We start from the raw sequence: 54654 nt of genomic DNA, 5'->3' as shown, positions 1-54654 counted from the left end.
CGGGCCGCCACCCTGACCGCCGACGCCTCCCCGGAGCCGGTGGCCAAGGGCAAGACCCTCACGGTCAAGGGCACCCTGAAACGCGCGAACTGGGACAATCTCACCACGGGCGGCTATGCCGGCCAGAAGGTGAGGCTCCAGTTCCGAAAGGCGGGCACCGCGACCTTCACCACCGTGAAGACGGTGACCAGCGGCACCGGCGGCGCCCTGAAGGCGACCGCGAAGGCAACGGCGGACGGCTACTGGCGCTTCAGTTACGCCGGAAACGGCACGACGGGAGCCGCCGACGCCCTGGTCGACTACGTCGACGTGAGATGAGAAAAGCGCAGGGCTTTGCATGACCATGCATCGCAGTGCATAATCTACCCATGTCCAAGGTCCTCACCTCCCTGCCCGTCGGCGAACGCGTCGGCATCGCCTTCTCCGGTGGTCTCGACACCTCGGTCGCCGTCGCCTGGATGCGCGACAAGGGCGCCGTCCCCTGCACCTACACCGCCCACATCGGCCAGTACGACGAGCCGGACATCGCCTCGGTGCCCGGCCGCGCGCAGACCTACGGCGCCGAGATCGCGCGTCTGGTCGACTGCCGTGCCGCGCTGGTCGAGGAGGGCCTGGCCGCGCTGACCTGCGGCGCGTTCCACATCCGATCGGGTGGGCGGGCGTACTTCAACACCACCCCCCTCGGCCGGGCCGTCACCGGCACCCTGCTCGTCCGCGCGATGCTCGAGGACGGGGTCCAGATCTGGGGCGACGGCTCGACCTTCAAGGGCAACGACATCGAGCGGTTCTACCGGTACGGCCTGCTCGCCAACCCGCACCTGCGGATCTACAAGCCCTGGCTGGACGCGGACTTCGTGTCCGAGCTCGGTGGCCGCAAGGAAATGTCGGAGTGGCTGCTGGCGCACGGGCTGCCGTACCGCGACAGCACCGAGAAGGCGTACTCCACGGACGCCAACATCTGGGGCGCCACCCACGAGGCCAAGACCCTGGAGCACCTGGACACCGGCGTCGAGACCGTCGAGCCGATCATGGGCGTGCGGTTCTGGGACTCCGAGGTCGAGATCGCCACCGAGGACGTGACCATCGGCTTCGACCAGGGCCGGCCGGTGACGATCAACGGCAAGGAGATGGCCTCGTCCGTCGACCTGGTCATGGAGGCCAACGCCATCGGCGGTCGGCACGGCATGGGCATGTCCGACCAGATCGAGAACCGGATCATCGAGGCCAAGAGCCGCGGCATCTACGAGGCGCCCGGCATGGCCCTGCTGCACGCGGCGTACGAGCGTCTGGTCAACGCCATCCACAACGAGGACACCCTCGCCCAGTACCACAACGAGGGCCGGCGCCTCGGCCGGCTGATGTACGAGGGCCGCTGGCTGGACCCGCAGGCCCTGATGATCCGGGAGTCGCTCCAGCGCTGGGTCGGCGCGGCCGTCACCGGCGAGGTGACCCTGCGGCTGCGGCGAGGCGAGGACTACTCGATCCTCGACACCCGGGGTCCGGCGTTCAGCTACCACCCGGACAAGCTCTCCATGGAGCGCACCGAGGACTCCGCGTTCGGCCCGCTGGACCGGATCGGCCAGCTCACCATGCGCAACCTGGACATCGCCGACTCCCGCGCCAAGCTGGAGCAGTACGCCGGTATGGGCCTGATCGGCACGGCGAGCCCCGCCATCGGTGCCGCCCAGGCGGCCGCGACCGGCCTGATCGGTGCCATGCCGGAGGGCGGCGCCGAGGCCATCACCTCCCGCGGCGAGGTCTCCGAGGAGGACGAGCTGCTGGACCGCGCGGCCATGGAATCCGGCACGGACTGACGGCGGGGACGAGGGGCGTCACCGCCGGTCACCACGGCCGGAGGCGGCGCCCGTCAGCCCAGGTAGAAGTCCCTGCGAGCGGCCACGAACTCCTCCACCGTCCCGGCCGGGGTGCCCGTCAGGCGCTGGACGTCGTCGCAGGAGCGGTCGTAGCGGTTCTCGTGGTGGAGGCGGGCCATGGTGGCGATGTGCTCCTCGACATGCTCCGGCAGCCCGGCCTTCGCGAGCACCTCGGCTCGCCACTGCTCGAACGGTACGTCCGTGTAGGTCACCGGCCGCCCCAGCGCCCGGGAGAACTCCCCGGCCATCTCGGTCATGTCGACCGTGCGGGGCCCGGTCAGTTCGTAGACGTGACCGATGTGCGGGGGCGGATCCCGGAGCACGGCGGCGACCGTGCGCGCCACGTCGGCGGCGGCGATGGGTGAGGTACGACCGGAGCCGAACGGGAGCTCGATGGCACCCCTTTCCCGGATCGTCCGCGCCGCGAGCACCGTGAACAGCGGATTGTCCAGGAACGACGTCGGCCGGATGTGGACCACCGGCAGGCCGGACCAGTCGAACACCCGCTCCGCCAGCCAGTGCAGCCGCTGCTGCCGGGACTCGGCGGTACTGACGGCGGTCATCTGCGACACCGTCATCTGAGACATGCCGACCAGGGCGCCGAGATGCCCGTACTCGCGCGCCACGTCCGCCACCACCGTCGCCGCGAGCAGGTGGTCGCGTGACACCGGCATCGCGAAGTACATCCGCCCGGCACCCTCCAGGGCGGTCGCGACGGTCTCGGGCCGGGTCAGGTCACCGACGACCACCTCCGCGCCCAGCGACCGGAACCCGGCCGCCCGGGCGTCGTCCCGGCGGACCATCACCCGCACCGGCAAGCCACCCGAACGCAGTTCTTCGACGATCGCACGACCCACGCCACCGGCGCCGGTGACGAGGACGAGTTCACCGGCAGCCATCCGCCCGGCCCCTTCCACTCGCGCTCATCCCCATTCGCTACGGCAATTCAGAGCATATGAACATAATCTGCGGACCGGCAAGATGAGAGGAGCGACTCTGGAGGAGACATGACCACACCGCCGACCGATCCGGGCGACCGGTGCAACAACCTGGCGCTGCGCAAGGCGTCCCGGTATCTCGGTGCCACGTATGACAAGGCGCTGGCCCCGGTCGGCCTCAGGTCGACGCAGTTCAGCATCCTTCAGAGGCTCAGCGTCCACGGGGAGGTGATGATCACCGCCCTCGCCGACATGATCGCCATGGACCGTACGACGATGGCGTCCAACCTCAAGCCGCTCGCCCGCGAGGGCCTGGTGACCGTCGAACCGTCGCGGGCCGACCGCCGCGCCCGGATCGTGACGCTCACGCCGGAGGGCCTTGCCCGGATGAGGGCCGCGCTGCCGCTGTGGCAGGCGGTGCAGCGGAGGTTCGAGGAGAACTTCGGAACCGACGAGGCGACCCGGCTGCGCACCGCCCTCGCGGCCGTGCTCGACACCGGGTTCGAGCCCTGGGCCGACTGACGCACCGTGAAGGACCGGTCGGTCGAGGACCGTTCAGTCGCCGACGTGCCGGAGGTGATGGACCGTCATCACTCGGCCCTGACCGTGATGTCGCCACTGGACGTGGTCAGGTCCAGCGTGTGGGCGGCCGACGGATCGCTGGGCACGGAGATGTGACGGCTGCCGCTGTCGACCCTGGTGGACACCCGGTAGGGACCGGTGGGCGCGGTGACGGTGACGTCTCCGTTGGTGGTCTTCGCCCATACGTTCTGAGCCGCCGCCGGAGCGATGGAGACCGAACCGTTGGTCGTCTCGGCCCTGGCCCCGCCGCCCTTCAGGCCCTTCGCCTCGACATCGCCGTTCGTGGTGCGCAGGCCGACCTGCCCCGTCGAGCCGTCCACCGTCACGCTGCCGTTGCTGGTGGACACCTTCACCGCGCCAACGGCGGAAAGTTCGACGTCGCCGTTGGTCGTCGAACCGGTCACCGGCAGGTTCGCGGGCACGTCGACCGTGTAGTCCACCGAGCAGCGGTCGCCGCAGCCGGCGAGCACCAGGGCGCCGTTCTCCACGCGGTAGGTCGGTGACTCGGGTCTGTCGCCCCGGTATGAGACATGGCGGTGGACCGACACCTTGGTGCCGCCCTCGGTGCCGCGCACCTCGACGCCGCCGTTCTGGTTGTCGATCCGTACCGAGGTGAGCTTCCCCGGGACGGCGTGGTCGTCCTCGAAGGCCTTGTCCCGGTCGAGTGCACCGCACCCGCCGAGCCCGCCCGCCGCGATCGCGGTCACGGTCGCCACCGCGAGAACGCGGAACCGCTGGTGCATGAGAGTCTCCCCCGTCGAACCTGTCGAGCCTGTCGAGTCGATGCCAGGCCGGATTCCATGATCGAATCCGGCCTGGCCGTCACGCTACAAGGCCCTGACAGGCACGGACATGGGGTTAACCCCCTACTCGACCTGCGGTTCGCCTCCCCCACTCACTCGCAGCAGGCCCCGGCGCCCTTCGCCTCGGGGAGGTGCTCCTCCGCCCAGACGGCGAGTTCCCTCAGGGCTGGTTCGAGAGCGGCGCCGGCCGCGGTCAGGCGGTACGCCACCCGCAGTGGCGGGCCTTCGTCGACCTCACGCACGACAAGACCGGCGGCGCCCAGTTCGGTCAGCCGGTCCGAGAGCATGCGCTCACTGATGCCGGGGATGGCGCGGCGCGCGTCCGCGAAGTACGCCGGGCCGCCCAGGAGGACGAACACGATCGGGCCTGTCCAGCGCTTGCCGAGCAGCCCGAACACCCGCGTGATACCGCGGTCGACGGTGGTGCATGGCTCCGTGAGGGCGTCCCCGGTGACCTCCATGGGCCCAGTCTACAGATGACTTTGGTCGCTACTAAAAAAAAGTAAGCCCCTGTGTTATTACTAGTAGCGCACGGAAAAGCGGGCACCTTATGGCCCGGTTTCGGGCACTTCACACACCTATGGCACCACTCTGTCTGGAGACCCCCATGGCAACGCTGCTGCACCTGGACTCTTCCCTCTGGCCCGAGGCCGCCTCCGCCTCCCGCTCGGTCACGGCCGCCTTCCGCAAGGCGTGGGAGGAGCAGCACCCCGACGGCACCGTGATCCACCACGACCTCGGCGCGCACCCCGTCCCGCATCTCAACGCGGCGGCCGTGTCCGCCGGGTTCGCCGCCCCCGGCGACCACACCCCCGAGCAGGCCGAGGCCCTCGCTTCGCGGCTGCGGCTGATCGAGGAGCTGGAGAGCGCGGACGCGGTGCTCATAGGCGCCCCGATGTACAACTTCACGATCCCGTCCACGCTGAAGGCGTGGCTCGACCAGGTGATCCTGGCCGGCCGTACCTTCATGGCCGACCAGTCCCTGGTCAAGGGCACCCCGGTCTACGTCGTCGCCAGCCGCGGCGGCTCCTACGCGCCCGGCACCCCGCGCGAGGGCTTCGAGTACGTGCAGAACCTGCTCCAGGCGGTCCTCGGCGACATGCTCGGCATGGAGGTGGACTTCATCGTGCCCGAGCTGACCATGGCGCACTCCAACCCGGCGATGAAGGACCTGATCCCGCTCGCCGAGGCGTCGAAGGCGCGGGCCCACGAGGACGCCGTCACCAAGGGCAAGGCGGCCGCGCTCCACGCGGCAGCCTGACGGCACCGCCGCACCGGTCACGTGCCACCGCCGCCGCGCCCCGCGGCCTGAGATGATCTCCCCGACCGCGTGAACACACGTGAGACGCAGGGGTGGGGAAAATGATCATTGTGCTGCTGGTCGGTGTGCTGGCACTCGTCATCGGCGGCTGCGTCTGCGTGGTGTGGGCCGAGCGCGGCGGCCCGCGCTGGGCCCGGGCGGTGGCCACCGTCACCCTCGTGCTGGGCGAACTTGCGAGCAGCGCCGCCAAGAGCCGCCGCCGCGGCACGAACCGGTCCGGCGACGACGGCGACTGAGCGGCGACTGAACACCAACCGTCACAGCATGACGTGCTTGACCTGCGTGTAGTCGAGCAGCCCGGTGAGCGACAGGTCGCTGCCGTAGCCGGAGTGACGCACGCCGCCGTGCGGCATCTCCGAGACCGTCGTGCCGTGGGTGTTGACCCAGACGATCCCCGTGTGCAGGGCGCGGCTCGCCCGCATGGCCCGGTCGTGGTCACGCGTCCAGACGCTCGCGGCGAGGCCCTGGGGGACGGCGTTCGCCATCTCGAAGGCCTCGGCCTCATCGGTGAAGGGCTGGAGGGTGACGACCGGCCCGAACACCTCGCTCCGCACGATCTCGTCGTCCTGCCCGACCCCGGCGACCACCGTGGCCGAATGGAAGAACCCGGGGCGGTCGAGGGCCGATCCGCCGGTCACGACCTCGGCGTGGTCCGGGAGGCCGTCCAGCAGACGGCGTACGGAGGCGAGCTGGGCGGCGCTGTTGAGCGGGCCGAAGTCGGTGTCCGGGGCGTCCGGGTCACCGGTCACCTGACGCGCGGCCCGCTCGGCGAAGGCATCGCGGAACGCGTCGTGGATGCGGTGGTGGACGAGGATCCGGGTGGCGGCCGTGCAGTCCTGGCCCGCGTTGTAGAAGGCGAGGGGCACCAACTCCTCCGCCGTCGCGGCGGGATCGGCGTCCTCGTGGATCAGCACGGGGGCGTTGCCGCCCAGTTCGAGGTGGAGGCGCTTGAGATCGGCGGCCGCCGCGGCGGCGACCTGCTGTCCGGCGCGGACACTGCCGGTGACGGCGACCAGCCGGACGGCGGGGTGGGCGACCAGATCGCGTCCGGTGTCACGGCCTCCGCACACCACGTTGAGCACGCCGGGCGGCAGGTGCTCGGCGGCCAGCCGGGCCAGCAGCACGGTGGAGGACGGGGTGGTCTCCGACGGCTTCAGTACGACCGTGTTGCCCGCCGCGAGCGCGGGCGCGATCTTCCATACGGCCATCATCAGCGGGTAGTTCCAGGGGGTGATCTGCGCGCACACCCCGACCGGCTCCCGGCGCAGCAGGGAGGTACGGCCGGAGGTGTACTCCATGGCGGCCGCGCCCGGCAGGTTGCGGGCGGCCCCGGCGAAATAGCGCAGCACGTCCACGACGGCGGGCAGTTCGTCGGCGAGGAACAGCGCGCGCGGCTTTCCGGTGTCGGTGACCTCGGCAGCCGCCACGGCGTCGGCATGCCGCTCCAGCGCGTCGGCGAGGCGCAGCAGCGCGGTCTGCCGCTCGGCCGGGGTGGTGGCCGCCCAGCCGGGGAGGGCGCGTTCGGCCGCCCGGCAGGCGGCGTCGACGTCCTCGGGTCCGGACAGCGCGGCGGAGCCGTGCACCCGGCCGGTGGCCGGATCGACCAGGGGCAGGGTCGCTCCGGAGCGGGCCGCCGTCTCCGTGCCGCCGATGTGGTTGTGAACGGTCGCCGGTCGGTCGTGGTCAGCCACGGCGCAACGCCTCCCTCGCGGCGGCGCGGCCGGTGCGGACGGCGCCCTCCATGTAACCGGCGACCCACTGGTCGGAGCCGCAGACGTAGAACGGGGGTTCATGGGTGCCGTGCAGTGGGCCGACGGCCGTCACCTCGCCCGGGGACCACTGGGTGACGTAGCCCAGGGTCCAGGGGTCGCTGCCCCACAGGCGCAGGTGGCAGGAGAGCGGGCGGTGGGCCTCGTCGCCGTACAGGGTGGCCACCTCGGCGAGCAGTTCGGGGACCCGCAGATGGGGCGGGGTGCCGAGCAGGACGCCGTAGCGTTCGGGCGGGATCAGCGCGGACAGGATGCCCTCGTTCTGCGGCCAGGTGCTGCCCAGGACGCCCTCGCACTCGGAGAGGCCGTTCAGGTCGTCCGCGCGCCAGAACGGGCGGTCGTAGACGGCCGCGAACTTGGCGGCCGTCGCGTGTCGCTGGCGGTGCAGGGAGGCGAGGCGGGCGTCGCTCACGCCGGTGACGGAGACGGCCCGCAGGGGGCCGACGGGCAGGGCGCTGACCACGGCACCGGCGGTGAGGATCTCGCCGGTGGCCAGGCGGACGGTCGAGCGGCCGGGGCGTATGTCCACGGCCGCGACGGGCGAGCCCAGGCGGATGCGCGGGGCCAGTGCGCGGCCCATCACCTCGGCGAGGGTCGCCGATCCCTCGGCGAGCCGCAGCCCCTCCCAGTCGTCGTAGTCGTAGTCACCGGGCCCGGCACCCGGTACGGAGGCGCTCTTGCGGAGTGCGGCGAGCAGGGAGGTCCGTTCGTAGGAGCCGCTCGCCAGGGCCAGCTGGCCGATCTCCCACAGGCGTACGACCGCGGGTGTGGCATGCCGGGAGCGCAGCCAGCCGGCGACGGACAGCCGGTCGAGGGCGGTGGCGTCGGGGTGGGACCACGGGTCGTCGGGGTCGACGGTCGCGGCCAGTGCGGTGAACTCCGCGCCGAGCCGTTCGTGCAGGGCCGCGTCGCCGGGCCCGAACCAGTGCGGCGGCTCGCCCGCCGAGCGGCCCTCCGGGGTGGCCCGGACCATCCGGCCCGGCTCGGCGACATAGCTGGGCACGAGCTTCAGGCCCAGTTCCTCGGCGAGGCCGAGATAGGCGGTGTGGGCGCGGCCGACGACCTCGCCGCCGAGTTGGACGGTGCGGCCGTCGGGGAGGCGGGTCTGCTCGACCCGGCCGCCCACCCGGTCCCTGGCCTCCAGGACGAGTACGTCGGTGCCGGCGGCCGCCAGGTCACGGGCGGCGGCGAGCCCGGCGAGGCCCGCACCGAGAACGATCACGTCGTGCTGCATCGGTTTCGCTTTCCGGATCGGGGGCGGGCGGTCAGGCGAGGACGAGACAGTGCTCGGGCCGCCAGCCGAACTCGACGTTCTCGCCGCCGCTCCAGCGGTCCTCCATGCGGGCGCGCGCCGTGTTCTGCTCCAGTACGGACAGGGTGACGCCGGGGGCGAGTTCGATCAGGTAGGTGGTGGTGGCGCCGCTGTAGACGGTGTCGCGGATCACTCCGTTCAGCACCGACATGCCCGGCTCGAAGTCGGACAGCCAGACCTTCTCCGGCCGTACGGACACGCTGACGGCGCTGCCGTCCGCGATGCCGGGGCGGCGGCCGACCGGCAGGACGGGTCCCTGGTCGAGGGTCACCTCGCCGTCGCGGTAGGTACCGGCCATCAGGTTGGAGGTGCCCATGAACGAGGCGACGAAGCGGCTGGCGGGGTGCTCGTAGACGTCCTCGGGGGTGCCGCACTGCTCGACATGGCCCTCGTTCATCACACAGATCCGGTCGGACATGGTGAGTGCCTCGTCCTGGTCGTGGGTGACGAACACGAAGGTGATGCCGACCTCGCGCTGGATCTGCTTGAGCTCCACCTGCATCTGGCGGCGCAGTTTCAGGTCGAGGGCGGCGAGGGGTTCGTCCAGCAGGAGTACGGCCGGCCGGTTGACCAGGGCGCGGGCCAGGGCGACGCGCTGGCGCTGGCCGCCGGAGAGGGTGCGGGGCTTGCGTGCGGCGAGGCCCTGGAGCTGGACCAGGTCCAGCATCTCGCCGACCCGGCGCCGTATCTCCGCCTTGTCCACGCCCTTGCGCTTGAGGCCGAAGGCGACGTTGTCGGCGATGCTCAGGTGGTCGAAGAGGGCGTAGCTCTGGAAAACGGTGTTGACGTTGCGTTTGTCGGGCGGCAGCGCGGTCACGTCCTCACCGGCCAGCAGCACGGATCCCTCCGTCGGGTCGGTGAACCCGCCGATCATGCGCAGTGAGGTGGTCTTGCCGCAGCCGGAGGGGCCCAGCAGGGAGAAGAAGCGGCCGGCCTCGATACCGAGGTCGAGGTCGTGGACGGCGTAGCTGTCCGCGTATCGCTTGGAGACGCCGTCGAGGCGGACGGCAAGGTTCGCGTCCATGGGGTCACTTCCCGGAGAGGAGGTCGAGGCCGCCGCGCCTGCCGAACAGGCGCGGTATGAAGAGGGCCAGGGCGATCAGGCCGATGGATCCGGCGAGCATCAGGGTGCCGACGGCGTTGATGGTGGGCTGTACGCCGAAGCGGATCGCGGAGTAGATCCGTACCGACAGCGGCTGCGGGTCGACGCCGGTGGTGAAGTAGGCGAGGACGAAGTCGTCGAAGACGAGCGCGAAGATCAGTACGGCGCTGGCGAGCACGGCGGGCAGCAGCGCGGGCAGGGTGACCAGGCGGACCGCCTGCCACCGGGTGGCACCGAGGTCCATCGCGGCCTCCTCCACCTCGGGGTTCAGCGCCGCTACCCGGGAGCGGAGGATGACCGTGACGTAGGAGATGGAGAAGGTGATCTCGGAGAGCATCACGGTGCCGGTGGACAGGGTGATGCCGAGGCCCTTGAACAGCAGCATCGAGGCGACGCCGGTGACGATCTCCGGGGTGATGAGCGGCACGAGCATGATCAGGCCGGCCAGTGAGCCGAGCCGGGTGCGGCTGCGCACCAGGCCGAGCGCCAGGGCGACGCCGAGGACGATCGAACCGGCCGTGGCGACCAGGGAGATGCGCAGGCTGGTGCCGAGCGAGGCGAGCAGGATGTCGTCGTGGACGAAGGCGCGGTACCAGCGCAGGCTGAATCCGTCGAAGACGGTGAGGGACTTCTGGGAGTTGAAGGAGAACAGCGTCACCACGGCTATGGGCAGGTAGAGCAGCGCGAAGAACAGCACGGTGACGGCGACGAGGACGCGGGGCCGCCGGTCGGCGCGGCCGCGCCGGGCGCGGGTGCGGCCGGCGGGCCGGGCGGCCGCGGCCTTCGTACGGGTTCGTGAGATCAAGTTGGTCATCGGCGGGCCTCCGCCTCGTCCTTGCGGGTGCGCCTGAGGTAGCCGAACATCCCGACCAGCAGGACGAGCATCAGCAGCATGGTGAGCGCGGAGCCTAGCGGCCAGTTCTGGCCCTGGAAGAACTTGTCCTGGATCAGGTTGCCGATCATGATCTGGTCCGGGCCGCCCATCAGCTGTGCGCTGACGAAGTCGCCCATGGCGGGCAGGAAGACCAGGACCAGTCCGGCGGCGGCGCCCTGCCGGGTGGCGGGCAGGGTGACGAACAGGAAGGTCCGGACCGGTCCGCCGTAGAGGTCGCGGCCCGCTTCGATCAGGGAGACGTCCAGTCGTTCCAGGGCCGCGTACAGCGGGATGATCATGAAGACCACGAAGCCGTAGACGAGCCCGGCGACCACGCCGACACCGGTGTTGAGGATCTTGGTGTCGCCGTCGGCCAGGCCCACGGCGCGCAGTGCGCGCAGCAGCGGTCCGTCGTCGGAGAGGACCACCGACCAGCCGTACATGCGCACCAGGTAGTTGGCGAAGAACGGCACCACGATGGCGGCGATCAGCGCGTTCTTCCAGCGGCCGCCGTACAGGGCGATGGTGTACGCCACCGGGTAGGCGATCAGCAGGCAGATGACACAGGTCAGCAGGGCGTAGCCGAGTGAGCGGGCCAGCACCTCGGTGTAGGCGGGGTCGGCCAGGGCACGGAACCCGGCGAGGTTGAACCCGAAGCGGGGATTGCCGAGCTCGTCGGTGGTGCCGAAGGCGAGGATGGCGACCAGCAGCAGCGAGGCGATCAGGAACCCGGTCATCCACAGGGTGCCGGGGAGCATGAACCAGGACCACATACGGGTGCCGGCGGGGTCCGAGCGTCGACGGCGGAGACGGGGACGCAGGCGCGAGGGGTGACGCAGCAGTGCCATGGTTCAGCCCGCCTTCACCCGGGTCCAGGCGGCGTCGCGGGCGTCCTCCGCCGCGCGGTCGCCGTTGCGGAAGAACAGGTCCGCCTTGAGGTCGGCCTCGGTGACAAGGCACTCCGGGAAGGGTCTGACCAGTTCGGCATAGACCTTCTCGGTACCGGCGACCGGCATGGGGTAGCCGATGTACTCTATGTTCTTCTTCACGTTCTCCGGCCGGAGCATGTAGTCGATGAACAACATCGCGGTCCCGGGGTGCCGCGCGTTCCAGGGGATGGCATAGCAGTCGGAGTTGATCGGGGTCCCCTCCTTGGGCGCCTGGAAGCCGAAGACGGAGGGGTCCTTGGCCTGGTTGAGCATGGCGGCCATGTCGCCGCTCCATGCCTGGGTGATGAAGGCGTTGCCGTTGAGGAGGTTGTTGTAGCTGTCGCTGGAGAAGCCGCGCAGTCTGGGGCGCAGGGTGCCGAGCAGGCTGGTGACCCGTTTGAGCGCGGCGGGGTCGCCGGTGCTGACGTCCAGGCCGAGTTCCAGCGCTCCCATGCCGAGGACCTCGTCCCGGTCGTCCAGCAGGAACACCTTGCCCCTGGCCTTGTCGCTCCACAGGTCCCGCCAGGAGTCGGTCAGGTCGCCGATGCGGTCGCGGCGCCAGCCGATGCCGGTCTTGTAGGCGGTGAAGGGGACGGTGTGCGCGGAACCGGGGTCGTACCAGGGGTCGGCGAAGTAGGGGTACGCGCCGAACACGTTCTTGGTGTGGGGGAGCTGGGAGTGGTCGATACGGCGCAGCCGCCCGCCGCGGACCAGGCGCTGGGCCCATTTGGCGCTGGGGAAGACGATGTCGTAGCGGTTGCCGGCGTTGAGTTTGGCGACCATGCCCTCCATCGAGTCGAAGTTCGACTGGACGACCTTGACGCCGTATTCCTTCTCGAAGCCCTTGAAGACGGACGGGTCGACGTAGTCGGCCCAGTTGAAGTAGACGAGATCACCGTCGACGCGTGCCCGGACCGGGGCGAGGTCCTTCTCGTCGGGTGCTTTCGCGGGCATGAACCCGCAGCCGCCGGCCGCGACGCCCAGCAGGCCGCAGGCGCCCGCCCGCAGCAGAGCACGTCGGGTCGGTGGTGGTACCTCGGGGGACATGGAGCGTCCTCTCCGTCGAGGAACGGCACAACTCCAGGGCGGGACCGGCTGGTCGGCTCACGGAGGCCCTGACTCCGTAGTGAAGACCGGTCTGGGGAAGGTGCGGCCGTGCGTCAGCGGGAGTGGGATAAGTCGAAGTGGTGACGTGCGGCGCGCGGGTCCGGCCCGGCCGCGGGGCGGCGGGGCGTCACCGGCTCTGCCCTTCCACGTCGTGCCGGATACGGCGGGCGAACCAGCCGACGGCGACCTCGCGGTGCGAGAGCGGCCCGGGCTCGAAGCCTGGCGTGGAGAGGCCCGCCTGTACGCGTTCGACGAGTTCCGCGTCCTCGTCGTTGGTGACCCAGCCGATGTGGATGTTGAGCCGCCGGGCCATCCTGGTGCGGAAGCTCTCCCCGTGCCGGGTGTAGAAGGCGCCCGGGATCGCCGCCCGGTCCTGGGCGGTGGGCAGAGCGGTCCACGCGAGCACGTGGTCAGGGTAGAAGTCGATGAGCGTGTTGGGGTAGATCACGGCGTAGCGCCATACCCGCCGGTCGGCCTCGGTGAGCCCCGGCATGGGCGTGGCGAGCCGCTGGTAGAGCCGCTCCGTCCAGTTCGAGGACGGCTTGTCCCGCAGCGGCGACTCGAACAGGACGTAGTTCTCCTGTACGTCCACCGTGTACGCCTGGTAGTCGAGCAGGCGCATCAGGGCGGGGTGGGCCACGGGGACGTGGTAGCCCTCCAGGTAGTTGTCGACGATGACCTTCCAGTTGGCGTTCTGCTGCTCGCCGCCGGCCGCGTCGTGGATGCGGTACTTGCCGACCGGGGTGAGGCCGGGTCCGGCATAGTGGCCGACGGCCTCGGCGAGCCCGGCGCAGCTCTCCGCGAGCGGTACGGCGTCGAGGTCGAGGTTGACGAAGACGAAACCGAGGAAGGATTCGACTCTGGCAGGGTGCAGCCCGAGCTTGGGTTTGTCCAGGCACGGGATGCGGCGGGCCTCCGGGGCGCCGACCAGCCGACCGTCCAGTTTGTAGGTCCAGCCGTGGTACGGGCAGCGGATCGCCTTGCCCTCCGGCTCCGGGCCGGCGACCAGACGGGTGCCGCGGTGCCGGCAGACGTTGAGGTGGGCGGCGAGGCCACCGTCCTCGGTCCGGACGATCAGCACCTCCCGGCCGGCGACGGTGGCGGTCAGGCGGGCGCCGGGACGAGGAAGGTCGGTCTCATGGCAGGCGAGCTGCCATGAGCGGGCGAAGACGCGCTCGGTCTCGGCCGTGGCGATCTCCGGGTCCGTGTAGTAGCGGGCGGGCAGGGCCGTACCGGGGTGTTCGGCGGTCTCGGCCGGCGGGCCGGCAGGCTGCGCGGTCTCGCCGGGCGGGCCGGGGGGTGCGGCGGCTGTGTGGGTGGTCGAGGGGTTCATGGGGTCCTCCTCCGCGCCGCACGGGGCGGCGATGGGCGGTGAGGCTGTGCCCGGGAATCTGCCACGGGTCGCACATGTCGTTCACCGGATCAGCGGATCCGGCTGACTGATTGGTTAGTCAGACTGGGACCCCGGCGGGGGCAAGTCAAGGCTTGTGGGCTGACTAATTAGTTAGTTAGTCTAGTCGGCAAGCGGACGGACCGGCCCCTCTGGACGGACCGGCCCCTCTGGGCAGTCGTCACTCCTTCCCTCGGCCCGACCCGGCCTGTCCGGCGGGCGGCGGAGCACACCGTCTCTCGCTTGTCGCATCACGCTTCTCGCTTGTCGCTTCGCTTCTCTCCCCGTCTCGCCCTCGCCGCGTCACCCCGTCCCCCGGCACTCGGAACGGAACGCCCTCGGAGGCACGCATGAGCGCTCGCCGCAATCTGGCATGGCTCGGTCTCACCCCCGAGCCGGAACAGGAACTGCCCTCCGCCGTGGCAGCCCTGCGCGCCTCGACGACCGACAGTCCAAGGCCGACGGCCCTCGCCGCCGCCGAGCGGCGCCACGTCGAACGCCTGGTGCTGCGCGGCACACAACGCGGCTGGCTGCGGTATCTGGGCGAGGTCACCGAACTGGTGGTGGCGGTCGCCGAGGGACCCCGGCCGGCCGACCCCGGCCCGGCGCTGCTGGCCGGGGAGGTCGTCCTCGACCACCACCGGATGCTGATCGGCCTGCCCGGCTCCGGCTACGAGCGGACCGCCGCCCAGCGCCGGGCCCTGGAACGGGCACTGACCCGGCTGCGGTCCCGGCCGGACCCCGCCTCTGCCACTCCCTCCTCCCCCTCCCCCTCCTCTCCGTCCGAACTCTCCGACTCCACCGCCGAGCACGGGAGCGCCGCATGACCGACGTACTCTCACTCGTCCCCGAAGGCCGGCACGGCCTGCTCACCCACCTGGGATCGGACGGACATCCGGGATCCGGCGGTGACGAGAGCCTCGCCCAGTACCTCGCGGTGGGCGGGTACGCCCCGGTACCCGCGCCGGACCGGCTGCTGGGCCGGATCGACGAGGCCGGACTGCGCGGCCGCGGCGGCGCCGGGTTCCCCGCGGCCGTGAAACTGCGCTCCGTACGCGATGCCCCGGGCCCGCCCGTCGTCGTGGCCAACGGCGAGGAGGGCGAACCGGGGTCCGTGAAGGACCGCTGGCTGCTGCGGCACCGCCCGCACCTGGTGCTGGACGGTCTCCGGCTGGCGGCGGCCGTCACCGGCGCCGGGCGCGCCTGCGTCTACCTCTCCGACGCCCCCGCCGAGTATGCCGTCCGCCAGGCTCTCGCCGAGCAGCCCCAGGACCTGCCGGTGGACGTCGTACGCACGACTCCTTCCTACGTCGCCGGAGAGGAGACCGCGGTCGTACGCCGTATCGACGGCGGACCGGCGCTGCCCACGGCGAAACCCCCGCGCCCCTTCGAACGCGGCGTCGGCGGCGCACCCACGCTGGTCGCCAACGTAGAGACGCTGGCCCGGATCGCCGTACTGCACTCCTGGCCCGGCGCGGCGCACACAGTCGTGGGCGCCCACCTGGTCACCCTCGCCGGACCGGGCGGCCGGGCCGCTCTGGTCGAGGCGCCCGCGGGCACCGGCCTCGGAGCGCTCGCCGAGTCGTGCGGGCACGGCGCGGCCGGGGCGGTCCTGCTCGGGGGGATGTTCGGCGGGCTGTACGGCGCGGGCTGGGCGGCGCTCCCGCTCGACCAGGACCGGCTGGCCGCGGCCGGCGGTGCGCTGGGCTGCGGGGCCATGTACTTCCCGCACCCCGACGAGTGCCCGGTCTCCGTGGCCGCCGAGGCCACCGCCTACCTCGCGGCACAGAGCGCCCGGCAGTGCGGGGTGTGCGTGTCCGGCACCGGGGCGCTCGCCGGGGCGCTCACGGCCCTGGCGCTGGGCAAGGCCGAGGCCGACACGTCCGACCGGCTGGAGCGCTGGTCCCAGCAGCTGGTCGGGCGCGGAGCCTGCGGGCTGCTCGACGCCGCCGCGCGCATCGCCGGCAGTCTCCTCACTCACTTCCCCGGTCTCGTCGCCGGCCACCGGGGCACGGACTGCCCCGGCTGCGGCGACGCGGCCACCGGAGACGGACGCCGGCTCACGGTGGCCGTCCCCTGACAACGGACCCGGCCCGCTCGCCTTCCCTGCCGTGTGCCCTGCCGTGTTCCCTCCCGCGCCTCCTCCCCTCACCTCTCACCCCTTCGCCCCTCTCCCCCTCGCCCCTCTCTTCCTCTCCCCTCCGGAAAGGGCCGTGCCATGAAACTCCTGCTGGACTCCACCCGCTGCCAGGGCTACGGCCTGTGCTGCGACCCCGCCCCCGAGCAGATCGACCTGGACGAATGGGGCTATGCGCAGCTGCGCGAGACGTCCGTCCCGGCCGACGGCGAGGACGCGGCGGCCGCCGCCGTCGCCGCCTGCCCCAACTCCGCACTGCGATTGGCGAAGTGAGATGGGACGCGACCTTTCGGCACTCTTCGACCCGGTCTCCGTCGCGGTGGTCGGCGCCAGCGACGACCCCGCCAAGTACGGCCACGCCATCGCCGCCCAGGCCGTCCGCGCGAACGGCCGCCGGCCCGTGCACCTGGTCAACCGGCGCGGCGGCACGGTACTCGGGCGTACGGCGGCACCCGCGCTGACCGCCATCGGTGAGCCCGTCGACCTGGCGGTGGTCTGCGTACCGGCCGCCGGTTTCGAGGACGCCGTGGACGAGGCGTTGCGGTGCGGGGCACGGGCGATCGTCGCCATCACCGCCGGGTTCGCCGAGACCGGCGAGGCCGGACGGGTGCGCCAGCAGGCCGTCGCCGAGCGGGTGCGGGCGGCGGGGGCCGTGATGGTCGGCCCCAACTGCCTGGGGATAGCCGACAACACCACCGACCTCTTCCTGGCCTCCGACACCTTCACCCCCGGCGGTGTCGCGCTGCTCAGCCAGAGCGGCAACCTGGCCCTCGAACTCCAGCTCCGCTTCCGGCGGCACGGTCTCGGCTTCTCCCGGTTCGTCTCGCTGGGCAACCAGGCCGATGTCACCCTGGTCGACCTGCTCGCCGACTGCGCACGGCACCCGGACACCCGGGCCATCGCGGTCTACGCCGAGGACTTCGCCGACGGACGTGCCTTCGCCGAGGCCGCCGCCGTGGCCGGTAAGCCGGTGGTGCTGCTCACCGCCGGGCGCGGCGACGCCTCCGCACGCAGCGCCCAGTCGCACACCGGGGCACTCACCACCTCCGCCGACGTGGTGACCGCCGCCTGCCGCGACGCCGGGGTGGAACTCGTCGCCACCCCGCGCGAACTCACCGTGGTCCTCGCCGCGTCGGGTGCCGGGCGGCGGGCGGCCGGGCGCCGGGTCGCCGTCCTCACGGACGGCGGGGGTCACGGTGTCATCGCCGCGGACGCGGTGGAGGCGGCCGGGCTCGCGGTGCCGGAACTCGGGTCGGCGACCCGGCTGCGGCTGCGCGAGGCACTGTGGGAGCAGTCGGCCGTCGCCAACCCGGTGGACCTGGCCGGCATGGGTGAGCAGGATCCCCACTCCTACGCGGAGACCGTCGGCACACTGCTCGCGGCCGAGGATGTCGACGCGGTGCTGATGACCGGCTACTTCGGCGGCTACGCGGCCTCCGAGGGCGGGCTCGGCGGTGGTGGTACGGCGCTCGCGAGCGGCGAACGGGAGGCCGCACGGCTCATCGCCGCCGGGCTGACCGCCACCGCTAAACCCCTGGTCGTGCAGTCGATGTATCCGGACTCCCCGAGCTGCCGCACCCTCGCCGAGGCCGGGGTACCCGTCTTCGACGCCACCGAGGACGCGGCCCGTGCCCTGGCCGCCACGGCGGCCGCCGGGCCCCGGGCCGGCATCGCCCCGCTGCCCCCGGCCGCCGCCCCGCTGCGGGAGACCGGCTACGCGCGGATCCGGGAGGCGCTCGCGGCGGCCGGACTGTCCTTCCCGGCGGCCCGGGAGGTCCACGACGAGGCGGAACTCCTCGCGGCCATCGGCGAGTTCCCGGGGCCGTACGTCCTCAAGGCCCTGCATCTGCTGCACAAGTCGGACGCGGGCGGTGTGGCGCTCGGTCTGACCGGGGCCGAAGAGGTGCTGGCCGCGTTCCGCGACATGCGCGCCAGGCTCGGCGCGTCCGCCTTCTCCGTGGAGGAGATGGCGGACCTGTCCGACGGTGTGGAGCTGATCGTCGGCGTCAACCGTGATCCCCGGTTCGGTCCGGTCGCCATGGTCGGACTCGGCGGAGTGCTCGCCGAGTCGCTGCGCGACATCGCGTTCACGCTGGCGCCGGTACCCGCCGGGCGGGCCCTCGACCTGCTGCGCGGGCTGCGCGCCGCCGCGCTGCTCGACGGCGTGCGCGGCCGTCCGCCCGTGGACGTGGCGGCGGCTGCCGCCGCCGTGGAGACGATCACGGCGTTCGCCGCCGCGCACCCGGAGATCGCCGAGCTGGAGGTCAACCCGCTGCTGGTGTCCCCACGCGGGGCTCTCGCCCTGGACTCCCGAGCCGTACTCGCCCCCTGATCCGCCCCCTACCCGCATCGATCTGCAATCCGCCCCGCCCGAGGAGGCTCCCCATGGACATGCGCTACACCCCCGAGCAGACCGACCTGAAGCGGCGAGCCGCCGAGTACTCCCGGCTGCTGATGCGGTACGAGGACCAGTCCGAGCAGGCGGGCGGACCGCTGCCGAAGGAACTCGTCACCGAGCTGACCCGGGCCGCCATGGACGCCGGTGTCTACGCCATCAACATGCCCGCCGAGTGGGGTGGGGCCGGGCTCAGCCTGCTCGACCAGGTCATCGTGGAGGAGGAGTTCGGCAAGGTCACCAACTGTCTGTGGGACATCCCCTGGCGGCCCGCCAACGTGCTGGCCCAGGGCGACGAGCGGCAGCGGGAGAAGTACCTGATGCCCATCATCCGCGGCGAGCGGTTCGACGCGTTCGCCGTCACCGAGCCCGGTGCCGGGTCCGACCCGTCCTCCGGCACCTCCACGGCCACCCGGACCGACGGCGGCTGGCTGCTGAACGGCGAGAAGTGGTTCGTCACCTGCGGCGACATCGCCGACTTCCTGCTGGTGCAGGCCGACGCGGGCCCCGAGCGGCTGCCCACGCTGTTCTTCGTGGACAAGGAGGCGCCCGGGGTCGCGATGACCCGGCTGCCGCACTTCATGCACTCCGCCGTCAACGGGCACCCCGAGTTCACCTTCACCGACGTGTTCGTGGCCGACGAGGACGTGCTCGGCGGGGTCGGCAACGGTTACGAGCTGACCAAGGAGTGGTTCACCGACGAACGTCTGATGATCGCGGCGCGCACGGTCGGCGCGGCCGAGCGCGCGCTGGAGCTGGCCCGGGACTGGGCCGTGCAGCGCGAGCAGTTCGGGTCGCCGATCGCGTCGTACCAGCTGGTCCAGGGCATGCTCGCGGACTGCGCCGTGGACATCGCCGTCAACCGCGCCTACACCCACCAGGTCGCCTGGGAGGCCGACCAGCCCTCCACCGACCGCAAGACCCTGCACGCCAAGGCCTCCACCGCAAAGCTGGCCGCGAGCGAGGCGGCCGGCCGGGTCGCCGACCGGTGCCTCCAGATCTTCGGCGGCCGCGGCTACGACCGCGCCTATCCCGTCGAGCGCATCTACCGCGAGGTGCGCGTCGACCGGATCTGGGAGGGCACCTCCGAGATCCAGCGGCTGATCATCGCCAACGAACTGATCAAGCGCGGCACGGGCGCCCTGGCGCTGCCCACGCACTGACCCCACGCCCCTCCCCGGTACGACCCCGCAGTACGACCTCCGCCCACCACCCGTTCACCGTAGAGCGAGGACTTCCATGGACTTTCGTCTCACCCCGCGCCAGTCACAGCTCAAGGCCGACGCGCGCGCCCTCACCGACTTCATCACCGCCTACGAGAACCAGTGCGAGGAGGAGAACGGCCTTCCCGCGAGCGCGCACGCCGAGATCCGTGACGCGGTGCTCGACTCGGGTCTCCAGGCCGTCAACATGCCGGCCGAGTGGGGCGGGGCCGGACTCACCATCGCCGAGCAGGTCACCGTGCAGGAGGAGCTTGGCCGGCTCACGGGCGCCCTGTGGGACATGGTGTGGCGGCCCGCCAACGCGCTGCGGTTCTGCACCCCCGAGCAGCGGGAGCGCTTCCTCGTCCCGGTGATCCGCGGCGAGCGGCGGGACTGCTACGCCGTCACCGAGCCCGGCGCAGGCTCGGACCCGCAGAACCTGGCCACCACCGCGATCAGGAACGACCGGGGCTGGGTGATCAACGGCGAGAAGTGGTTCGTGACCGTCGGGGACCACGCCGACTTCATGATCGTCCTCGCCGCGGCGGGACCGGAGCGGGCGCCGACGCTGTTCCTCGTCGACAAGGACACCCCGGGCATCGAGATGACGCGCGTGCCGCGTTTCATGCACACCTTCGTCTACGAGCACCCCGAGTTCACCTTCACCGACGTCCAGGTCGGCGAGGATGCCGTACTCGGTGGCATCGGCCAGGGGTACGACATCACGCGCTCGTGGTTCACCGAGGAGCGTCTGATGATCGCGGCGCGCACCACGGGCGCGGCCGAACGGGCGCTGGAGCTGTCCCGTGACTGGGCCGTGCAGCGCGAGCAGTTCGGGTCGCCGATCGCGTCGTACCAGCTGGTCCAGGGCATGCTCGCGGACTGCGCCGTGGACATCGCCGTCAACCGTGCCTACACCCACCAGGTCGCCTGGGAAGTGGACGAGGCGGACGAGTCGGAGCGCAAGACCCTGCACGCCAAGGCGTCCATCGCCAAGCTGGCGGCCAGTGAGGCCTCGGGCCGGGTGATCGACCGTTGTCTGCAGATCCACGGCGGGCGCGGCTACGACCGCTCGTACGCGGTGGAGCGGCTGTACCGGGAGCTGCGTGTGGACCGTATCTGGGAGGGTACGTCTGAGATCCAGCGGCTGATCATCGCCAACGAGCTGATCAAGCGCGGCACGGGGGTGCTGGGCCTGGCGGCAAGCAGCGAGTGAGGGAGAATGGCGGCGGGGTACGGCCGCCGGACGAGGGGAGTCTCAGGGTGTCGACGAAGGTGCGCACGGCTGACACGCGCGAGCGCATCCTGACCGCGGCGTGCGAAGCCATCGCCGAGATCGGTTTCGAGAAGATCCGGATGCGGATGGTGGCGGAGCGGGCCGGGGTGTCGACGGCGCTGCTGCACTACCACTTCGACACCCGCGAGAAGCTGTTCACCGAGGCGATGGCCCATTCCTTCGCCAACACGGCGTTGGACGTCGAGCGTGACGCGGGTTCGGCTCCGGCGGCGGTGATCCTGGCCCGGATCGTGCGCAACCTGCTGCCGACCGACCTCGTCCTGCACCAGGACTGGCGGCTGTGGCAGGAGCTGTGGGTGCGCGCGCTGCGCGACGAGCCGACCCGGGTCTTCGCGGTCGACCTGTACGCGCAGCTGCACTCCTGGGTGGCCGGCGCGGTGCGGCGCGGCATCGCGTCAGGTGAGTTCGAGTCCACGGACGTGGACGATCTCGCCACGCTCGTGCTGTCACTGAGCGACGGGTACGGCATCCGGCTGATGCTCCGCGATCCGTCGGTCACCCTGGAGTCGGCGCTGGCGTCCGTCTGGCGTCATGTCGCCTCCGCGCTCGGGCTGCCGGAGGCGGTACCGGCCGAGTGACCGGGCCGGTCCGGCGGTGTCACCCCGAGGACCGGGCGGCCGCCGGGCGGGTACCCGTCCAGCCGAGCAGGATCACCGAGCAGACGGCCGCGAGCGCGCACCACGTCGAGACGAACTCCAGCCGCCACAGGGCCGCGCAGACCAGCGCGCCGACGGCGGTCACCGCCCCGAGCAGCGTCAGAAGCCGGTCACCGGAGAGGAGCAACGAGCCCACCGTGGCGAACAGATAGCCCACGACGACCAGGGGCGCGTGGGACAGATGAACCGCGTAGCCGACCGTGTGCCCCCGGATCTCGGCCGTCACCGGCCCGACGGCCAGGGCGTGCGCGAGGACGGCGGCGGTGGCGGCGCCGACCGCGAGGGGGACGGCGAGGCGGCGCCGCGCGTGGGGCGGGGCGGCGCACACCACGGCGAGCGGTACCCAGACGGCCAGCAGCGGCATCGCGATGACGGCCCAGGCGACGGTGGCGGGTCCGCCGCCCCCGCCCGCGTCCCAGACCGCCGCCTCGACGATCTGATGGGCACCGAGCAGCAACGGCAGTGCGGCGAGCGGCAGATCACGGGCCGCCCGCACCCGCGCCACACAGCCCGCGCCCACCGCGGCGATGCCGGTGCCCGCCACGAGGTCGGCCGTCGCGCTCCAGCACATCCCGCCACCCGGGGTCCGTCGTCGTGTGTCCTGGCCCAAGCCTACGATCTTCCCCATGAGCGCCTGGAACAAGAGTCTGGATGCCGCGGGGATCGACGAGCCGCGGTCGCGCGGCGACTACGGCGCGCAGCGCAAGCTGGTGGCGCGCTACAAGCCCACCTCGTACCTGGCTGCCCGGCTGCTCCTGCCTCCACGGCTGCTGCCGCACGTGGTGGCGGCGACGGCGGTGATGCATCACGGGGACAACCTCCTGGACTCCGGCCCGAGGGCGGAGCGGCTCGTGGCGTGGACGTCGTGGGAGAAGCGGGTCCGCGAGGGGCTGGAGACGGGTGCGAGCGACGATCCGCTGATCCGGGCCCTGGTGCACACCGTCGCCGCACATCCGCGGCTCGGTCGGGCACTGGAGGAGTATCTGGGCACCGCCACGGCCGAGTTGGAGTTCAGCGGCTTCGCCACGGAGACCGACTACCAGGCGTATGTGGACGCGTATTCGCTGCCGGCCTTCATGCTTGTCGGCGTACTCCTGGGGCCGGAGAGCGACAGCGCGAGCTCGGGAGGATTCCGGGCGGCGTGCCGGACGCTCATCGACGGCAGCCAGCGGCTGGACTTCGTCAACGACCTCGCGGAAGACCGGCGTGAGGGCCGCCTCGGCATCTCAGCCGAGGCCCTGGACCGTTTCTCCGTCCCGGCCGGGGACCTGGTACCCGGCGGGGAGCCGACGGGTATGCGTGCGCTGGTGGGTCACGAAGTCGCCTTGTCCCGCGCGGCTCTGGAAACCGCGCGGGACTTGCCCGCGCTCAAGGCGGGACCGGGCGGCGCGCTGCTGACCACGGTGGCCGGCATCGAACTGCTCACCGCCGAAGCGGTGCTCGCCCGCGGCCCCCGGCTGCTGACCGGCTCGGCGAGCCCGTCGCCGGTGAGGGCGCTGCGACTCCTGCTGCGAGCCCGCCGCCGGAGCCCGAAGGACGCCTAAGCGATCTGGCCGGCCGCCCACTCGGCCCACTCGCGGCGCATCGCGTTGAAGCGGAGCCCGTACTCCAGGGCGATCCGGCCGTAGACGGAGAGGTTGTCGTCGTCCCAGTCGATGGCCCGGGCCAGCTCGTCCAGTTCCGTGTAGGCCTGCTCGGACAGCTCGGTGAGCTCGGTCAGGTAGGCGCGCGCCTGCTCGGGCTTGAGCACGCCGAGGAAGAAGACTCTCAGCAGAAGGTCGCTGCGCGTGTTGCGCTGGGGCTTCGTCTCGGTCAGCCAGTGGCGCAGCTCGGCCAGCCCGTCCTCGGTGAGGGCGTACTCCTTGCGGCCTCGTGGACCCTCGGCGGCCACCGTGATCAGTCCGGTGCCCGCGAGCTTGGTCAGCTCCGTGTAGATCTGGCTCTGGGTGGCCGGCCAGACGTTCGCAAGCGAGGTCTCGAACCGTTTCAGCAGGTCGTAGCCGCTTGCGGGGCGTTCGGAGAGGAGACCAAGGAGTGCGTGTCGGAGGCTCATGCCACCCACTCTACATTCCACTGTTGACATGTCACCAGAGGACCTTCTACTTTTGACATGTCAGATGAGGGACCCCGAAACGGAGAGTTCAATGTCCTACCTGCGTACGTTCCTGCCGTGGATCGTCTTCGCCGTGTTCCCCTCGGGGGACTGGCAGTGGGCCGCTCTCACCGCGCTCGGGATCTCCGTGGTCCTCATCGGCCGGCAGCTGAGGAGCGGCACCGGATTCGACGCGCTGATCATCGAGCTGGGCTCGGCGGTCTTCTTCGCCGTGTTGGCCGCCATCGCCTTCGGCGACCCCCACTCGGGCCTCCACGACTACTCCGCGGCCCTCTCCTCGGGCACCCTCGCGGTCATCGCCGCCGTCTCGCTGGCCATCGGCAGGCCGTTCACCCTGGGCATCGCCAAGCGCACCACCCCGCGCGAGGTCTGGCACCTCAAGCCCTTCATCCGCACCAACGTCGTCATCACCGCCGTATGGACCGCCGCCTTCGTCCTGACCGCCACCGCGCTCGCCCTGGTGGCACACGCCGGAGACGCCCACTCCACCACCGCGACCGTCATCCAGATCGCCGGTTTCGCGGTCCCGATGGTCTTCACCGTCCGCTATGTCGCCCACGTCCAGGCCAAGGCCGGACAGGTGGCCCGATGACCGCCTCCCACCTCGCCGGCAACTACGCCCCGGTCACCGAGGAACTCACCGCCCACGACCTGCCGGTGACCGGCACCATCCCGCCCGAGCTGAACGGCTGGTACCTGCGCAACGGCCCCAACCCGGCCGACGCGGCCTCCGGACACTGGTTCTTCGGCGACGGAATGATCCACGGCGTCCGGCTGGAGGGCGGGCGGGCGATCTCGTACCGCAACCGCTGGGTCCGCACCACCAGCCTCACCGACGGGGCCCGGACGTACGACGCCGAGGGGCGTCGCGACCTCACGGCCGGCCCGGCCAACACCCACGTCGTCCGGCACGCCGGACGCACCCTCGCCCTGGTCGAGACCGCCCTGCCCTACGAACTCACCTGCGCCCTGGACACCAAGGGCCCCTACGACTTCGGCGGCCGGCTGCACACCGCCATGACCGCCCACCCCAAGACCTGCCCCACCACCGGAGAGCTGCACTTCTTCGGCTACGGGCTGCTGGAGCCCGACCACCTCACCTACCACCGGGCCGGCGCGGACGGCGAACTGGAGCTCAGCAGGCCCGTCGAGGTGCCGGGGCCGACCATGGTGCACGACTTCGCGCTCACCGCCGGGCACGTCGTCTTCATGGATCTGCCCGTCGTCTTCGACCTCGACATGGCCATGTCCGGCCGGACCATGCCCTACCACTGGGACGACGGGTACGGCGCCCGGCTCGGCGTGCTCCGCCGCGACGACCCGCACGGCACGGTGCGCTGGTTCGACATCGCCCCCTGCTACGTCTTCCATGTCCTCAACGCCTACGACGCCCCGGACGGCACCATCGTCGTACACGTCATGCGCTACCCGGAGATGTGGCGGCAGACCTCACAGGGCACCGCCCCGCCCGAGGACGCCGTCCTGTGGACCTGGACCGTCGACCCGGTCGCCGGAACGGTCCGCGAGGAACAACTCGACGACCGGCCGGGCGAGTTCCCCCGCATAGACGACCGGCGGACCGGACTCGCCGTCGCACACGGCCATATGACCGGCGAGAACTCCCTGGTGCGCTACGACCTGACCACCGGAGCCGCGACCACGCACGACTTCGGCCCGGACCGCACCCCCGGCGAGGCCGCCTTCGCGCCGGCCGACGACCGGGCCGGCGGCCCCGGCTGGCTCCTCACCTACGTCCACGACGCCACCACCGAACGCAGCGACCTGGTCGTCCTGGACGCCGACGACCTCGGAGCCGCACCCGTCGCCACGGTCCATCTGCCGGGCCGGGTCCCGGTCGGCTTCCACGGCAACTGGATCGCCGACTGATGTGACGGTGGTCAGCCGACCGTGCCCAGGAAGGCCCGCGTGCGGTCGAGCAGCAGAGCGGTCGCCTCCGGGTCGTACGACGGGAGCGTGCTGTCCGCGAAGTAGTGCTGGTCGCCCGGGTAGAGGAACAACTCCGCGCGTTCCGCCGAGGCGACGAGAGCGCGGGCCGCGTCCAGGTCGCCCTCGTCCACGAAGAACGGGTCGGCGTCCATCCCGTGCACCTGGACGGGCACGCCGTCCGGCCAGCCGGTGCCGAACTCGGCGACCGGAACACACGAGTAGTACAGCAGCGCCCCCCGTGCCCCGGCCCGGGTCTGCGCCAGTTTCTGCGCCGGGAGCACGCCCACCGAGAACCCCGCGTAGACGAGGTCGGCGGGCAGGTTCTCGACCGCCCGGACGCCGCGCTCGATCACCTCGCCGAAGCCGGTCCGCTGTGCGTGGGCGACGCCCTGCTCCAGCGTGTCGAAGGTGTGCCCGTCGAAGAGGTCGGGCGTGTGCACGGTGTGCCCGGCACGGCGCAGTTCGTCGGCGAAGGCGGTCACCCCCGGCGTGAGTCCGAGCGCGTGATGGAACAGCACGATCCGGGTCATGCCTGCCTCCGATGGTCAGTCGCCGTCAGGGGCTGGACCGCCCCTCCGGTGAGGATCTCACCGCTGTGCGCGGCCAACACCGATGCGGCCACCAGTGGCGCCAGACAGAGGAGGGCAACGGTCGACGGCCGGTAGTCGGCGAGAGGCCAGTCGCAGACGACGGTCAGGGAAGTGACGACGAACGCGAGGAGCAGTACGCCGGCGACCGACCCCGCGAGCAGCCCCCGCGCCCAGCCGCGCACGAGCGCCCGGCGCGGTGCGACGGCCAGCACCAGCCCGGCGGTGGCGCCCAGCGCCAGACCGACGGCCATGCTGACCAGCACGGCGGCGGCACCCACGGCGAGCAGCACGCGCACGGTGCCCCACACGCCCCCGACGAGATACACCACGACGCCGACGAGGCAGCCGCAGCCGAGGATCCCGGCGGGCCACGCCCCGATCAGCGCACCCAGGCGAATGCCTCTTGCGACGACCGCTCGAAGTTCCACGCGCGCTCCCCCGTCGCCTGTTCGTCCGCCGGACCCCGTCCGCGCTCATGATGGCAGACCCCCGCCGGCGGTGATCGTGCGCCTTCGGCCGTCCGAGGAGTTGTGGGCACCGGTTCGAGTGATGGCCCGCGTTGTCCGACCTGTTCCCCCGTGTACCGCGCTGAACTGGGCCCGCACCACCAGGGGCGCCGGACCGGCGCCAGGGAGAGAAGAGAAGGGGACATCGGATGCGCGTACTGCGCGCCTTCATGGGCAGCGCCCTCGCGTCGCTGCTTCTGCTGGTCGGCACGGCACCGGCCTCGGCCGCCGGCGGCACGGACTACGGCGCCCACTGCCCGAGCGAGAACCGGAACCGGGCGGTCAACACCACACCGCCGGACGGCCGGCCGTTCTACCACGAGGACTGGCGGCTGGGTCCGGCGGACCTCCCCCGGACGGGCGCCCTCGGCCGGATGCTGCGGGGCTACGACCGGTCCGGCGGGACGTCGTCGTACTGGTTCCTCGGCTGCTACTGGCAGACCGCCCCGCAGACGGAGAAGTCGGGCTGGTGGTACCCCGACAACAACGGCTTCGTGCTCCGCGACGGCGTGCCGGTCGAGCGTGCGGTGACGCTCCGCGCGGGACAACTGCTCGACATCTTCGGCAGCGGCTTCGGCCACTTCCTCGCCCCCGCGGGCACGCCGTACGCCGACCGCGCGATCCCGCCGAGCAACCTCAACACCTACGACGCGGCGCACCCGTTCAGCTACCACCTCTACCGGGTCGTCGCGCCGTTCACCGTCGAGGCCGGTCCGATCAGGCCCTGGTTCGGTCAGCCCGGTCTGGGTCTCCAGTATCTGACGACCCCGTCGATCCCCGACCTCATCGCGTCCCACAACCTGGAGGAGCTGCCGGTAGTCTGACCGCGCGGCACCCCGGGCGGCACCCGGCCCGTACGGCCGGGGCCGCACACGCGGCCGGTACGGCAGGGAGCGGGACGGATGGACAGAGCGGAACTCGTCGGCAGGCTGCGTGAGGCGGGCGTTCCGGAGGCGTTCTACGAGATCGCCGGCGCCTCGGACGCCACCGGCCGCCCGGACGCCTACTACTTCCTGCGCCGCGAGGCCGACATGTGGGTGGTCGGTCTGAGCGAACGTTCCCGGGACGAAGTACTGCGGCGCTTCGCCGCGGAGGACGAGGCGTGCGTGTATCTCCACGAGGCGCTGACCCGCACCCCGGATCCCGCGGCGGGCCAGGGGGGCCCGGCGGAACTCCTCGACGATCTCCTGGCGGACAGCGCGGAGAGCAGACAACGGGCCTGGGAGGATTTCTACCGCGCGGACGAGCACGACAGCGGCGCCTGAGGGCGCGGCCCGGGCCTACCATGTTGCTCTCACACGGGTGATCGTCGGCAACCCCGGCGCGGGAAGGCGGGGCGGGTCTTGAACAGGGGCGCGGGGCTGGACGAACGGGCGCACGCACGGCAGCGGTGGGCGGCCCGCGTGTCGTTGGCCTCCGCGGGGCTGGCCGTGATCGTGCCGGTCGTCGCCCCCTGGAGCGGAGTGGCCCTCGTCCTCATCGGGGCGCTGTCGATCGTCGTGAGCATGGCGGCGCTGTGGTGGGCGCTCAGCCGGCGCGGTCTGCTCAGGGCCGCCGCGGTCGCACTCGCGGTCGCCGCGCCCACCACCTCGATCACGCTGTTCGCTCTCGCGGACCTGCTGTATCTGCCCATCCTGCTGTTCGCCCTGTGGGCACTGGCGGTCTGGACCGGAAAGATCGCGCTCAGCGGCACCCGGTCGCGTGTCGTACCGGTCACCGAGTACGAGACGCCGCCTCCCGCGCGACCGTTCCTGATCATGAACCCGGGTTCCGGGGGCGGCAAGGTCGAGCGGTTCGGGTTGCGGGAGAAGGCGCAGGCGCTCGGCGCCCGGGTGCATCTGCTCGGCACCGGCACACCGGACGGCGCGGAGGACGTGACCGCACTCGCCCGCGCCGCCCTGGCCGACGGCGCCGACCTGCTCGGGGTGGCGGGCGGAGACGGGACACAGGCGCTGGTCGCGGCGGTCGCCGCGGAGCACGACGTGCCCTTCCTGGTGATCTCCGCCGGGACGCGCAACCACTTCGCCATGGACCTCGGCCTCGACCGGGACGACCCGTCGACCTGCCTGGACGCGCTGACCGACGGGGTCGAACTGCGGGTCGACCTCGGCTTCGCCGGTGACCATCCCTTCGTGAACAACGCGTCGTTCGGGGCGTACGCCGCGGTGGTGCAGAGCCCCGAATACCGGGACGACAAGGTCCGCACCACCCTGGATCTGCTGCCCGATCTGCTCACCCACGAGCGCGGGCCGACGCTGACCGCGCGCGTCGAGGGCACCGACGGTTCCGAGCTCGTCCTGGACACCCCCCAGGCCGTACTCGTCAGCAACAACCCCTATCGCATCGATGACGTCGCCGGGCTCGGCCGACGCGAGCGGATGGACCTGGGCGTGCTCGGCGTGCTCGGTGTGCAGGTGGAGGGTGCGGCACAGGCCGCGGGGCTGCTGCGCGGCCGCCAGGCCGAGGGGCTCACCGCGGTGACCGCGCACCGCGTCCTGATCGAGTCCGACAAGGACGACGTGGAGGCAGGTGTCGACGGCGAGGCCCTGCTCCTCCCCGCCCCCGTCCACTGCACCGTGCGCCCCGGCGCCCTGCGTGTCCGGGTCCCCCGCCACCGCCCCGGCGTACCGGCCGTGAAACCGCCACTGGAGTGGCGCCGCCTGCGCAAACTGGCGGCGACGGTGGGCCGCACGGCGCTCCCGAAGCACCGAAGACCACAATCCCGGCCGTGACGCGGGTCAGGAAGTCCTCGGCGGTCTGACCCAGTCCAGTGAGCGTTCCACCGCACGCTGCCAGTCCTCGTACTCGGACTGCCTGCGCCCGGGGTCCATGTCGGGCAGCCACTGGGCGGCGCGGTGCCAGTGCCGGCGCAGGACCTCCAGGTCGGACCAGTAGCCGGCGGCCAGCCCGGCGGCGTAGGCGGCGCCCAGGGAGACGGTCTCGGCGACCATGGGGCGGACCACGGGCACGTCGAGCACGTCGGCGACGAACTGCATGAGCAGGTTGTCCGCGGTCATGCCGCCGTCGACCTTCAGCTGTTTCAGCGGGACCGCGAAGTCCGCGTTCATGGCGTCGACGACCTCGCGGGTCTGCCAGCCGGTGGCCTCCAGCACGGCGCGGGCCAGGTGCCCCTTGGTGATGTACGAGGTGAGGCCGACGATGACGCCACGCGCGTCGCTGCGCCAGTGGGGAGCGAACAGGCCGGAGAACGCCGGAACGATGTAGCAGCCGCCGTTGTCCTCGACCGTCCGGGCGAGTGTCTCGATCTCCGGGGCGCTGCTGATCAGTCCGAGGCGGTCACGGAACCACTGGACGAGCGAGCCGGTGACGGCGATCGACCCCTCCAGGGCGTAGACGGGAGCCATGTCCCCGATCTTGTAGGCCACGGTGGTGAGCAGCCCGTGCTCGGACCGTACGACGTCCGTACCTGTGTTGAGCAGCAGAAAGCTGCCCGTGCCATAGGTGCACTTCGCCTCTCCCGGGGAGAAGCAGGTCTGGCCGAACAGGGCGGCCTGCTGGTCACCGAGGGCAGCGGTGATTTGTACGCCGGGAAGCAGCGAGCGCGCGTCGCCGTAGTTCTCGGCGTTCGAGCGGATCTCGGGCAGCATGGCTCTGGGCACCCCGAAGAAGTCCAGCAGTTCCTCGTCCCAGGTCAGCGTGCGGATGTTCATCAGCATGGTGCGGCTGGCGTTGGTGGCGTCGGTGACGTGCAGGCCGCCGTCCGCGCCCCCGGTGAGGTTCCAGATCAGCCAGCTCTCCATCGTGCCGAAGAGCACCTCGCCGTCCCTGGCGCGCTGCTCCAGCCCGCTGATGTTGTCGAACAGCCAGCGCAGCCGCAGGGCGGAGAAGTAGGTGGACGGCGGCAGGCTGCACCGGTCCAGGAAGAACTCGTCGCCGGGGCTGGCCCTGAGGTCGTCCACCAGCGGAGCGGTGCGGGTGTCCTGCCACACGATCGCCCGGCCGGCCGGCTCGCCGGTGCGCCGGTCCCAGAGCACGGTCGTCTCCCGCTGGTTGGCTATGCCGATGGCCGCGATGTCCCGGGCCACGGCGCCCGCGCCGGAGAGTGCGTCGGGCACGATGTGCCGAAGGTTGTGCCAGATCTCCAGGGCGTCGTGCTCCACCCAGCCGGGCTTGGGAAAATGCTGCTCGTGTTCCCGCTGGGCGACGGACACCAGCCGTCCCTGCTGGTCGAACAGGATGCATCGAGTGGAGGTGGTGCCCTGGTCGATGGACATCACATACCGTTCAACCATGGTCGGGCCTGCCTTCCGATGTCCGTCGTGTCCCAGCGGCGCGGCTACCAGCGAGCCGCGCCCAGATCTCGGGAGATCGCCCGTGCGGCCTCTCTGAGCAAGGTGATGAGGTTCGGCAGGGGGCGGCCCTGGCTGTCACAGATCCTCTCGACCGGGCCCGAAAGTCCGATGGCGCCCACCACGAGACCGCCGTGCCCCCGGATCGGTGCGGCGATCCCGGCCTCGCCCATGCTCATCTCCTGGACCTCGGCGGCCCACCCCTGCTCCCGGACCTCGGCGAGTGCCTCGTCCAGCGCCTTCGGTGAGACCAGGGTGTGCCGGGTGTAGGTCTCCAGCCCGAACTCCAGAACCGATTCGAGCGGAGCGGTACCGAAGGCCAGCAGCACCTTGCCGAGGGAGGAGGCGTGCAGCGGCAGCAGTGAGCCGACGTCCAGGGTCTGGAGCGAGTCGTCCGGCCGGAACACATGGTGTACGACGAGGACTCGGCCCTCCAGCGGGGTACCGAGCCGGACGGCCTCCCCGCTGCGGGCGGCCAGGGCGTCGGCCCAGTTGATGGAGCGCGACCTCAGTTCGTTGACGTCGAGGTAGCTGGTGCCCAGGTGCAGCAGGGCGGCGCCGAGCTGGTACTTCCCCGTCGCCGCGTCCTGTTCCACGAAGTCCACGTGCTGCAGGGTGCGCAGAATGCCGTGGGCGGTGCCTTTCGCCAGCCCCAGCGAGGCCGCCACCTCGCCGAGCCCGAGCCGGCGCGGGCCGCCGGCGAGCAGCCGCAGAATCGCCGCCGCTCGTTCGATCGACTGGACTGGCCCGGCCATGCATCGAGCCTAGTACCGGCGTGGACCGACCGCTTTCCGTGCTGGTGAGAGGTGGAGCCGATACAGGAGGCGGCCGACGGGTACCCGCAGCAGGGCCCGGGGGCACCCGGCTCCCGGCGCACGGAGGGAAGAGGTGGCGCACGATGAACGACCGACCACACTCCGGCATGCTCGGCATCTACCTCAACGACCACCTCGCGGGCGCCACCGCGGGGGTCGCCCGCGCCCGCCACCTGGTGCGCTCGACGCATGACCGGCCGCTCGCGGAGGCACTGGAGCCCGTCGCGGCCGAGATCGTCCAGGACCGGACGAGCCTGCTCGGCATCATGCACGACCTGGACGTCCCGGTACGCCGCCACAAGGTCTGCGCGGGCTGGACGGTGGAGAAGGTGGCCCGGCTGAAGGCCAACGGCCGGCTCGTACGGCGCTCCCCGCTGACCACCGTCCTGGAGCTGGAGATGCTGCGGCTGGGCATCGAGGGCAAGACGGCCGCCTGGCAACTGCTGCTGCGGCTCGCCGCCACCGAGGAGCGCCTGGATCCCGGGCTGCTCGACGGTCTCCTCCGGCGGGCCCGCCGTCAGCAGGACGTCGTCGAGCAGTGGCGCCTGCGGCAGGCCTCGGCGGCCCTCCAGCAGGGTGAGGCCACGCGAAGCCGCCGCTCACCGGGGCTTGTCGCGCACCCGTTCCTCTGATTGGGTACCCGCGCCACCCGCGCGAAGGGCGCGGCGGACGAGACAGGAGCGGGCGGCGTGCATCCGACGGTACGGCAGGACATCAGGGGGCCCCTGCCCGAAGGGCTCGGGCGGGCGATACGCGGGACGGCGGCGGACATCGCCGCGCTCGTCGGGGCCGTACCGGACACGACGATCGCCGTGCCGGGGTCCACCTGGACGTTCGGCGAGGCGGCCGCACATCTGGCCATGGCCAACGAGCTGATGGCGGACCTGGCCGCCGGGCGTGAGCGCCCGTACGGGGACGGCACACCGGGGAGTCTGGCCGCGGCGAACGAGAAGTCGCTCGCCGTGTTCGGGGAGCGCCGGGCGGAGCCGCTGGCCGCGATGATCACCGAGCAGGCGGAGGCGTTCCTCGACGCCGTGACCGCCGCCGACGGGTCCTGTGACGACGGCACGCCGCTGGTCACCCCGCTGGGCCCGCTCGACCGGCCGCAGCTCGCGTCGTACCTGCTGACCCACATGCTGGGCCATGGCTACGACCTGGCCCGCGCACTGGGCCGACCGCACATGATCGACCGTGACCGTGTGGGCCTGTGCATGCCGTTCATGCTGTCGGTCATGCCGCGTGTCGCCGACGCGGCGGCCACCGCCGGTCCCACGGCTCGCTACACGGTGCGCCTCCGGGGCGGTACGGCGTTCGGCGTCGCGCTGGCCGAAGGCGCCGTGACGGTGACGCCCGGACCGCTGGACCGTGCGGACTGCACGATTCTCATCGAGCCCGTCACCTTCCTGCTGATCGCGCTGGGCCGGTGCAACCCGTGGGGGGCCATTGCCCGGGGGCGGATCCTCACCTGGGGGCGCAAACCCTGGCTGGCGCCCCGCTTCCCGAATCTGTTCACCGCGCCCTGACCGCTCGCCGATCACCGATCGCATCCGATCACTCCACGGCAAGAACACGGCACTCTGGGCCACTTGTCGAGCATCGGCCCATCGTGCCGCACCCCGGTGTCTACGGTGCAACCACCAGGCGGGCCGGTCACGCGCCGGAGCCGCCGCAGCCGACAACCAAGGGGAGGCCCGATGGCGAGCGTGGAAGTGTCGCTGAAGGAGATGATGGCGTCGGTCGAGGGGGCGGTCGGGGCAGCGGTCGTCGACTACACCAGCGGGATGGCGCTGGGCACGCTGGGCGGGAACAAGGACCTGGACCTCAACATCGCCGCGGCCGGCAACACCGACGTGATCCGCGCGAAGGTGCGCACGATGGAGCAGTTGGGACTGCAGAGCGAGATCGAGGACATCCTGATCACGCTGGAGGGGCAGTACCACCTCATCCGCCTGGTCACCGGGCGGAACGGCAACGGGCTCTTCCTGTACCTCGTCCTCGACAAGGGCCGGTCGAACCTGGCGATGGCCCGGCACCAGTTGAAGCGCGTGGAGGAGCAACTGGAGGTCTGACCCGTCCCGGACCCTGGGCCACGCATGCCCGGAATGTGAAGACTTCTTCAAGTCAAGACATCACCATGAGCCCAACTCGCGGGTATGCGTGGTACCGGACGGCAAGGATCGGCTCCGAGGCACGACCACCCGACGCGGCAGGGAGCGAACGCGCATGCAAGTCCCCCTCTACCAGGTCAAGGCGGAGTTCTTCCGCATGCTCGGCCACCCGGTGCGCATCAGGGTTCTGGAGCTGCTCCAGCACGGCCCGGTCCCGGTGCGGGACCTGCTGGCGGACATCGAGATCGAACCGTCCAGCCTCTCCCAGCAGTTGGCGGTACTACGGCGCTCGGGCATCGTCGTCTCGACCCGGGAGGGCTCGACGGTCCTGTACGCGCTGGCCGGCGGCGACGTCGCCGAACTGCTGGCCGCGGCCCGCCGGATCCTCACCGAACTGCTCGCCGGCCGCAACGAGTTGCTGGCCGCGCTCCAGCAGGAACCGCCGACGCCGTCACCGGCGACCACAGCCGGCCACCGGTGACGGCGACGGGGTCAGTTCCCGTTCGTCACATCGGCGTGGAGATGCGCGCGCAACCGGCGCAGCCAGTCTTCGGCGGCCGCCTCGTCCGGTCGCTCCGGAAGGACGGAGGCGGTCTCGTCGAACGCGCGCTCATGGGCGCGCAGCATCGGCAGGGCCACGGCCGGGTCGTCGGCCACCCGCTCGCCGAAGTCGCGGTACTCCTGCGGGTTCTCGAGGCGGATGGTCAGCCGCCCGGCGGCGTACAGCTCCAGACCCTGCGCGCACAGCCGCTTCAGGTGCCGGGCGTGCTTGGCGGTGCGCCGGCGGACCTCCTCGGTGACCGGTCCGGCGGCCTTTGCCTCAAGACGCCGGAACTGCTGTGTGGCGTAGCCGAGATAGGCGGCCCGGACCCGCGACGCGCTCAGCAGTGACGACCGTATGCCGATCAGCTCGTCCCCGAACGGCGTGCGCACCTCGTACAGTTCGTCCGGGAGCCAGACCAGTTCCATGGCGGTCGGATTGCCGCCGAGGGCCAGTCGGCACCACTTGGCGGCCTCGTGCAGGGTGCGGTCGGGGCGGGTGCTGACATGGGACTCCTTCGGCCGGTGCAGACCGTGCAGCTCCGCGGTGGGTACGGCGAAGACGCCGAGGCGGTCGATGTCGGAACCCTCGTGAGCGAGCCCGTACGCCGTCGAGCCGACGATCCCGGAGAGGATGACATGGGGAACGGTCACGGGCGGCTGCCTTCCATCTGCTGACCGCTGAGCGCGGACGAGGCTCCATTGTCATGACGGGCACGGCCGCGGTCACCTCGATATTCGCCGCCCTGCCACGCAGTGGGGCGAACGGCCGCCATGAGCATGAGTACGGGAACTCATGACGCCCGGCGGGCGGCACGTCATGATCGGCACATGACGACGACCACTGCGAGACGGGTGCGGAGCGGGCTTGTTCCGTCGGCGGCACTGGCTGTGCTTGCCGTGCTGGCCACGGGGTGCGGAACGCACCGGGCCGGGCACGGCGCGCCAGCGAACGGGCCGTCGGGGACCACGGCGGCGACACCGGGGAAACCGGTGGACTTCCGGTGCCCCCGCGAGGACCCGGGCCCGACCCCTTCCGCGACCGCCTCGGATCCGGCCACCCCGCCCACCGACCACTACGCCGAGAACCACGGCTTCATGGTCCCGATCGCACTGCACGGCCAGGCCCGCTGCGACGGGCTCGCGGCCGTCCGGCGGATCCGCCAGGCGCTCGAACCGCTGCGCAGGCGCGGCGACTTCGATCCGGCAGGCACCCGCGAGGCACTCGTCCGTCTCGGCTACTCCAGTGACTCGGTGCGGGCGCACCAGAGCGGCGCCACCGGCGTCGGATTCCTCGTCGACGCCCACTCGATGTGCCTCGAAGGGACGTTGAACAGCGCCGGAACCGAGGTCGACGCCTTCGGCGGTTACCCCGACGGCACCGCCTGTGAGCCGCCGTCCGGCGGACACTGAGCGGGTCACCGACCGGGGCGGCCGGCTCCCGGTCCTGATGCATACACGCCATGTAGCATGAGCCGACCTGGACGGCGGGGATGGCCCGGAGTTGCTCATGAGGAATCTGGATCCCACCGATCCACCCGCCATCGGCGGCTATCCCCTGCTGGCGCGGCTCGGGGCGGGTGGCATGGGGCAGGTGTTCCTCTCCCGCACCCCGTCCGGACGGCCGTTGGCGCTGAAGACCGTACGGCCCGAGTTCGGTGCCGACCCGGCCTTCGAGGAGCGGTTCGCCCGCGAGATCGCCAGCAGCGACCAGGTGCGCTCCCCTTGGGCGGTGGCGGTCGTCGACTACAGTCCGGCCGGACAGCGGCCGCAGTGGCTGGCCACGGAGTACGCGGCCGCGCCCGCCCTGGCCGACTGGGTGGAACAGCACGGCCCGCTGCCCGAGTCCGCCGTCCGGGCGCTCGCCGCGGAACTCGCCGAGGGGCTGCGGGCGGTGCACCGGGCGGGGCTGGCCCACCGTGACGTGAAGCCGTCCAATGTGCTGCTGGCCCGTCGACATCCGCTGCTCATCGACTTCGGTATCGCCCGCGCCGCCGACGCCACCCGTCACACCCGTACCGGCGGTGTCATCGGCACGCCGGGGTACATGGCGCCGGAGCAGGTCACCGGTGGGAGTACGGCGGCCGAGCCGGGGGACGTCTTCGCGCTGGGCGCGGTCCTGGTGTACGCGGCCACCGGTCGGGGTCCCTTCCTGCGCCGTGACGAGGAGCCGTCGGCCGCGCAGCTGATGTACCGGATCGTGCACGAGGAGCCGGTCATGGACGGCGTGCCCCCGGCGCTCGTGCCCTTGGTGGCCGCCTGCCTGCACAAGTCGCCGCAGGACCGTCCCACCGCCGAGGCCCTCCTGGAGGAACTCGGGTCCGGAGCCTGGGCGCCCGACCTGCTCCCCGGCCTCGATGCGGAACTCGCTTCAGGGGAAGCGGAGTTGAGGGAGCGGCTCACGGCTCGACCGACCGCCTCGGCACCCCCGGCTCCGACCGCCCCGGCACTACTCGGCCCAGCGGCCCCGACACCGTCGGCCCCGGCCGCCGCGATGCCGCTGACCCCGTCCGCCGCGCCGCCGGTGGCCGGGTTCGGGCCACCTCCCGGCGCGTATCCCGTCGCTCCCGTGCCCGGCGCGGCGCGGTGGGAGTCGCGCGTCCGGGCGGGCCTGGTGGCCGCCGGTGCGGTGACCGCCGTAGCCGTCGTGGCCGCGCTGGCCTGGCCCGACGGCGGCTCCGGCGGCGGGGCCCCCGGAGGCACCGGCGGCCGGACGACCGGCGGGCAGCGTTCCTCCCCGTCGGCGGACGTTCTGCCCGCCGCCTGGATCGGCACCTGGAAGGGCATTGGGCCGGGCAGCACGTCCGCCGACGGTGTCGTCACCTCGCGTACCACCCAGGTCACCGTCGTCCTCACGCTCCACGCGGCGGCGCGCGGCGAGTTGGCGGGCAGGCAGATCAGCCACATCACGGAGGCGGGTAGCGGCCGCGACCTCGGCTGCACCGAGACCCTGACCCTGCGGGAGACCCACGGGACGTCGATGGTGTTCGAGGCGGCCACCAGTGAGCCCACCGATGCGTCGGCCGGTGTGCTCTGCAGGCGCGGCAACGTGTACACGCTGGTCAAGACCGGCGAGACCCTGACCCTCGCGGACGAGGGGAGCCAGGCGGCCGGTTCACCGACGCACCTGACCCGGTCCTCCCGTTGAGGCCGTCCGTGCGGGGCGGCGGGTGCGGAGCAGCAGTGCGCGGGCGGGGCGCTCCACCGCCTCGTACAGGAGCCAGGACAGTCCGAGGGAGACCGCGAAGACGCCGGCGGTGACGGCCAGCCCGGCCGGTACGTCGAAGCGGGGCCGGACGCCGATCAGGTGGGTGGCGGCGCGCAGCACCAGCAGATGGACCATGTAGAAGGCGAAGGAGAGCTCGCCCAGTCTCACCAGCCGGGGGCGCCGCCACAGCGAGGGCAGGCCGTGCAGATCGGCGACGGCGGCCGCCGGGATGAGCAGGGCGAAGCCGGCGAGTGTGCAGGCGGTGTCCGGGAGTCCGACCGTGGCCGGGTGTCCTGCGCTGACCTGGGGGACCAGGAAGTAGCCGATGATCGCGAGGGCCAGTGAGGCTTCCAGGCCGGGCCCGCGCCACCGGCCCAGCAGCACCAGGCGGGCGGTGGCGGCGCCGAGGACGAACTCGGGCAGGCGGGCGGCGGGAAGGGAGCTGAGCGGCTGACCGGCCCAGTTCCGGACGTCCGCCCAGGCCAGGACGAGCACTGCCAGCGCCGAGACGGCGGCCAGGGCGGCCGCGCCCCGGGGACCGAGGCGGCGCAGCAGGAGTGCCAGCAGCGGGAAGGCGGCGTAGAAGAACGCCTCGCAGGCCAGCGACCAGCTGACGGGGTCCAGCGTCTGCCACCACTGCCGCCACCAGGAGTGCACCAGTGCGAGGTTGGCCAGTGCCTGGGGCAGGGTCGGCATCGGCTGCCGGGGCAGGGTGCACGCCATGAGCAGCGCGATCGCGGCGGTGACCAGGTGAATCGGGTAGATCCGGGCGATGCGGCGGCGCCAGAAGGCGAGTGGCCGGTCGCCGGTCCGGGCGGACCAGGTCAGCACGAACCCGGACAGGATGAAGAAGAACGAGACGCCGGCGGCGCCGGCTCCAAGTCCCCAGGTCACGATGCGGGCGCCGTCGCCTCCGAAATAGCCGAAGTTGTTCACGTGCAGCCCGAAGACCAGCAGCGCGGCCGCCCAGCGCAGCCCGGTGAGGGACGGCAGCGCGGGCGCCGGGGCGGACGGAGAGCCCCCGGCGGCGTACGGGGCGGCACTGACGGACGGAGCCCCTGAGGCTCTGGTCGCCGTCTTCATGTCGTCACCTGCCGAAAAGACTTCGTGTGGGGCTTGGAACGGAGCACGAAAGGGTACCTTGCCCGTTTACTCCCTTTCATTCCGCCTCCGTTCCGGCGTTTCGGAAAACATCACACCGCTGCCGGAGCGGAGGCCGATGACGGCCGCGCACGCCGAGGACTGCCGGGCGAAGTCGGGACGCACCGGGCGGTCCGGCCATCTCGCCCATGTGCGCGCCGTGTTGGGCCGGGGAGCCATACGGCCCGTGCCCGGACCGCTACACGACTCACTCTGGCCTCCGGCACTTACCGACCGGTATATATGCCTGACCCAACGTGCTGGGGCCGTTGCGGAACCGGCTCGGCGCGCTGCTGCGATCTCGTCAGGGGAGGACTTCATGGTGAACGGTTCAGGCACGGACGGCGTGGTGGGACGCCGGCGGTGGCCCGTCGCGGTGGGTGCGGCGCTCGGCGGCTGTACGCTCGTCGCCGCTTCGGCGGTTCCGGCCGGCGCGCACGGCGCGGACCGGCACGACGACGGCGCACGGTATGTGGCGCTCGGGGACTCGTACACCTCCGGCCCGCTCATCCCGACGCAGGTGGACGCCAACTGTCTGCGCTCCGACCGGAACTACCCGTCCCTCGTGGCGGCGCGGCGCGAAGTGTCCACGTTCAGGGACGTCAGTTGCAGCGGAGCGACCACCGCGGAGATGTGGAAGGCGCAGGGCACCAACGGCCCGCAGCTCGACGCGCTCACCAGGAACACCCGTCTGGTGACGGTCCAGATCGGCGGCAACGACGTCGGCTTCAGCTCGGTCATCGCCACGTGTGCGCAGCTCGGCTCGGCGGACCCGACGGGCAACCCGTGCAAGACCCATTACGGGTCGGCCGGTTACGACCAGCTGACCCTCAACGTCGTGCAGACCGCACCGAAGGTGGACCGCGTCCTGCGCGCGGTGCGCGCCCGGGCTCCGCACGCCCGGGTGCTCGTGGTCGGCTACCCGGACCAGTTGCCGGACGACGGCAGCGGCTGCTTCTCCGCCTCGGTGCCGTTCGCGGCGAAGGACTTCCCCTACCTGCGGGACTCAGAGAAGCGGCTGAACCTGATGCTCAGGCTGGTGGCCGGGTGGAACCACGTGGAGTACGTCGACACCTACACCCCGACCATCGGGCACGACATGTGCAAGTCCGCCTCCGAGCGCTGGATCGAGCCGTTGCGCCCGTCCTCGCCCGCGGCACCCGCCCACCCCAACGCCAGGGGCGAGCAGGCCATGGCCGACGCGGTCCTGCGACGCCTGGACAGGGGTCACGGGCGCCACTGAGCCAGGGCGTGTCTGACAATTTCCGTCGTCCGCCCGGAGGGCGGGCCTCGCCGGGGGCTGGTGCGTGCGATCGCAAGGCGCCGGAGCGCCCTCGTGGCGGCGCCACGTGGGCGTTTCGGCAACGCCGCTGGGGGTCCCCCTGCTCGAAGAGCTCGGGGGAGGGCGTGCCGGCCCCCGCGAGGCAGGCGGGAATTGTCAGACACGCCCTGGGTCGATCCGCCACCGGAGGGCGGTGGCGGTGGTCGCCCCGGCGGTCACCGCCGTCGCAGGCCGCTGGTGACGCGCTCCCAGCGGGAGCGGGTGGCGCCGAATCCGGTCTCGTGCTCCCAGATGTGGGTGCACCTGGGGCACTGGAGGTGGAGCAGGCTTCCGGTGTTGGTGAGGAGGTAGCGCCAGTGCTCGGAGCAGGTGCGGCGCTGTTCGCACGTGTCGCAGCCCCGGCCGTCGTCGCAGCTCGGGCAGCTCACCCAGGCCCGGCGGCCGATGTCGGCCTGCGGGTCAAGCGGCAGCACGGCCGTCTCCCCTCCGCGGCAGCACTCCGGCCGCCACCAGGTCGTCGTACACCCGCCGCTGTTCCTCGCTGAGGCCGGAGTACAGCAGGTCGTAGGCCGCCTCCTCGTCGCGCAGCACCGCGACGGGGTCCCAGTCGGGGCCGAGGGCGTCCAGGACATGGGCCCGCCGGAGCACTTCGTGCGCGCCCAGGTCGACACCGAAGTCGACCGGTTCATCCGGATCTGCGGGAAGCGTGGGCTCATGGGAGGACATGTCTTCGAACGTAGGGAGGCCCCCCGCCCCGCGGCAAGGGCAGGTGGGGGATGTCACAGGGGGCCGGGGGGCCGTCTCCTAGGAGGCGGGGAACGGGTCCTCCTGTCCGGTGAGGAGCCTGAGGTGAGCGAGGTCACCCGGGGGTGGGGTGGTCACGGACCACAGAGGAGGCGGGGTGCCGTCGGCGACGGCGGCCGGGGCGTCGGTCAGGTTCATGCGCTCGCGCAGGCGGCCGTAGAAGTCCATCGGCCCGAGCCGGACGGCGCGCAGTCTGCGCGGGGCGGCGTACACCCCGATCCAGTCCCCGGGGTCGAGCACACCGCGCAGCTGGCCGTCGATGCTGACCGCCGCCCGGCCGGAGCGTTCGAGGACGCGCAGCGCGACGGCCTCGTCGGGGGCGGTGACGACGGACCGGTTGAAGGTCATGTGCGGGGCGACCGGGGTGAAGACCAGCCCGTCCGCGCTCGGGGAGACCACCGGGCCGCCGGCGGCGAAGCTGTAGGCGGTCGAGCCGGTCGGTGTGGCGACGAGCAGGGCGTCGGCCGAGTAGGAGGCGAGGAGTCTGCCGGAGATGTAGACGCCGACGGACACCTGTCGGTCGCGGGCCAGTTTCTCCAGCACGATGTCGTTGAGCGCCACCACGTTCAGGGGCACGCCCCAGTCCGGGTCGGCCGTGCAGTCGACGCGCACACGCGGCGGGGGCAGCAGCGGGCCGCGGCCGTAGCGCAGCATCGCCTCCATGTCCGAGGGCACCTCCAGGCGGCAGGACGCGCGCATGGTGAGCAGCATGCGCTCCTCGACCGTGTGGCGGTTCTCGCGTACGGCGTCGAGTGCGGCGCTCACCTCCTCCGCGGGCACCTCGGTCAGGAAGCCCACCCGCCCCAGGTCCACGCCGAGGACGAGGGAGTTGTTCTCGGCGGCCAGCCGGGCGCCGCGCAGGAACGTGCCGTCGCCGCCGAGGGTGACGACCAGGTCGGGGTTGCCCGCCGAGTCCAGTTCCTCACGGGCGCTGTGCCTGCTGCCGTCGTGCCACACGTCGATGTCCGTGCAGCACACGGAGTGCCGTACGCACCAGTCGCGCACGGTGCGCGCGGCCGCCACGGCTTCCGCGCGTCCGCCGTGCACGACCAGGCCGAGCCGATTCACCGTCATGTCCGCCTCCAGATCGCCGAGTGGAACGGCCAGTAATCCTCACCGTCGAGCGGCGCGACGGCACGTATGCCACGCCGCGAGGATCCCGACGGCGGCCGGCATCGACCCGGTCTCCTTTTCTCCGTAGGCTGTGACGGCTCGTCACTCTCTCCTCCGCCTCCCCCTCCCGTCACGCGCCCGCAGAGGACCCGAATGCCGACGAACAGACTTGTCCGGTACCTGACAGCAGCGGTCGCGGTGCTCACCCTGCTCGCCACCACTCCCCCGGCCGTGGCCGCCGCGGAGCAGTCGCCCACGACCACCGACTCCTGGCAGGGACCGCTGTCCACCCGCGGCAGGTACATCGTCGACGCCCGGGGCAACCGCTTCCGGCTGAGATCCGCCAACTGGGACGGCGCCCAGGGCTCCTGGACCGGCAGCGGCAGTGCCACCGACCCCGCCAACCACCACGCCGGCCAGGACTCCCACGGCATACCGCTGGGCCTGGACCGCGCCTCGCTGCCCACGCTGCTGGCCGACTTCCACGCACTCGGCATCAACAGCGTCCGGCTGCCGTTCTCCAACGAGATGATCCATGCCACCACCCCGGTACCGGACAGCGCGGTGGCCGCCAATCCCCGGCTGCGCGGCCGAACACCCCTCCAGGTCTACGACGCCGTCGTGTCCGCGCTGACCGGCGACGGGTTCGCGGTCATCCTCAACAACCACACCAACAGCTCGCGTTGGTGCTGTGGCCTCGACGGGAACGAACGCTGGAACAGCGGCCAATCAACTGCACGATGGGCCGACGACTGGGTGTTCATGGCCCGCCGGTACGCCGACGACCCCCGGGTGGTGGGCGCCGACCTCTACAACGAGGTACGGCGTGACGTGTGGGACGACCCCAACTGGGGCCTGGGCGACGCCCACGACTGGTACGCCGCGGCCCAGCTCGCCGGCGACCGCATCCTCACCGAGGCCAACCCCGGTCTGCTCATCGTGGTCGAGGGCATCAACTGGACCGGTCTGCCCGTCGACGGACTGCCCCACGGCCGCCCCACCCTCACCCCCGTGCGCACGCTCTCCCACACCCTCGTGGACGCCCACAAACTGGTCTACTCGGCCCACTTCTACGGCTACACCGGCCCCCGGCACAGCGGCGCGACCGGGATCGGCGAGACCCACGACCCCCGATACCAGGACCTGACCCGTGATCAGCTCAACCAAACCCTCGCCGACCAGGCCTTCTTCGTCACCACCGAGGGACAGCACTACACCGCACCCGTGTGGATCAGCGAGTTCGGCATCGGGGCGGGCGAGACGGGCACCGCGGCCCGCACCTGGTTCGGCAGTGTCACCGACTACTTCGCGGACCACGACGCCGACTTCGCGTACTGGCCGCTGATCGGCTGGGAGGGCCACGACGACTGGGCGCTGCTCCGCTACGACCCGACCGGGCACCGGTACGGCATCCTCGACCAGGGCGACTGGCGGGCCACCGCCTGGCAGCACCTGATGACAGCGCCGAGCCGGAGCGGACCCGTCGCCGCCACGGCCGTCTGGCGCATGCTCAGCACCGACCACGGCGACCAGGTGCAGTCCCTGCGGGTACGGGCCGGCGGCGACTGGGACCCCGGCGCCTACAAGGCCGCCTGCCCCGACGGCCTGCGGCTGGCCGGGATCGGTCACACCGCCGGCCGGGGCCTGTGCACCGACACGGCCACCGGTGACCTGCGGGCCACCGGCGGCACCCAGACGGTCGTCACCGACGAGCGGTATGTCCAGGGCGGCGACTGGGCCTCCGGCTACACCAAACTCCAGTGCCCCACCGGACAGTTCGTCATCGGTTACAGCCGCCGGGGCGCGCGGGTGTCGGCAGCCCTGTGCGCGTCCGCCCGTACACCGCTGGGCACGGGCGGACGGACGGTGTGGTTCGACCGGTCCGACAACCGGCCCGCCGACGGCGCGGGCGGTGACTTCGCGTACGGCGACCACAAGGGCCAGTGCGCCGCCGACGAGTACGCCGCCGGAATCGCCTTCACCGCCCGCCTCGGCAGCACCCCGGGCCCGGCCGCACTGCTGTGCGCCCCGCTGCGGCCGTGAGCCCGGCACCGGTCGCCGTCGTGCAGTCGCGGTCGTTCAGTCACCGTCGTTCGGCATCGTCCGGGTCACCTTGCCGTGCGGGTCGGCCTCGAGATAGCCGACCTCGCTGTACTGGTTGGTCAGGTAGACCGCCATCCCGGCGGGGGTGTCGAACGTGGTGTCCGGCGTCCGGACCAGCAGATACCGGCTCGTCGGCTGATCTACGTTGAGTACCTTGCGAGCCCGGGCCAGCAGGGCGGGAACGGTGTCCCAGTCGAAATCCTTCAGGCTCACCGGCTGGTCGCCGCCCGTCAGGGAGCCGCTGATGATGCCCTTCTCCACACCGCTGCCCGGCCGGTAGGTGTAGGTGTCGTACTTGCTCCGGCTGCCCGGCACCATCAGATAGGCGGAGACGTACTCGGGATAGACGGTCAGGTCGCCGTAGGTGTGGCGGCCCGTCGTCTCCTCAAGGGCCTTCAGCGCGGTGCGGATGCCGTCGGGGGTGAGCAGATCGGTGGTCTTCTTCTCTCCCGTCCCGTTCCCCGCCGTCCCGCCGCCCGCCGGAGTCGCGGCCGCGGCGCTCGCGCCGGGAGTGGACTGCCGGGTGCTGCCCTTGGCCGCGGACGTGCCGGGCGTACCGCCATGACCGCCGTCGAACAGCGTCTGCCGGACCAGCACGCCCGCCACCACCACGGCGACGACCGAGACGGCGACGACCAGACTCCGGGTCCGCCGCGGTCCGGTGCTCCGGCGCCCGGCGACGGCGGCATCCCCCACGGTCACCATGGGCGGGACCGGAACGGCGTCCCGGGGCCCGGCGAACGGCGCCGTCGACGGCGCCGCGGGCGCCCCGGCAGCGGGCCAAGCCGGGGGTGCGAGCGGGTACGAGGTGAGCGGCTGCCCGGCGGCGGGCCGGGCGGCCTCGGCGAGCATGCGCTCGACCGTGTCGGGGTCCGGCCGTGCCGCCGGATCCCGCACCAGCAACCGGCTGAGTACGGCGGTCAGGGCACCGGCACGGACGGGTGGCGGCACATCCTCCTGGAGTACGGCGGCAAGCGTGGCCAGCGTCGTCCCCCGGCGCAGCGGGTGATGGCCCTCGACCGCCACGTAGAGCATCATCGCCAGCGACCACAGGTCCGCCTCGGGTCCGCCGGGCGCGCCCGAGATCCGCTCGGGAGCCATGTAGTCGGGGGTGCCGATGATCGCCCCGGTGGCCGTGAGCGTGGTGGAGTCGCGCAGCGCGGCGATGCCGAAGTCGGTCAGGACCGGACGGCCGTCGCGGCGCAGCAGGACGTTGGCCGGCTTCACGTCGCGGTGCTGCACTCCGGCGGCGTGCGCCGCGCGCAGCGCCGCGAGGACGCCCTGGCCGACGCCGGCCGCCTCCGCCGGAGACATGGGGCCGCGGGCGAGCCGGTCGGCGAGCGAGCCACCCTCGACCAGCTCCATGACGATCCACGGGTAGGTGCCGGGGCCGCCGTTGACGATGTGGTGGATGGTCACGACGTTCGGATGGTCGGTCCTGGCGAGCGCGCGCGCCTCGCGCAGCACCCGCTCCCGGAGCGCCCCGGCGGCCTGTGCGTCGTACTCGGCGAGGCCGGCGTCGGGCGGTCGTACCTCCTTGACGGCCACGCTGCGGTCGAGCATCAGGTCGTGGGCCCGCCACACCGTGCCCATACCGCCGCCGCCGAGTCTTGCCCTCAGTTCGAAGCGGCCGTCGACCACGCGTCTGCCGCTGTCCCCCTCACTCATGCCGAGGAGGATAACGCCCCGCGCGAGCCCTCCTCGTGTCAGGCCGTCCCGGCTTCGGTGCGGAACGTGCGCCGGTACGCGGTGGGGGTGACCCCGAGCGCCGTCTGCACATGCTGGCGCATCGACTGGGCCGTACCGAAGCCCGCGTCCCGGGCCACCCGGTCCATCGACAGGTCGGTGGACTCCAGCAGGTGCCTGGCACGCTCGACGCGCTGCTGCGTGAGCCACTGTCCGGGGCTGACGCCGACCTCCTCGCGGAAGCGGCGGGTGAACGTGCGCACCGACATGGCCTCCCGCTCGGCCATGTCCCGCAGCTGGATGGGGTCCTGGAGGCGGCCGAGCGCCCAGGCGCGGGCGGTGGTCGTGGTGGCCAGCTGGGGTTCCGGCAGCGGGCGGTGGATGTACTGCGCCTGGCCGCCGTCGCGGTGGGGCGGCACGACGGTGCGGCGGGCGATCTCGTTGGCGACAGCGGTGCCGTGGTCGCGGCGCACCATGTGCAGGCACAGGTCGATGCCGGCGGCGACTCCCGCCGAGGTGAGGATGTCGCCGTCGTCGATGTAGAGGACGTCCGCGTCGACCCTGACCTCGGGGAACAGCCGCTGGAAGTGCGCGGCCTCGGCCCAGTGGGTGGTCGCGGGGCGGCCGTCGAGGTAGCCGGCCGCCGCGAGGACGTAGCCGCCGGTGCAGATGGCGGCGAGCCGGGTGCCGGGGCGGATGTGCGCGAGCGCGGCCGCCAGCTCCGGGGTCAGCACGCCCTGCTCGAAGACCGGTCCGAGTTCGTATGAGGCCGGGACGACGACCGTGTCGGCGGTGGCCAGTGCCTCCGGGCCGTGTGCGACGTGAATGTCGAAGTCGGCGTCGGTCCGGACCGGGCCCGGCGGCCGGACCGAGCAGGTGATCACCTCGTAGAGCGGTCCGCCCCGGACGCCCTTGGGCCGGCCGAAGATCCGGTGCGGGATGCCCAGCTCGAACGGCAGCAGGCCGTCCAGGGCGAGGACGACGACGCGGTGCGGACGGGGGTCGGTGTCGCCTGTGACGGACATGGCTGGATCCTACCGAACAGCGCGGATCAGGCCAGAGGCGCGTTTGAACAGCGGCAAAGCGGTCACTCGGACATGGACCACATGACGCGACACGTTGGGATGTGGAACCTCATGGCGCGCAACCAGAAGGCGAAGGCCAAGGCCGAGCAGGCCAAGGGCAAGATCAAGGAAACGGCCGGACGCAGCGTGGGCAACGAGAGCCTGGAGGCCAAGGGCCGGATGGAGCAGGCACGCGGTGACGCCCGCCAGGCCAAGGAGAAGACCAAGGACATCTTCCGCCACTGAGTCCCGCCGAGGCCGAAGTGCCCCGGGGTCCAGGAGACCCCGGGGCACTCCGCTACCCGTTCCGGGCAGCGGTCAGTCGCACCTGCCCGCGGGCCTGGCCCGGGTCACCACGTCGGTCGTCCCGGTGGTCGCGTCGAGCCACACGACCCGGTTTCCGGGGGCCGCCGCGGCCGCGAGCTGCTCGCCCCGGTTGCACGAGACGCGCTGCCTGAGCATTCCGTCGCCCTTGGGCTCCGGGGTGAACTGCCAGAGCTTGGAAAGGGACTCGTTGCCGGTGGCGGAGAGGTCCGGGGTCGCGGCGACGACGGTCACCGCCTTGCCGGAGGCCGTCAGATCGGCGATGTTCAGCGCCTGCGGTCCGGTCTCGGGGCTGATGTCCCTGACGTCCGAGCCGTCCAGCGCGGCGCCGCGCAGGGTCGTGGCGCCGTTCGTCCAGTCGCCGTCGAGCAGCCAGTACGCGCGGCCACCGGCCACGGCCGTCGGGCCGAGGCTCGCACCGGGGTCGGCCCGCTGGATCACCTTGTCCTCGCCGGTCGCCACGTCGACCACCCGGGTGGTGTATTCGTACCCGGCGGCCACCCGCGCGGTGTCCTGGTAGACGACCTTGCCGTCACTCACGGACGGGAACGTGGACCGGTGAGATGTGCCGCCGCCGATCGTCTTCACGTTCGCCGGATCCTTCAGGCTCAGATAGGCCACGCCCGGACGGCCGCCGTTGTAGTAGGCGAATGCCACGGTGTCGCCGTCCACGTCCAGGGCGGTGCCCAGGCTGGTGCCGTGCCACAGCGTGCGCACCGGCCCGCCCGCCAGGGGCCGGGCGAGGATGTCGACGCCGTTGGGACCCTGCGCCTGCCACACCACGGTCTTGCCGTCGGTCGCCGGATTCACGTGGTAGCGGCCGTCGTTGGGGCTCATCAGCTTCGGCGAGCCCTTGCCGTCCGTGTGCCCGGCCCACACCGAGTACGCCTCGGCACCCGACTCGTCGGAGTTCGAGGCCACCCACCAGTCGCCGCCCACGCCCAGGTGCGTGTCGTAGGTGTTGACGCGTTCGAGCAACGGGTCCGAGTCGACGCCCAGTGCGAGTTCCCAGTTCGGCACGATGCCGTGGGCGGCGAACGCACGCTGGACCGCGGTCAGTTGCTTGCCGTTGACCTTGAGCGCCCTGGCCGCGGCGATCACCGCGGCCCGCCCCTGGGTGAAGCCGTCGAGCGGGGTCAGGTACTCGGTGAGCGCCTTGTACACGACGCGGTCGCCGAGTTCGGCGCCGAGTTCCTGACGGACGTCCCACAAGGCGCCCGAGAAGATGGTGGAGTTGAGGTGGACTCCGCCGTTGTCGGTGCCGAAGCCGACGCCCAGGAAGGACTTGGCCGTGGTCCGCCCGTCGTTCATGTCGCGGATCGCGCACTCGCGCGCGGCCATGGTCCGGCACAGCGTCTCGCCCAGCAGACCCGAGTCCGGATCGTCCACGGAAATGCCGTACGCGTCCGTCTCGATGGCGTTGCCGAAGTAGTCCGCGATCGCCTCGTTCATGGCGCCGGACTGCCCGGCGTAGACGAGGGCGGCGGAGTGTTCGACGACGCCGTGGGTCATCTCGTGCCCGACCACGTCGAGGCCCGCGGACAGCGGGCGGTACTCGTCGTCGCCGGTGCCGTACACCATCTTCTGGCCGTCCCAGAAGGCGTTGACGTACGGGAATCCGTAATAGGTCACTCCGACGAGGGAGTTGATGGCCATGCCGTGCCCGTCGAGACTGTCACGGCCGAACTTGCTCCGGTAGTAGTCGTACACCTGCCCGGCGGCCCAGTGCGCGTCGACCGCGCCGGACTCGGTCGCCTCCGCGCCGAACGCGGGGGCCGGTGAGCCGAACTCCTTGATGCCGGCGGGCCAGACGCCGCTGACGTCATCCACCCACTTGCCGCGCGCGTCCCAGGTGGTGAGAACGTTTCCGCTGCCGTCGAGGCTGCGCGAGCCGTCGCGCAGCAGATAGGCGCCGCGCGTCTCGTCGTGCGTGACCGACAGGTCGACGGACGTGCCGTTCAGCCTGACGCCGGAGCCCGGTTCGCCGGCGGCCGGGACATCCTTGGCGAGGCGGTGTGCCGCGCTCGCCCGGGTGGCCGCCGCGGGTGCACCGAAGGTCTGTACGGCGCTGTACTGGAGCACGGGGTATCCGGCCCGCGCGTCGATGTACACCTCACGCAGCACCGGCTCACCGCGTGCCTGGTCCGTGCCGCGCACGGTGATGTGCCGGGTGAGCACTCCCGTGCCGTTCGGCAGCACGACCAGGCCGTGGGACACGCCGGTCAGCACCGCCTCGTCGTCGGCGGGCCGGGTGAACCGCTCGGCGCCGAGCTGGTCACGGACGGCGTCGACGGCCCGCTCGACGGCGAGCGCGTCGTCCACCTGGGGCGTGGTGTCCACGCGCAGGCCGGTGAAGTACTTGCCGGAGGTTCCGGTGACGACCCGCCGGCCGTCCTGCTCACGCATGCGTACGACGTACTCTCCGCCCAGGACCGGCACGCCGTGGTGCTTCTGCCGCAGCCGCACGGTCTCCTGGCCGTTCGCCGTGAGGGTCCCGATGGCCTGGAGGTCGCGGTCCGGGTCGGCGATCCGGTAGCGGTCGCGTTTCGCCGCGAGGTAGGCCCGTGCCGCGCCCGCCGCGTTCCGCGCGGCCGGCGCCTGCTCCTTGATGCCGTCGACGAGCGCGGGTGTGTCCGTCCGCTGCCCCGGCACCAGCTCGCCGGGGCTCGGCGGCGGCGTCCCCGCGGACGACGCGGCGGCGGGCACCGCCGACACGACGAGCGCGGCGACGCCCAGCAGCGCCGCCACGCCGGACATGCGGCCGCTTCGTGCTCTGGTCGAGGTTCTTCGTGTGCTGAACCGAGGCACAGTCTCCCCATCCCACAGAACCGGTACCGACGGCGGGACCGCCGTCGGGGAGGGTCATGCAACCCGGGGGACGCGCAGTCATCAATGGGGCGTGGGTGCGCACGGACGAGATCCAGCCCTTGCCGCTCAACAGGCACAACCCGCCTGACAGATCGCGTCCGGTACCGCTACCATCGCCGCGATGACCACTCATTCTGTTGACGGATTGGGGGGCTCCGTCCGCGCAAGGTGAGTGCTGATGGCCACTCACATCGCGAACGGGGACTTCCGTCCTTCCTTCTGGCCGCGCGTGCGGGAGTTCGCCGTGCCGCCCTCCATGATCGAGACCGCGACCGCCCGCCGCCGGGCCGGGGACTGGGCGGGAGCCTGTGCCGCGGCCGGCGCGCGCTCCCTGCACGGGCAGTGCGCGACACCGGTTGAGTCGCTTGCTTCCTCCTTGTCGCGCAGCCACCTGGCCCCGCCAGTTCCCGCGGGACGCAGATGCGTGTTCACTCCCGTCGCGCAAGCCGTTCGACGCCGGCCTGCAACGTAACGCCGTCCAGCCAAGGCGGGTTTGCGCCGGGGACGGAACACGTCAGGGCCGCGACGCGGGCGGCGAACGCGCAGGCGTCCGTGACGTCTTCGAGGCTCAGCGCGTCGAGTCTGCCGCCGAGGTGTCCGAGGGCGGCAAGGCGGTGCAGCAGACCCGCTGTGAAGGAGTCCCCCGCGCCGACCGTGTCGACGACGTCGACGGCTGGAGCCGCAACGGCGACGCGGAGGCCGTCGAGGGAGGCGAAGGCACCGCGTCCGCCACGGGTGATGACGACGAGGCGCGCGCCGGCGGCGTGCCAGGTGTCGCAAGCCTTCTCGGGACTGCTGCCGGGGAGAAGCTCGGCGAGGTCGTCCTCGCTGAGGCGGAGGATGTCGGCGAGGGCACACCAGCCGGGGAGCCGTTCGCGGTAGACGGCGGACGGTACTAGCAGTGGGCGCACGTTGGGGTCGATGGACACGGTGGCGTACTCGCGCGCTTCGGCAAGGTGGTCCTCGATACGGCTGCCGCCGGGTTGACGTAGCAGTGCCAGGGAACCGGTGTGCAGGCAGAGACTGCCATCGAGCGGGGCAGCCGAGAGTTCCTCGGCAGTCCACTGCCAGTCCGCGGTGCCCTCGGCGTGGAAGGTGTAGTTGGCCCGGCCGCTCTCGTCGAGGGCTGCAACGGCGAGGGTGCTGGGCTCGGAGGCGGTAACGCTGCCGGTCAGGTCGATGCCCGAGCCGCTGAGGTGGCGACGGAAGAAGGTGCCGAAGACGTCATGGGAGAGACGTCCACGGAAGCGGGTGGGAGTGCCGAGCCGGGCCAATGCGACGGCGGTGTTGGCGGGGCCTCCTCCGGGCAGCAGACGCAGGGCGAGTTCGTCCGGACCGCGGGTGGCGGGTTCGGTGAAGGCGTCGGCGACGCACTCGCCGAGAACGGTGATCGTGCCGGATGAGGTTGATCGGGTCATGGGGTGGGGCTGTCTCTCTGGGTAGGCGCACGGGGTGCCGCCCGACGCCTGCTGCCCTCTGTAGAGGCTGCTCCGCACATCGGCGGGCTTGAGGGTCGGCCCACGTCGATATTGCCGGGCGGTCGACGATCCCGATGTAGATCTGCTCCCGATCTGGGGCGGCGAGGCCGAAGAAGGCAAGGGGTACTGCTCGGCGCCGCGGTCGGTTTCCGCTCCTGGGAGGTCTGGGACGGACGGCGGGCTCGACGCGGTGCCAAATCGGTTTAGGCGAACGCACGGAATCGTCCAGCTGGCGCCGCAGCTAAAACAAGGGCTAACGAACGCCGCGTTACCCGAGCGTTACACAGAGATCGGGCAAAGCATCACATAGAAGCACGGCTTTGCGTTCGAGATGACCTCACTATTGACATCGGTCGACGAGCGAAGCAGTCTCATCGCACCTTGCTAATCCGATTTAACAAACGGAGCTGATCCGCTGATGTCCGAACGCCGCGTAACCATGGCCGACGTTGCCCGCAGGGCGGGCGTCTCGCCGACGACCGCGTCGTTCGCCCTGGCCGGCCGGACCGATATGCGCATCTCCGACGCCTCCCGCGAACGGGTGCTGGAGGCCGCCCGGGAGCTGGGTTACCGGCCGAACGTCACCGCGCGCAGCCTGCGGACGAAGTCGACCCAGACCATCGGCTTCGTCTCGGACCGCATCACCACGACCCCGTTCGCGGGTGACGTGATCCGCGGTGCGATGGAGGCCGCCCGGGAGCGGGAGCACCTGCTGTTCATCACGGAGGCGGGGGGAGACCGTGACACGGAGGAGTCACTGGTCCACGCACTGCTCGACCGCCAAGTGGACGCGGTGATCTACGCGTCCATGTTCACCCGGTACGTCACCCCGCCCAAGGCACTGTTCAAACGGCGGGTGATCCTACTGAACTGCCTCGCCCCCGGCTTCGACGCGCCCTCCGTGATTCCGGACGAACAGGAAGCCGGCCGGGACGCGGCCCGCGCCCTGCTCGCGGCCGGTCACACCGAGGGGATCTGGGCGATCGGCGGCCATCAGTCGGTCCCGGCCACACCGGAAGGAATCGTCGCGGGCAACGAGCGGATGCGCGGCCTGGAGGAGGCTCTGCGGGCCGGCGGCGCCAGACTGGACGGCATCGTCGAATGCGACTGGGACACCCACGACGGTTACCGGGAGGTGTCCTCGCTGCTCGCGGCGGGGCACCGCCCCCGGGCTCTGGTGTGCCTGACGGATCGGGTCTCCTTCGGCGCATACCAGGCGCTCGGTGAGGCTGGTCTGTCCGTCCCTGGCGACGTGTCGGTGGTCTCCTTCGACGACCAGGACATCGCGGCCGTGCTGCGCCCGGCACTCACCACGCTGAAACTGCCGCACTACCAACTCGGTCGTCTCGCCGTGGAGTTGATCCTCGGCGAGGAACCGCTCGAAGCAGCCGTACACCGTGTGCCCATGCCGCTGCAGAAGCGTGCCTCCATCGGTGCGCCCGCTACGGGCTGATCCGGGCACCCCATTCGGTTGTCCCGCCGCCCGGAGCGAGCCCGGGTGGCGGGACGACCACCAAGAACGGCGACCGTCGCAACCGGTCGCCAAGGCGGGTCCGGCAGACCCGTCTCAGTGAGATTGGAGGAACCCTCGTGGTGTTCAGAACCAGGAACAGGCGCCTCACTGGTGCGAGTGTAGCCGTCGCTGCGGCGACCACGCTCGTCGCCGGATGCGCGGCCGGAAGCGGCAGCAGCTCGTCCGGAGCCGACGGCGACACGATCACCCTGTGGACGCACAACGCCGGCAACTCGGCCGAGCTGAACGTCGTCAAGAAGATGATCAAGGATTTCAGCAGCTCCCAGAGCAAGTACAAGGTCAAGCTCCAGGCGTTCCCGCAGAACGACTACAACAATTCCGTCGTGGCCGCAGCCTCGGCCCACAAACTGCCCTGCCTGCTGGACGTGGACGGCCCCAACGTGGCGAACTGGGCCTGGGGCGGCTACCTCGCCCCCATCGACGTCGCCGGTAGCAAGGTACCTCTGTCAGATCAGCTGCCCAGCACGGTCGGCCGGTACAGGGACAAGCTCTACGCGTTCGGCTTCTACGACGTCTCGCTGACCTTCTTCGCGCGCAAGTCAGTGCTGAACGACAACGGCATCCGCATCCCGACCGTCGACAAGCCGTGGACGAAGGACGAGTTCGATGCGGCGCTGGCCAAGCTGAAGAAGAGCGGAAAGTTCGCCTATCCGTTGGACATGGGAACCGGCGGCAGCGGTGAGTGGTGGCCGTACGCGTACTCTCCGCAGCTGCAGAGCTTCGGCGGCGACCTCATCAACCGCGACGGCTACAAGACCGCGTCAGGCACTCTCGACGGCACGAAGTCCATCGAGTGGGCGACCTGGTTCCGCTCGATGGTGTCCAAGGGCTACATGGCGAAGAAGTCCGGGGCCGACCCCAACAAGGACTTCCTGGCAGGCAAGAGCGCCATCCAGTGGGACGGCAGCTGGAACGCGGCCAAGAACGCCGAAGAGCTCGGCGACGACCTGGCGATCATCCCGCCGGTCGACTTCGGCAACGGACCCAAGATCGGCGGCTCCTCCTGGCAGTGGGCGATGAGCTCCAGCTGCTCCAACAAGGACGGAGCGCAGGCATGGCTGAAGTTCTCCCGGCAGACGAAGTACTTCGTCGATTACGCCAAGGCCACCGGCACCCTGCCCGGTACCGAGGCCGCCGCGAAGCAGGTCGACGGCTACCAACCGGGCGGAAAGTTCAACGAGCTCGTCGAGTTTGCCCGCAATCTCGCCGTGGTGCGCCCGATCACCCCGGCCTACCCCTACATTTCCACCGAGTTCGAGAAGGCAGCGCAGGACATCCTCGCCGGGGCCGACCCCAAGAGCGCGCTCGGCCAGGCCGCGAAGGACATCGACAACAACCTCAGGACGAACAACAACTACGCCGACTGAACCGCCCCGGTCCGGTTCCGTCCCCGACCGCGCTTCCCGCGCGCCCGAACCGGACCGGCTTCTCCT

54 protein-coding genes and 1 pseudogene (1 of these 55 only partly in view) are annotated in these 54654 nt (G+C 71.6%); 30 read left to right on the top strand and 25 right to left on the bottom strand.

Going from position 1 to position 54654, the window contains the following annotated elements:
• Positions 1-318, top strand: partial view of a calcium-binding protein gene (locus ACIPK3_RS08490; RefSeq protein ID WP_402567417.1) — the final stretch only. 462 nt of this gene lie to the left of the window's left edge; 318 of the gene's 780 nt are visible here — the last part of the coding sequence; the start codon falls outside the window, past its left edge; the stop codon is at positions 316-318.
• Between the two features lie 50 nt (positions 319-368).
• Positions 369-1814, top strand: coding sequence for an argininosuccinate synthase (gene argG / locus ACIPK3_RS08485; protein ID WP_402567415.1), 1446 nt, complete (start codon positions 369-371; stop codon positions 1812-1814).
• A 53-nt stretch (positions 1815-1867) separates the two neighbouring features.
• Here argG and ACIPK3_RS08480 read toward each other — a convergent pair whose 3' ends face one another.
• Positions 1868-2773: an NAD(P)H-binding protein gene (locus ACIPK3_RS08480; protein ID WP_402567414.1), complete on the bottom strand. Its 906-nt coding sequence runs from the start codon at positions 2771-2773 to the stop codon at positions 1868-1870.
• A 108-nt stretch (positions 2774-2881) separates the two neighbouring features.
• Between ACIPK3_RS08480 and ACIPK3_RS08475 the strand changes: the two genes are divergently transcribed.
• Positions 2882-3334 (top strand): MarR family winged helix-turn-helix transcriptional regulator, encoded by a 453-nt coding sequence (locus ACIPK3_RS08475; protein WP_402567412.1) that lies wholly within the window; start codon positions 2882-2884, stop codon positions 3332-3334.
• Positions 3335-3402: 68 nt separating this feature from the next.
• On the opposite strand, the gene ACIPK3_RS08470 is transcribed toward ACIPK3_RS08475, so the two are convergent.
• A complete protein-coding gene (locus tag ACIPK3_RS08470) occupies positions 3403-4137 on the bottom strand; it encodes a DUF4097 family beta strand repeat-containing protein (protein ID WP_402567411.1) in 735 nt (244 codons plus the stop codon).
• 152 nt (positions 4138-4289) lie between these two features.
• Positions 4290-4658, bottom strand: a complete 369-nt coding sequence (locus ACIPK3_RS08465) for a winged helix-turn-helix transcriptional regulator (protein WP_402567409.1) — start codon at positions 4656-4658, stop codon at positions 4290-4292.
• Positions 4659-4804: 146 nt separating this feature from the next.
• Here ACIPK3_RS08465 and ACIPK3_RS08460 point away from each other — a divergent pair, with 146 nt between their 5' ends.
• Together ACIPK3_RS08460 and ACIPK3_RS08455 are read left to right on the top strand one after the other, a co-directional pair.
• Positions 4805-5458, top strand: coding sequence for an FMN-dependent NADH-azoreductase (locus ACIPK3_RS08460; RefSeq protein ID WP_402567407.1), 654 nt, complete (start codon positions 4805-4807; stop codon positions 5456-5458).
• Between the two features lie 101 nt (positions 5459-5559).
• Positions 5560-5754: a hypothetical protein gene (locus tag ACIPK3_RS08455; protein ID WP_402567405.1), complete on the top strand. Its 195-nt coding sequence runs from the start codon at positions 5560-5562 to the stop codon at positions 5752-5754.
• Positions 5755-5775: 21 nt separating this feature from the next.
• Here ACIPK3_RS08455 and ACIPK3_RS08450 read toward each other — a convergent pair whose 3' ends face one another.
• From ACIPK3_RS08450 to ACIPK3_RS08420, 7 genes are all read right to left on the bottom strand, one after another.
• On the bottom strand, positions 5776-7209 hold the full coding sequence (locus ACIPK3_RS08450; RefSeq protein ID WP_402567404.1) for an aminobutyraldehyde dehydrogenase: 1434 nt from the start codon (positions 7207-7209) through the stop codon (positions 5776-5778).
• Positions 7202-8521, bottom strand: a complete 1320-nt coding sequence (locus tag ACIPK3_RS08445) for a flavin monoamine oxidase family protein (RefSeq protein WP_402567402.1) — start codon at positions 8519-8521, stop codon at positions 7202-7204. The genes ACIPK3_RS08450 and ACIPK3_RS08445 overlap by 8 nt, the downstream gene beginning before the upstream one ends.
• A gap of 31 nt (positions 8522-8552) precedes the next feature.
• Positions 8553-9623, bottom strand: coding sequence for an ABC transporter ATP-binding protein (locus tag ACIPK3_RS08440; protein WP_402567401.1), 1071 nt, complete (start codon positions 9621-9623; stop codon positions 8553-8555).
• 4 nt (positions 9624-9627) lie between these two features.
• Complete coding sequence (locus ACIPK3_RS08435; RefSeq protein WP_402567400.1) at positions 9628-10515, bottom strand: ABC transporter permease; 888 nt, start codon at positions 10513-10515, stop codon at positions 9628-9630.
• Complete coding sequence (locus ACIPK3_RS08430) at positions 10512-11423, bottom strand: ABC transporter permease (RefSeq protein WP_402567398.1); 912 nt, start codon at positions 11421-11423, stop codon at positions 10512-10514. The genes ACIPK3_RS08435 and ACIPK3_RS08430 overlap by 4 nt, the downstream gene beginning before the upstream one ends.
• A 3-nt stretch (positions 11424-11426) precedes the next feature.
• Positions 11427-12551, bottom strand: coding sequence for a spermidine/putrescine ABC transporter substrate-binding protein (locus ACIPK3_RS08425; protein WP_402567396.1), 1125 nt, complete (start codon positions 12549-12551; stop codon positions 11427-11429).
• 187 nt (positions 12552-12738) lie between these two features.
• Positions 12739-13944 carry an aromatic ring-hydroxylating dioxygenase subunit alpha gene (locus ACIPK3_RS08420; RefSeq protein ID WP_402567395.1) on the bottom strand — a complete coding sequence of 402 codons (1206 nt, stop codon included), beginning with the start codon at positions 13942-13944 and terminating at the stop codon, positions 12739-12741.
• A gap of 407 nt (positions 13945-14351) precedes the next feature.
• On the opposite strand from ACIPK3_RS08420, the gene ACIPK3_RS08415 reads away from it, so the two are divergent.
• From ACIPK3_RS08415 to ACIPK3_RS08385, 7 genes are all read left to right on the top strand, one after another.
• A complete protein-coding gene (locus ACIPK3_RS08415) occupies positions 14352-14828 on the top strand; it encodes a hypothetical protein (protein WP_402567393.1) in 477 nt (158 codons plus the stop codon).
• Positions 14825-16081, top strand: coding sequence for an NADH-ubiquinone oxidoreductase-F iron-sulfur binding region domain-containing protein (locus tag ACIPK3_RS08410; RefSeq protein WP_402567391.1), 1257 nt, complete (start codon positions 14825-14827; stop codon positions 16079-16081). Before ACIPK3_RS08415 ends, ACIPK3_RS08410 begins: the two co-directional genes overlap by 4 nt.
• 138 nt (positions 16082-16219) lie before the next feature.
• Positions 16220-16411 carry a ferredoxin gene (locus ACIPK3_RS08405; RefSeq protein WP_402567389.1) on the top strand — a complete coding sequence of 64 codons (192 nt, stop codon included), beginning with the start codon at positions 16220-16222 and terminating at the stop codon, positions 16409-16411.
• A gap of 1 nt (position 16412) precedes the next feature.
• A complete protein-coding gene (locus tag ACIPK3_RS08400; protein ID WP_402567388.1) occupies positions 16413-18470 on the top strand; it encodes an acetate--CoA ligase family protein in 2058 nt (685 codons plus the stop codon).
• Between the two features lie 53 nt (positions 18471-18523).
• Positions 18524-19696 (top strand): acyl-CoA dehydrogenase family protein, encoded by a 1173-nt coding sequence (locus ACIPK3_RS08395; RefSeq protein WP_402567386.1) that lies wholly within the window; start codon positions 18524-18526, stop codon positions 19694-19696.
• A gap of 76 nt (positions 19697-19772) precedes the next feature.
• Positions 19773-20951, top strand: a complete 1179-nt coding sequence (locus tag ACIPK3_RS08390) for an acyl-CoA dehydrogenase family protein (protein WP_402567385.1) — start codon at positions 19773-19775, stop codon at positions 20949-20951.
• 47 nt (positions 20952-20998) lie between these two features.
• Entirely contained in the window at positions 20999-21610 is a 612-nt protein-coding gene (locus ACIPK3_RS08385) for a TetR/AcrR family transcriptional regulator (RefSeq protein ID WP_402567383.1), read from the top strand.
• A 19-nt stretch (positions 21611-21629) separates the two neighbouring features.
• On the opposite strand, the gene ACIPK3_RS08380 is transcribed toward ACIPK3_RS08385, so the two are convergent.
• Complete coding sequence (locus ACIPK3_RS08380) at positions 21630-22259, bottom strand: DUF6629 family protein (RefSeq protein ID WP_402567860.1); 630 nt, start codon at positions 22257-22259, stop codon at positions 21630-21632.
• 55 nt (positions 22260-22314) lie between these two features.
• Between ACIPK3_RS08380 and ACIPK3_RS08375 the strand changes: the two genes are divergently transcribed.
• Entirely contained in the window at positions 22315-23232 is a 918-nt protein-coding gene (locus ACIPK3_RS08375) for a squalene/phytoene synthase family protein (RefSeq protein WP_402567382.1), read from the top strand.
• Here ACIPK3_RS08375 and ACIPK3_RS08370 read toward each other — a convergent pair.
• Positions 23229-23741 (bottom strand): PadR family transcriptional regulator, encoded by a 513-nt coding sequence (locus ACIPK3_RS08370; RefSeq protein ID WP_402567380.1) that lies wholly within the window; start codon positions 23739-23741, stop codon positions 23229-23231. The two genes, ACIPK3_RS08375 and ACIPK3_RS08370, sit on opposite strands and share 4 nt — an antisense overlap.
• Positions 23742-23832: 91 nt before the next feature.
• On the opposite strand from ACIPK3_RS08370, the gene ACIPK3_RS08365 reads away from it, so the two are divergent.
• Entirely contained in the window at positions 23833-24393 is a 561-nt protein-coding gene (locus tag ACIPK3_RS08365; protein ID WP_402567378.1) for a hypothetical protein, read from the top strand.
• A complete protein-coding gene (locus tag ACIPK3_RS08360; protein WP_402567377.1) occupies positions 24390-25688 on the top strand; it encodes a carotenoid oxygenase family protein in 1299 nt (432 codons plus the stop codon). The genes ACIPK3_RS08365 and ACIPK3_RS08360 overlap by 4 nt, the downstream gene beginning before the upstream one ends.
• Positions 25689-25699: 11 nt before the next feature.
• Here ACIPK3_RS08360 and ACIPK3_RS08355 read toward each other — a convergent pair whose 3' ends face one another.
• Both ACIPK3_RS08355 and ACIPK3_RS08350 read right to left on the bottom strand, forming a co-directional pair.
• A complete protein-coding gene (locus tag ACIPK3_RS08355; protein ID WP_402567376.1) occupies positions 25700-26278 on the bottom strand; it encodes a dienelactone hydrolase family protein in 579 nt (192 codons plus the stop codon).
• Positions 26275-26766, bottom strand: a complete 492-nt coding sequence (locus tag ACIPK3_RS08350) for a hypothetical protein (protein WP_402567374.1) — start codon at positions 26764-26766, stop codon at positions 26275-26277. Before ACIPK3_RS08350 ends, ACIPK3_RS08355 begins: the two co-directional genes overlap by 4 nt.
• Positions 26767-26993: 227 nt before the next feature.
• Between ACIPK3_RS08350 and ACIPK3_RS08345 the strand changes: the two genes are divergently transcribed.
• From ACIPK3_RS08345 to ACIPK3_RS08335, 3 genes are all read left to right on the top strand, one after another.
• On the top strand, positions 26994-27668 hold the full coding sequence (locus tag ACIPK3_RS08345; protein ID WP_402567372.1) for a TNT domain-containing protein: 675 nt from the start codon (positions 26994-26996) through the stop codon (positions 27666-27668).
• Between the two features lie 78 nt (positions 27669-27746).
• Positions 27747-28109, top strand: coding sequence for a hypothetical protein (locus ACIPK3_RS08340; RefSeq protein ID WP_402567371.1), 363 nt, complete (start codon positions 27747-27749; stop codon positions 28107-28109).
• Positions 28110-28187: 78 nt separating this feature from the next.
• Positions 28188-29576, top strand: coding sequence for a diacylglycerol/lipid kinase family protein (locus ACIPK3_RS08335; RefSeq protein ID WP_402567369.1), 1389 nt, complete (start codon positions 28188-28190; stop codon positions 29574-29576).
• Positions 29577-29582: 6 nt separating this feature from the next.
• On the opposite strand, the gene glpK is transcribed toward ACIPK3_RS08335, so the two are convergent.
• Complete coding sequence (gene glpK / locus ACIPK3_RS08330; RefSeq protein WP_402567367.1) at positions 29583-31097, bottom strand: glycerol kinase GlpK; 1515 nt, start codon at positions 31095-31097, stop codon at positions 29583-29585.
• Positions 31098-31141: 44 nt separating this feature from the next.
• The gene (locus ACIPK3_RS08325) at positions 31142-31909 is read right to left on the bottom strand and encodes an IclR family transcriptional regulator (RefSeq protein ID WP_402567365.1); all 768 of its coding nucleotides are present in this window, start codon (positions 31907-31909) and stop codon (positions 31142-31144) included.
• A gap of 143 nt (positions 31910-32052) precedes the next feature.
• Here ACIPK3_RS08325 and ACIPK3_RS08320 point away from each other — a divergent pair, with 143 nt between their 5' ends.
• The 4 genes from ACIPK3_RS08320 to ACIPK3_RS08305 all read left to right on the top strand — a co-directional run bounded on the left by ACIPK3_RS08320 (position 32053) and on the right by ACIPK3_RS08305 (position 34558).
• Complete coding sequence (locus tag ACIPK3_RS08320) at positions 32053-32601, top strand: hypothetical protein (protein WP_402567363.1); 549 nt, start codon at positions 32053-32055, stop codon at positions 32599-32601.
• 57 nt (positions 32602-32658) lie between these two features.
• Positions 32659-33492 (top strand): maleylpyruvate isomerase family mycothiol-dependent enzyme, encoded by an 834-nt coding sequence (locus ACIPK3_RS08315; RefSeq protein WP_402567361.1) that lies wholly within the window; start codon positions 32659-32661, stop codon positions 33490-33492.
• A 171-nt stretch (positions 33493-33663) separates the two neighbouring features.
• Positions 33664-34038: a hypothetical protein gene (locus tag ACIPK3_RS08310; protein WP_402567359.1), complete on the top strand. Its 375-nt coding sequence runs from the start codon at positions 33664-33666 to the stop codon at positions 34036-34038.
• Positions 34039-34192: 154 nt separating this feature from the next.
• On the top strand, positions 34193-34558 hold the full coding sequence (locus tag ACIPK3_RS08305) for an ArsR/SmtB family transcription factor (RefSeq protein ID WP_402567357.1): 366 nt from the start codon (positions 34193-34195) through the stop codon (positions 34556-34558).
• 11 nt (positions 34559-34569) lie between these two features.
• Here ACIPK3_RS08305 and ACIPK3_RS08300 read toward each other — a convergent pair whose 3' ends face one another.
• Complete coding sequence (locus tag ACIPK3_RS08300; RefSeq protein WP_402567355.1) at positions 34570-35271, bottom strand: DNA polymerase beta superfamily protein; 702 nt, start codon at positions 35269-35271, stop codon at positions 34570-34572.
• Between the two features lie 177 nt (positions 35272-35448).
• Here ACIPK3_RS08300 and ACIPK3_RS08295 point away from each other — a divergent pair, with 177 nt between their 5' ends.
• Positions 35449-36030, top strand: coding sequence for a hypothetical protein (locus tag ACIPK3_RS08295; protein ID WP_402567354.1), 582 nt, complete (start codon positions 35449-35451; stop codon positions 36028-36030).
• A gap of 97 nt (positions 36031-36127) precedes the next feature.
• On the top strand, positions 36128-37765 hold the full coding sequence (locus tag ACIPK3_RS08290; protein ID WP_402567352.1) for a serine/threonine-protein kinase: 1638 nt from the start codon (positions 36128-36130) through the stop codon (positions 37763-37765).
• Here the strand turns inward: ACIPK3_RS08290 and ACIPK3_RS08285 are convergent.
• A complete protein-coding gene (locus ACIPK3_RS08285) occupies positions 37733-38908 on the bottom strand; it encodes an acyltransferase family protein (RefSeq protein ID WP_402567350.1) in 1176 nt (391 codons plus the stop codon). The genes ACIPK3_RS08290 and ACIPK3_RS08285 overlap by 33 nt on opposite strands.
• A 376-nt stretch (positions 38909-39284) precedes the next feature.
• Between ACIPK3_RS08285 and ACIPK3_RS08280 the strand changes: the two genes are divergently transcribed.
• Positions 39285-40208, top strand: coding sequence for an SGNH/GDSL hydrolase family protein (locus ACIPK3_RS08280; protein ID WP_402567349.1), 924 nt, complete (start codon positions 39285-39287; stop codon positions 40206-40208).
• Positions 40209-40462: 254 nt separating this feature from the next.
• Here ACIPK3_RS08280 and ACIPK3_RS08275 read toward each other — a convergent pair whose 3' ends face one another.
• The 3 genes from ACIPK3_RS08275 to ACIPK3_RS08265 all read right to left on the bottom strand — a co-directional run bounded on the left by ACIPK3_RS08275 (position 40463) and on the right by ACIPK3_RS08265 (position 42125).
• Complete coding sequence (locus ACIPK3_RS08275; protein WP_402567348.1) at positions 40463-40720, bottom strand: hypothetical protein; 258 nt, start codon at positions 40718-40720, stop codon at positions 40463-40465.
• Positions 40707-40973, bottom strand: a complete 267-nt coding sequence (locus tag ACIPK3_RS08270; protein ID WP_402567346.1) for a DUF6400 family protein — start codon at positions 40971-40973, stop codon at positions 40707-40709. The genes ACIPK3_RS08275 and ACIPK3_RS08270 overlap by 14 nt, the downstream gene beginning before the upstream one ends.
• A 78-nt stretch (positions 40974-41051) precedes the next feature.
• Complete coding sequence (locus ACIPK3_RS08265) at positions 41052-42125, bottom strand: NAD(+)/NADH kinase (protein WP_402567344.1); 1074 nt, start codon at positions 42123-42125, stop codon at positions 41052-41054.
• Positions 42126-42317: 192 nt separating this feature from the next.
• Here ACIPK3_RS08265 and ACIPK3_RS08260 point away from each other — a divergent pair, with 192 nt between their 5' ends.
• Positions 42318-44207 carry a glycoside hydrolase family 5 protein gene (locus ACIPK3_RS08260; protein WP_402567342.1) on the top strand — a complete coding sequence of 630 codons (1890 nt, stop codon included), beginning with the start codon at positions 42318-42320 and terminating at the stop codon, positions 44205-44207.
• A gap of 36 nt (positions 44208-44243) precedes the next feature.
• On the opposite strand, the gene ACIPK3_RS08255 is transcribed toward ACIPK3_RS08260, so the two are convergent.
• Together ACIPK3_RS08255 and ACIPK3_RS08250 are read right to left on the bottom strand one after the other, a co-directional pair.
• Entirely contained in the window at positions 44244-45935 is a 1692-nt protein-coding gene (locus ACIPK3_RS08255; protein WP_402567341.1) for a serine/threonine-protein kinase, read from the bottom strand.
• Positions 45936-45973: 38 nt separating this feature from the next.
• Positions 45974-46978: a GlxA family transcriptional regulator gene (locus tag ACIPK3_RS08250; protein ID WP_402567339.1), complete on the bottom strand. Its 1005-nt coding sequence runs from the start codon at positions 46976-46978 to the stop codon at positions 45974-45976.
• A gap of 111 nt (positions 46979-47089) precedes the next feature.
• Between ACIPK3_RS08250 and ACIPK3_RS08245 the strand changes: the two genes are divergently transcribed.
• Complete coding sequence (locus tag ACIPK3_RS08245) at positions 47090-47263, top strand: CsbD family protein (RefSeq protein WP_402567859.1); 174 nt, start codon at positions 47090-47092, stop codon at positions 47261-47263.
• Positions 47264-47335: 72 nt separating this feature from the next.
• Here the strand turns inward: ACIPK3_RS08245 and ACIPK3_RS08240 are convergent, their stop codons facing one another.
• Positions 47336-50098 (bottom strand): M4 family metallopeptidase, encoded by a 2763-nt coding sequence (locus tag ACIPK3_RS08240; protein ID WP_402567337.1) that lies wholly within the window; start codon positions 50096-50098, stop codon positions 47336-47338.
• Positions 50099-50387: 289 nt separating this feature from the next.
• Between ACIPK3_RS08240 and ACIPK3_RS08235 the strand changes: the two are divergent.
• Positions 50388-50624, top strand: a pseudogene (locus ACIPK3_RS08235) (hypothetical protein); the annotation flags it as partial.
• A gap of 13 nt (positions 50625-50637) precedes the next feature.
• Here ACIPK3_RS08235 and ACIPK3_RS08230 read toward each other — a convergent pair.
• Positions 50638-51627 (bottom strand): carbohydrate kinase, encoded by a 990-nt coding sequence (locus ACIPK3_RS08230; protein ID WP_402567336.1) that lies wholly within the window; start codon positions 51625-51627, stop codon positions 50638-50640.
• Positions 51628-52105: 478 nt separating this feature from the next.
• Between ACIPK3_RS08230 and ACIPK3_RS08225 the strand changes: the two genes are divergently transcribed.
• Together ACIPK3_RS08225 and ACIPK3_RS08220 are read left to right on the top strand one after the other, a co-directional pair.
• Positions 52106-53140: a LacI family DNA-binding transcriptional regulator gene (locus ACIPK3_RS08225; protein WP_402567334.1), complete on the top strand. Its 1035-nt coding sequence runs from the start codon at positions 52106-52108 to the stop codon at positions 53138-53140.
• 137 nt (positions 53141-53277) lie between these two features.
• Positions 53278-54588, top strand: a complete 1311-nt coding sequence (locus tag ACIPK3_RS08220) for an ABC transporter substrate-binding protein (protein WP_402567332.1) — start codon at positions 53278-53280, stop codon at positions 54586-54588.
• The last annotated feature ends 66 nt before the right edge of the window (positions 54589-54654 follow it).

The sequence above is a fragment of the Streptomyces sp. NPDC086787 genome (genome assembly GCF_044745865.1).
Classification (GTDB): Bacteria; Actinomycetota; Actinomycetes; order Streptomycetales; family Streptomycetaceae; genus Streptomyces.
The sequence above is the reverse complement of the archived record's forward strand: the minus strand, read 5'-3'. Positions and strand labels throughout refer to the sequence as shown.

Bases quoted from the DNA above. Each gene is read 5' to 3' on its own strand.
- ACIPK3_RS08380 (WP_402567860.1), bottom strand. From the start codon at position 22,259: ATGTGCTGGAGCGCGACGGCCGACCTCGTGGCGGGCACCGGCATCGCC.
- ACIPK3_RS08320 (WP_402567363.1), top strand. From the start codon at position 32,053: ATGAACGACCGACCACACTCCGGCATGCTCGGCATCTACCTCAACGAC.
- ACIPK3_RS08240 (WP_402567337.1), bottom strand. From the start codon at position 50,098: ATGTCCGGCGTGGCGGCGCTGCTGGGCGTCGCCGCGCTCGTCGTGTCG.
- glpK (WP_402567367.1), bottom strand. From the start codon at position 31,097: ATGGTTGAACGGTATGTGATGTCCATCGACCAGGGCACCACCTCCACT.
- ACIPK3_RS08260 (WP_402567342.1), top strand. From the start codon at position 42,318: ATGCCGACGAACAGACTTGTCCGGTACCTGACAGCAGCGGTCGCGGTG.
- ACIPK3_RS08245 (WP_402567859.1), top strand. From the start codon at position 47,090: ATGGCGCGCAACCAGAAGGCGAAGGCCAAGGCCGAGCAGGCCAAGGGC.
- ACIPK3_RS08225 (WP_402567334.1), top strand. From the start codon at position 52,106: ATGTCCGAACGCCGCGTAACCATGGCCGACGTTGCCCGCAGGGCGGGC.
- ACIPK3_RS08365 (WP_402567378.1), top strand. From the start codon at position 23,833: ATGTCCTACCTGCGTACGTTCCTGCCGTGGATCGTCTTCGCCGTGTTC.
- ACIPK3_RS08470 (WP_402567411.1), bottom strand. From the start codon at position 4,137: ATGCACCAGCGGTTCCGCGTTCTCGCGGTGGCGACCGTGACCGCGATC.
- ACIPK3_RS08465 (WP_402567409.1), bottom strand. From the start codon at position 4,658: ATGGAGGTCACCGGGGACGCCCTCACGGAGCCATGCACCACCGTCGAC.
- ACIPK3_RS08415 (WP_402567393.1), top strand. From the start codon at position 14,352: ATGAGCGCTCGCCGCAATCTGGCATGGCTCGGTCTCACCCCCGAGCCG.
- ACIPK3_RS08440 (WP_402567401.1), bottom strand. From the start codon at position 9,623: ATGGACGCGAACCTTGCCGTCCGCCTCGACGGCGTCTCCAAGCGATAC.
- ACIPK3_RS08475 (WP_402567412.1), top strand. From the start codon at position 2,882: ATGACCACACCGCCGACCGATCCGGGCGACCGGTGCAACAACCTGGCG.
- ACIPK3_RS08295 (WP_402567354.1), top strand. From the start codon at position 35,449: ATGACGACGACCACTGCGAGACGGGTGCGGAGCGGGCTTGTTCCGTCG.
- ACIPK3_RS08265 (WP_402567344.1), bottom strand. From the start codon at position 42,125: ATGACGGTGAATCGGCTCGGCCTGGTCGTGCACGGCGGACGCGCGGAA.
- ACIPK3_RS08325 (WP_402567365.1), bottom strand. From the start codon at position 31,909: ATGGCCGGGCCAGTCCAGTCGATCGAACGAGCGGCGGCGATTCTGCGG.
- ACIPK3_RS08425 (WP_402567396.1), bottom strand. From the start codon at position 12,551: ATGTCCCCCGAGGTACCACCACCGACCCGACGTGCTCTGCTGCGGGCG.
- ACIPK3_RS08370 (WP_402567380.1), bottom strand. From the start codon at position 23,741: ATGAGCCTCCGACACGCACTCCTTGGTCTCCTCTCCGAACGCCCCGCA.
- ACIPK3_RS08280 (WP_402567349.1), top strand. From the start codon at position 39,285: ATGGTGAACGGTTCAGGCACGGACGGCGTGGTGGGACGCCGGCGGTGG.
- ACIPK3_RS08435 (WP_402567400.1), bottom strand. From the start codon at position 10,515: ATGACCAACTTGATCTCACGAACCCGTACGAAGGCCGCGGCCGCCCGG.
- ACIPK3_RS08345 (WP_402567372.1), top strand. From the start codon at position 26,994: ATGCGCGTACTGCGCGCCTTCATGGGCAGCGCCCTCGCGTCGCTGCTT.
- ACIPK3_RS08460 (WP_402567407.1), top strand. From the start codon at position 4,805: ATGGCAACGCTGCTGCACCTGGACTCTTCCCTCTGGCCCGAGGCCGCC.
- ACIPK3_RS08375 (WP_402567382.1), top strand. From the start codon at position 22,315: ATGAGCGCCTGGAACAAGAGTCTGGATGCCGCGGGGATCGACGAGCCG.
- ACIPK3_RS08445 (WP_402567402.1), bottom strand. From the start codon at position 8,521: ATGCAGCACGACGTGATCGTTCTCGGTGCGGGCCTCGCCGGGCTCGCC.
- ACIPK3_RS08420 (WP_402567395.1), bottom strand. From the start codon at position 13,944: ATGAACCCCTCGACCACCCACACAGCCGCCGCACCCCCCGGCCCGCCC.
- ACIPK3_RS08410 (WP_402567391.1), top strand. From the start codon at position 14,825: ATGACCGACGTACTCTCACTCGTCCCCGAAGGCCGGCACGGCCTGCTC.
- ACIPK3_RS08285 (WP_402567350.1), bottom strand. From the start codon at position 38,908: ATGAAGACGGCGACCAGAGCCTCAGGGGCTCCGTCCGTCAGTGCCGCC.
- ACIPK3_RS08390 (WP_402567385.1), top strand. From the start codon at position 19,773: ATGGACTTTCGTCTCACCCCGCGCCAGTCACAGCTCAAGGCCGACGCG.
- ACIPK3_RS08395 (WP_402567386.1), top strand. From the start codon at position 18,524: ATGGACATGCGCTACACCCCCGAGCAGACCGACCTGAAGCGGCGAGCC.
- ACIPK3_RS08290 (WP_402567352.1), top strand. From the start codon at position 36,128: ATGAGGAATCTGGATCCCACCGATCCACCCGCCATCGGCGGCTATCCC.
- ACIPK3_RS08480 (WP_402567414.1), bottom strand. From the start codon at position 2,773: ATGGCTGCCGGTGAACTCGTCCTCGTCACCGGCGCCGGTGGCGTGGGT.
- ACIPK3_RS08270 (WP_402567346.1), bottom strand. From the start codon at position 40,973: ATGTCCTCCCATGAGCCCACGCTTCCCGCAGATCCGGATGAACCGGTC.
- ACIPK3_RS08250 (WP_402567339.1), bottom strand. From the start codon at position 46,978: ATGTCCGTCACAGGCGACACCGACCCCCGTCCGCACCGCGTCGTCGTC.
- ACIPK3_RS08340 (WP_402567371.1), top strand. From the start codon at position 27,747: ATGGACAGAGCGGAACTCGTCGGCAGGCTGCGTGAGGCGGGCGTTCCG.
- ACIPK3_RS08255 (WP_402567341.1), bottom strand. From the start codon at position 45,935: ATGAGTGAGGGGGACAGCGGCAGACGCGTGGTCGACGGCCGCTTCGAA.
- argG (WP_402567415.1), top strand. From the start codon at position 369: ATGTCCAAGGTCCTCACCTCCCTGCCCGTCGGCGAACGCGTCGGCATC.
- ACIPK3_RS08310 (WP_402567359.1), top strand. From the start codon at position 33,664: ATGGCGAGCGTGGAAGTGTCGCTGAAGGAGATGATGGCGTCGGTCGAG.
- ACIPK3_RS08360 (WP_402567377.1), top strand. From the start codon at position 24,390: ATGACCGCCTCCCACCTCGCCGGCAACTACGCCCCGGTCACCGAGGAA.
- ACIPK3_RS08305 (WP_402567357.1), top strand. From the start codon at position 34,193: ATGCAAGTCCCCCTCTACCAGGTCAAGGCGGAGTTCTTCCGCATGCTC.
- ACIPK3_RS08400 (WP_402567388.1), top strand. From the start codon at position 16,413: ATGGGACGCGACCTTTCGGCACTCTTCGACCCGGTCTCCGTCGCGGTG.
- ACIPK3_RS08230 (WP_402567336.1), bottom strand. From the start codon at position 51,627: ATGACCCGATCAACCTCATCCGGCACGATCACCGTTCTCGGCGAGTGC.
- ACIPK3_RS08405 (WP_402567389.1), top strand. From the start codon at position 16,220: ATGAAACTCCTGCTGGACTCCACCCGCTGCCAGGGCTACGGCCTGTGC.
- ACIPK3_RS08455 (WP_402567405.1), top strand. From the start codon at position 5,560: ATGATCATTGTGCTGCTGGTCGGTGTGCTGGCACTCGTCATCGGCGGC.
- ACIPK3_RS08430 (WP_402567398.1), bottom strand. From the start codon at position 11,423: ATGGCACTGCTGCGTCACCCCTCGCGCCTGCGTCCCCGTCTCCGCCGT.
- ACIPK3_RS08355 (WP_402567376.1), bottom strand. From the start codon at position 26,278: ATGACCCGGATCGTGCTGTTCCATCACGCGCTCGGACTCACGCCGGGG.